This window comes from Pseudomonas sp. GW822-FHT03F08 (assembly GCF_058801265.1).
The window spans coordinates 115,096-172,503 of the sequence record NZ_JBXANC010000012.1 but is presented as its reverse complement, the minus strand read 5'-3'; the positions used below and the strand labels follow the sequence as shown (position 1 = coordinate 172,503).

At 61.3% G+C, this 57,408-nt stretch carries 49 protein-coding genes and 1 pseudogene (1 of these 50 only partly in view); 29 read left to right on the top strand and 21 right to left on the bottom strand.

What is annotated here, in order from left to right; genetic code table 11:
• Positions 1 to 380 precede the first annotated feature (380 nt).
• The 12 genes from AC1RME_RS26415 to AC1RME_RS26360 all read left to right on the top strand — a co-directional run bounded on the left by AC1RME_RS26415 (position 381) and on the right by AC1RME_RS26360 (position 16,643).
• On the top strand, positions 381 to 1,697 hold the full coding sequence (locus AC1RME_RS26415; RefSeq protein ID WP_096819160.1) for a nucleotide sugar dehydrogenase: 1,317 nt from the start codon (positions 381 to 383) through the stop codon (positions 1,695 to 1,697).
• Positions 1,698 to 1,780: 83 nt separating this feature from the next.
• The gene (gene alg8, locus AC1RME_RS26410; protein ID WP_176504818.1) at positions 1,781 to 3,262 is read left to right on the top strand and encodes a mannuronan synthase; all 1,482 of its coding nucleotides are present in this window, start codon (positions 1,781 to 1,783) and stop codon (positions 3,260 to 3,262) included.
• Between the two features lie 35 nt (positions 3,263 to 3,297).
• A complete protein-coding gene (locus AC1RME_RS26405; RefSeq protein ID WP_096819156.1) occupies positions 3,298 to 4,467 on the top strand; it encodes an alginate biosynthesis protein Alg44 in 1,170 nt (389 codons plus the stop codon).
• A 9-nt stretch (positions 4,468 to 4,476) separates the two neighbouring features.
• A complete protein-coding gene (algK, locus tag AC1RME_RS26400) occupies positions 4,477 to 5,889 on the top strand; it encodes an alginate biosynthesis TPR repeat lipoprotein AlgK (RefSeq protein WP_096819154.1) in 1,413 nt (470 codons plus the stop codon).
• A complete protein-coding gene (locus AC1RME_RS26395) occupies positions 5,886 to 7,367 on the top strand; it encodes an alginate export family protein (protein WP_096819152.1) in 1,482 nt (493 codons plus the stop codon). The genes algK and AC1RME_RS26395 overlap by 4 nt, the downstream gene beginning before the upstream one ends.
• Positions 7,368 to 7,393: 26 nt before the next feature.
• Positions 7,394 to 8,980, top strand: a complete 1,587-nt coding sequence (gene algG / locus AC1RME_RS26390) for a mannuronan 5-epimerase AlgG (RefSeq protein WP_096819150.1) — start codon at positions 7,394 to 7,396, stop codon at positions 8,978 to 8,980.
• A gap of 10 nt (positions 8,981 to 8,990) precedes the next feature.
• A complete protein-coding gene (locus AC1RME_RS26385; protein ID WP_096819149.1) occupies positions 8,991 to 10,442 on the top strand; it encodes an alginate O-acetyltransferase in 1,452 nt (483 codons plus the stop codon).
• 8 nt (positions 10,443 to 10,450) lie between these two features.
• Entirely contained in the window at positions 10,451 to 11,575 is a 1,125-nt protein-coding gene (locus AC1RME_RS26380) for a mannuronate-specific alginate lyase (RefSeq protein WP_096819147.1), read from the top strand.
• An 87-nt stretch (positions 11,576 to 11,662) separates the two neighbouring features.
• Positions 11,663 to 13,228 carry an MBOAT family O-acyltransferase gene (locus tag AC1RME_RS26375; protein WP_096819145.1) on the top strand — a complete coding sequence of 522 codons (1,566 nt, stop codon included), beginning with the start codon at positions 11,663 to 11,665 and terminating at the stop codon, positions 13,226 to 13,228.
• Positions 13,229 to 13,238: 10 nt separating this feature from the next.
• Positions 13,239 to 14,414, top strand: coding sequence for an alginate O-acetyltransferase (locus AC1RME_RS26370; protein ID WP_096819143.1), 1,176 nt, complete (start codon positions 13,239 to 13,241; stop codon positions 14,412 to 14,414).
• Positions 14,415 to 14,428: 14 nt separating this feature from the next.
• Complete coding sequence (locus tag AC1RME_RS26365) at positions 14,429 to 15,085, top strand: alginate O-acetyltransferase AlgF (protein WP_085608134.1); 657 nt, start codon at positions 14,429 to 14,431, stop codon at positions 15,083 to 15,085.
• 106 nt (positions 15,086 to 15,191) lie between these two features.
• Positions 15,192 to 16,643, top strand: coding sequence for a mannose-1-phosphate guanylyltransferase/mannose-6-phosphate isomerase (locus AC1RME_RS26360; protein WP_096819141.1), 1,452 nt, complete (start codon positions 15,192 to 15,194; stop codon positions 16,641 to 16,643).
• A gap of 73 nt (positions 16,644 to 16,716) precedes the next feature.
• Here AC1RME_RS26360 and AC1RME_RS26355 read toward each other — a convergent pair whose 3' ends face one another.
• Positions 16,717 to 19,536 (bottom strand): RHS repeat-associated core domain-containing protein, encoded by a 2,820-nt coding sequence (locus AC1RME_RS26355; RefSeq protein WP_255261903.1) that lies wholly within the window; start codon positions 19,534 to 19,536, stop codon positions 16,717 to 16,719.
• Positions 19,537 to 19,718: 182 nt separating this feature from the next.
• On the opposite strand from AC1RME_RS26355, the gene AC1RME_RS26350 reads away from it, so the two are divergent.
• The gene (locus tag AC1RME_RS26350) at positions 19,719 to 20,183 is read left to right on the top strand and encodes a multidrug transporter (protein WP_096819139.1); all 465 of its coding nucleotides are present in this window, start codon (positions 19,719 to 19,721) and stop codon (positions 20,181 to 20,183) included.
• A gap of 35 nt (positions 20,184 to 20,218) precedes the next feature.
• Positions 20,219 to 21,043, top strand: coding sequence for an SDR family oxidoreductase (locus tag AC1RME_RS26345; RefSeq protein ID WP_096819138.1), 825 nt, complete (start codon positions 20,219 to 20,221; stop codon positions 21,041 to 21,043).
• Positions 21,044 to 21,050: 7 nt separating this feature from the next.
• Here AC1RME_RS26345 and AC1RME_RS26340 read toward each other — a convergent pair whose 3' ends face one another.
• Positions 21,051 to 21,932, bottom strand: coding sequence for a LysR family transcriptional regulator (locus AC1RME_RS26340; protein ID WP_096819136.1), 882 nt, complete (start codon positions 21,930 to 21,932; stop codon positions 21,051 to 21,053).
• Positions 21,933 to 22,041: 109 nt separating this feature from the next.
• Between AC1RME_RS26340 and AC1RME_RS26335 the strand changes: the two genes are divergently transcribed.
• Positions 22,042 to 23,412, top strand: coding sequence for an MFS transporter (locus AC1RME_RS26335; protein ID WP_096819134.1), 1,371 nt, complete (start codon positions 22,042 to 22,044; stop codon positions 23,410 to 23,412).
• Positions 23,409 to 23,807: a DUF4440 domain-containing protein gene (locus tag AC1RME_RS26330; protein WP_096819132.1), complete on the top strand. Its 399-nt coding sequence runs from the start codon at positions 23,409 to 23,411 to the stop codon at positions 23,805 to 23,807. The genes AC1RME_RS26335 and AC1RME_RS26330 overlap by 4 nt, the downstream gene beginning before the upstream one ends.
• A gap of 45 nt (positions 23,808 to 23,852) precedes the next feature.
• Here the strand turns inward: AC1RME_RS26330 and AC1RME_RS26325 are convergent, their stop codons facing one another.
• Genes AC1RME_RS26325 through AC1RME_RS26310 form a run of 4 tightly spaced genes read right to left on the bottom strand, consistent with a single transcriptional unit; the run spans position 23,853 to position 28,638 of the window.
• Positions 23,853 to 24,716 (bottom strand): efflux RND transporter periplasmic adaptor subunit, encoded by an 864-nt coding sequence (locus AC1RME_RS26325; RefSeq protein WP_096819130.1) that lies wholly within the window; start codon positions 24,714 to 24,716, stop codon positions 23,853 to 23,855.
• Between the two features lie 17 nt (positions 24,717 to 24,733).
• Entirely contained in the window at positions 24,734 to 24,934 is a 201-nt protein-coding gene (locus AC1RME_RS26320; protein ID WP_003221811.1) for a DUF1656 domain-containing protein, read from the bottom strand.
• Positions 24,924 to 27,116, bottom strand: a complete 2,193-nt coding sequence (locus tag AC1RME_RS26315; RefSeq protein ID WP_096819128.1) for an FUSC family protein — start codon at positions 27,114 to 27,116, stop codon at positions 24,924 to 24,926. Before AC1RME_RS26315 ends, AC1RME_RS26320 begins: the two co-directional genes overlap by 11 nt.
• Positions 27,117 to 27,126: 10 nt before the next feature.
• Positions 27,127 to 28,638, bottom strand: coding sequence for an efflux transporter outer membrane subunit (locus AC1RME_RS26310; protein WP_493072700.1), 1,512 nt, complete (start codon positions 28,636 to 28,638; stop codon positions 27,127 to 27,129).
• Positions 28,639 to 28,820: 182 nt separating this feature from the next.
• On the opposite strand from AC1RME_RS26310, the gene AC1RME_RS26305 reads away from it, so the two are divergent.
• The 3 genes from AC1RME_RS26305 (at position 28,821) to AC1RME_RS26295 (ending at position 31,872) form a co-directional block, all read left to right on the top strand.
• Positions 28,821 to 29,789, top strand: a complete 969-nt coding sequence (locus AC1RME_RS26305) for a LysR family transcriptional regulator (RefSeq protein WP_096819124.1) — start codon at positions 28,821 to 28,823, stop codon at positions 29,787 to 29,789.
• A gap of 414 nt (positions 29,790 to 30,203) precedes the next feature.
• On the top strand, positions 30,204 to 31,178 hold the full coding sequence (locus AC1RME_RS26300) for a 2-hydroxyacid dehydrogenase (protein WP_096819122.1): 975 nt from the start codon (positions 30,204 to 30,206) through the stop codon (positions 31,176 to 31,178).
• A gap of 190 nt (positions 31,179 to 31,368) precedes the next feature.
• Complete coding sequence (locus AC1RME_RS26295) at positions 31,369 to 31,872, top strand: DUF2165 domain-containing protein (protein ID WP_192559826.1); 504 nt, start codon at positions 31,369 to 31,371, stop codon at positions 31,870 to 31,872.
• Between the two features lie 11 nt (positions 31,873 to 31,883).
• On the opposite strand, the gene AC1RME_RS26290 is transcribed toward AC1RME_RS26295, so the two are convergent.
• Positions 31,884 to 32,786, bottom strand: coding sequence for a DMT family transporter (locus tag AC1RME_RS26290; protein ID WP_096819118.1), 903 nt, complete (start codon positions 32,784 to 32,786; stop codon positions 31,884 to 31,886).
• 139 nt (positions 32,787 to 32,925) lie between these two features.
• Between AC1RME_RS26290 and AC1RME_RS26285 the strand changes: the two genes are divergently transcribed.
• The gene (locus AC1RME_RS26285; protein ID WP_096819116.1) at positions 32,926 to 33,801 is read left to right on the top strand and encodes an AraC family transcriptional regulator; all 876 of its coding nucleotides are present in this window, start codon (positions 32,926 to 32,928) and stop codon (positions 33,799 to 33,801) included.
• Here the strand turns inward: AC1RME_RS26285 and AC1RME_RS26280 are convergent, their stop codons facing one another.
• From AC1RME_RS26280 to AC1RME_RS26255, 6 genes are all read right to left on the bottom strand, one after another.
• Positions 33,802 to 36,231 carry a TonB-dependent siderophore receptor gene (locus AC1RME_RS26280; protein ID WP_096819114.1) on the bottom strand — a complete coding sequence of 810 codons (2,430 nt, stop codon included), beginning with the start codon at positions 36,229 to 36,231 and terminating at the stop codon, positions 33,802 to 33,804.
• A 104-nt stretch (positions 36,232 to 36,335) separates the two neighbouring features.
• Entirely contained in the window at positions 36,336 to 37,337 is a 1,002-nt protein-coding gene (locus AC1RME_RS26275) for a FecR family protein (RefSeq protein ID WP_493091968.1), read from the bottom strand.
• Positions 37,334 to 37,900: an RNA polymerase sigma factor gene (locus AC1RME_RS26270; RefSeq protein WP_096819110.1), complete on the bottom strand. Its 567-nt coding sequence runs from the start codon at positions 37,898 to 37,900 to the stop codon at positions 37,334 to 37,336. Before AC1RME_RS26270 ends, AC1RME_RS26275 begins: the two co-directional genes overlap by 4 nt.
• A 4-nt stretch (positions 37,901 to 37,904) precedes the next feature.
• Entirely contained in the window at positions 37,905 to 38,228 is a 324-nt protein-coding gene (locus AC1RME_RS26265) for a DUF3325 domain-containing protein (protein ID WP_096819108.1), read from the bottom strand.
• Positions 38,228 to 39,814 carry a PepSY-associated TM helix domain-containing protein gene (locus tag AC1RME_RS26260; RefSeq protein WP_493091967.1) on the bottom strand — a complete coding sequence of 529 codons (1,587 nt, stop codon included), beginning with the start codon at positions 39,812 to 39,814 and terminating at the stop codon, positions 38,228 to 38,230. Before AC1RME_RS26260 ends, AC1RME_RS26265 begins: the two co-directional genes overlap by 1 nt.
• Positions 39,811 to 40,116, bottom strand: coding sequence for a DUF3649 domain-containing protein (locus tag AC1RME_RS26255; protein WP_096819105.1), 306 nt, complete (start codon positions 40,114 to 40,116; stop codon positions 39,811 to 39,813). Before AC1RME_RS26255 ends, AC1RME_RS26260 begins: the two co-directional genes overlap by 4 nt.
• Before the next feature lie 176 nt (positions 40,117 to 40,292).
• On the opposite strand from AC1RME_RS26255, the gene AC1RME_RS26250 reads away from it, so the two are divergent.
• From AC1RME_RS26250 to fecA, 3 genes are all read left to right on the top strand, one after another.
• Complete coding sequence (locus AC1RME_RS26250) at positions 40,293 to 40,781, top strand: sigma-70 family RNA polymerase sigma factor (protein ID WP_085730110.1); 489 nt, start codon at positions 40,293 to 40,295, stop codon at positions 40,779 to 40,781.
• A complete protein-coding gene (locus tag AC1RME_RS26245; protein ID WP_096819103.1) occupies positions 40,778 to 41,707 on the top strand; it encodes a DUF4880 domain-containing protein in 930 nt (309 codons plus the stop codon). The genes AC1RME_RS26250 and AC1RME_RS26245 overlap by 4 nt, the downstream gene beginning before the upstream one ends.
• Positions 41,708 to 41,798: 91 nt before the next feature.
• The gene (gene fecA / locus AC1RME_RS26240; RefSeq protein WP_096819096.1) at positions 41,799 to 44,132 is read left to right on the top strand and encodes a TonB-dependent Fe(3+) dicitrate receptor FecA; all 2,334 of its coding nucleotides are present in this window, start codon (positions 41,799 to 41,801) and stop codon (positions 44,130 to 44,132) included.
• A 133-nt stretch (positions 44,133 to 44,265) separates the two neighbouring features.
• On the opposite strand, the gene AC1RME_RS26235 is transcribed toward fecA, so the two are convergent.
• Together AC1RME_RS26235 and AC1RME_RS26230 are read right to left on the bottom strand one after the other, a co-directional pair.
• Entirely contained in the window at positions 44,266 to 44,673 is a 408-nt protein-coding gene (locus AC1RME_RS26235; RefSeq protein ID WP_096819094.1) for an HPF/RaiA family ribosome-associated protein, read from the bottom strand.
• 200 nt (positions 44,674 to 44,873) lie between these two features.
• The gene (locus AC1RME_RS26230; protein WP_096819091.1) at positions 44,874 to 45,821 is read right to left on the bottom strand and encodes a LysR substrate-binding domain-containing protein; all 948 of its coding nucleotides are present in this window, start codon (positions 45,819 to 45,821) and stop codon (positions 44,874 to 44,876) included.
• A gap of 135 nt (positions 45,822 to 45,956) precedes the next feature.
• Here AC1RME_RS26230 and AC1RME_RS26225 point away from each other — a divergent pair, with 135 nt between their 5' ends.
• The 3 genes from AC1RME_RS26225 (at position 45,957) to AC1RME_RS26215 (ending at position 49,215) form a co-directional block, all read left to right on the top strand.
• Positions 45,957 to 47,333: an L-serine ammonia-lyase gene (locus AC1RME_RS26225; protein WP_096819089.1), complete on the top strand. Its 1,377-nt coding sequence runs from the start codon at positions 45,957 to 45,959 to the stop codon at positions 47,331 to 47,333.
• Between the two features lie 63 nt (positions 47,334 to 47,396).
• A complete protein-coding gene (locus tag AC1RME_RS26220; RefSeq protein WP_493091966.1) occupies positions 47,397 to 48,698 on the top strand; it encodes an HAAAP family serine/threonine permease in 1,302 nt (433 codons plus the stop codon).
• Between the two features lie 199 nt (positions 48,699 to 48,897).
• Positions 48,898 to 49,215 carry a DUF3509 domain-containing protein gene (locus AC1RME_RS26215; protein ID WP_096819085.1) on the top strand — a complete coding sequence of 106 codons (318 nt, stop codon included), beginning with the start codon at positions 48,898 to 48,900 and terminating at the stop codon, positions 49,213 to 49,215.
• Here AC1RME_RS26215 and AC1RME_RS26210 read toward each other — a convergent pair.
• Positions 49,212 to 49,712 carry a phosphate-starvation-inducible protein PsiE gene (locus tag AC1RME_RS26210; protein WP_003221775.1) on the bottom strand — a complete coding sequence of 167 codons (501 nt, stop codon included), beginning with the start codon at positions 49,710 to 49,712 and terminating at the stop codon, positions 49,212 to 49,214. The genes AC1RME_RS26215 and AC1RME_RS26210 overlap by 4 nt on opposite strands.
• 294 nt (positions 49,713 to 50,006) lie before the next feature.
• On the opposite strand from AC1RME_RS26210, the pseudogene AC1RME_RS26205 reads away from it, so the two are divergent.
• Positions 50,007 to 50,261: pseudogene (locus AC1RME_RS26205) on the top strand (YebG family protein); the annotation flags it as partial.
• Positions 50,262 to 50,430: 169 nt separating this feature from the next.
• On the opposite strand, the gene AC1RME_RS26200 reads toward AC1RME_RS26205, so the two are convergent.
• Complete coding sequence (locus tag AC1RME_RS26200) at positions 50,431 to 51,450, bottom strand: Glu/Leu/Phe/Val dehydrogenase family protein (protein ID WP_096819082.1); 1,020 nt, start codon at positions 51,448 to 51,450, stop codon at positions 50,431 to 50,433.
• A gap of 184 nt (positions 51,451 to 51,634) precedes the next feature.
• Here AC1RME_RS26200 and AC1RME_RS26195 point away from each other — a divergent pair, with 184 nt between their 5' ends.
• Positions 51,635 to 52,438 carry a SirB1 family protein gene (locus AC1RME_RS26195; protein WP_096819080.1) on the top strand — a complete coding sequence of 268 codons (804 nt, stop codon included), beginning with the start codon at positions 51,635 to 51,637 and terminating at the stop codon, positions 52,436 to 52,438.
• Here the strand turns inward: AC1RME_RS26195 and AC1RME_RS26190 are convergent.
• The 4 genes from AC1RME_RS26190 to hmgA all read right to left on the bottom strand — a co-directional run bounded on the left by AC1RME_RS26190 (position 52,362) and on the right by hmgA (position 57,095).
• On the bottom strand, positions 52,362 to 53,759 hold the full coding sequence (locus AC1RME_RS26190; RefSeq protein WP_096819078.1) for an MFS transporter: 1,398 nt from the start codon (positions 53,757 to 53,759) through the stop codon (positions 52,362 to 52,364). The two genes, AC1RME_RS26195 and AC1RME_RS26190, sit on opposite strands and share 77 nt — an antisense overlap.
• 81 nt (positions 53,760 to 53,840) lie before the next feature.
• Entirely contained in the window at positions 53,841 to 54,479 is a 639-nt protein-coding gene (gene maiA, locus AC1RME_RS26185) for a maleylacetoacetate isomerase (protein ID WP_096819076.1), read from the bottom strand.
• A 12-nt stretch (positions 54,480 to 54,491) separates the two neighbouring features.
• A complete protein-coding gene (gene fahA, locus AC1RME_RS26180; protein ID WP_096819074.1) occupies positions 54,492 to 55,796 on the bottom strand; it encodes a fumarylacetoacetase in 1,305 nt (434 codons plus the stop codon).
• 3 nt (positions 55,797 to 55,799) lie between these two features.
• Positions 55,800 to 57,095 carry a homogentisate 1,2-dioxygenase gene (gene hmgA / locus AC1RME_RS26175; RefSeq protein WP_064593461.1) on the bottom strand — a complete coding sequence of 432 codons (1,296 nt, stop codon included), beginning with the start codon at positions 57,093 to 57,095 and terminating at the stop codon, positions 55,800 to 55,802.
• Between the two features lie 163 nt (positions 57,096 to 57,258).
• Here hmgA and AC1RME_RS26170 point away from each other — a divergent pair, with 163 nt between their 5' ends.
• Positions 57,259 to 57,408 carry the start of an IclR family transcriptional regulator gene (locus AC1RME_RS26170; RefSeq protein ID WP_096819072.1) on the top strand. Its footprint extends 633 nt past the window's final position, so 150 of the gene's 783 nt are visible here — the first part of the coding sequence; the start codon lies at positions 57,259 to 57,261; its stop codon lies beyond the right edge, outside the window.

The window sequence follows — 57,408 nt, the reverse complement described above, 5'->3', positions numbered from 1 at the left end:
GGATAACAACTCTGGACAACTATCGAAGGACAGGAGATACGCACCATCAATATCCCCTACAAGGCCAAGGCCGCGCCCTTATAAACGTGCTCGCCTGAGCACCCAACCGCCCGATCCACAGGCCTGCGCCTGACATCGAGCGCGCAATACGAGATTGCACAAGAGTCCTCTTGCCAGAGGATCAGCTGCATAACAGGGCACGTCACAACAATAAGGCCTGGTTGCGCACATCTTGAGTGCACTTATTTAGACACTCGAAACTTAGTATGCCTGCACACGGCATTGTGGCGCCTGCAAGTCACACTTTCGAGTGCACTAAGACCGCTGAACACCATTAACTCCGGCCCTTTAACGGCCTGATATATACAGAGGTAATTGCGATGCGCATCAGCATATTTGGTTTGGGTTACGTCGGCGCAGTGTGTGCCGGTTGCCTGTCTGCACGGGGCCATGACGTGGTTGGCGTCGATGTTGCCAAAGACAAGATCGATATGATCAACGCGGGCAAATCCCCCATTGTCGAACCGGGCCTGGGCGAGTTACTGGCGCAAGGGATCGAGACCGGTCGTCTGCGCGGTACGACCAACTTCGCCGAGGCGATTCGTGACACCGATTTGTCGATGATTTGCGTCGGCACGCCGAGCAAGAAGAACGGCGACCTGGAACTGAACTACATCGAAGCGGTGTGCCGCGAGATCGGTTTTGTCCTGCGTGAAAAATCCACCCGCCACACCATCGTCGTGCGCAGCACCGTGCTGCCGGGCACCGTGGCCAACGTGGTGATCCCGATCCTCGAAGACTGCTCCGGCAAAAAGGCCGGCGTTGACTTCGGCGTGGCGGTCAACCCTGAGTTCCTGCGTGAATCCACCGCGATCGCCGACTACGACCTGCCACCGATGACCGTCATCGGCGAGTTCGACAAGGCTTCGGGCGACGTTCTGCAATCGCTCTACGAAGAACTCGACGCCCCGATCATCCGCAAGGACATCGCCGTCGCCGAGATGATCAAGTACACCTGCAACGTCTGGCACGCGACCAAAGTGACCTTCGCCAACGAGATCGGCAACATCGCCAAAGCGGTGGGCGTCGATGGCCGCGAAGTGATGGACGTGGTCTGCCAGGACAAGACCCTCAACCTGTCCCAGTACTACATGCGCCCGGGCTTCGCCTTCGGCGGTTCGTGCCTGCCGAAAGACGTGCGCGCCCTGACCTACCGCGCCGGTTCCCTGGACGTCGAAGCGCCGCTGCTCAACTCGCTGATGCGCAGTAACGAATCGCAAGTGCAGAACGCCTTCGACATCGTTGAAAGCCACGACAAACGCAAAGTCGCCCTGCTCGGCCTGAGCTTCAAGGCCGGCACCGATGACCTGCGCGAAAGCCCGCTGGTGGAACTGGCCGAAATGCTGATCGGCAAGGGTTACGACCTGAGCATCTACGACAGCAACGTCCAGTACGCCCGTGTCCACGGCGCGAACAAGGATTACATCGAGTCAAAGATCCCCCACGTGTCGTCCCTGCTCAATGCGGACTTCGATTCGGTGATCGACAACTCCGACGTGATCATCCTCGGCAACCGCGACGAGAAGTTCCGCGCGCTGGCCCAGCAGGCACCGCACGGCAAGCAGGTCATCGACCTGGTCGGCTTCATGGCCAAAGCCACCGATGCCGGCACCCGCACCGAAGGCATCTGCTGGTAACGCAGCAGCAAGCCTCGAGCTTCAAGCCGCACGCCGTGAATCGGCAGGCGGCTTGAAGCCCCCATCACCTTCGGATGACGGTCATGTCCAAGCTCAAACATTTTTTTCTGCAATCCGCCGGCTGGCTTTTGTTTCTGAGCCTGCTGATGGGCCTGGCCCTGATGCTGCCCACGTCCACGTTCGACTCCGAGTCGAAGGACTTCATTTTCCTGATTGGCGCCGTGGGTATCTGGCGCTACTCGATGGGTGCCACGCACTTTGTGCGCGGCATGATTTTTCTCTACATCGTCTACCCGCACCTGCGCCGCAAGGTTCGCAAGCTGGGTAAGGCGGCGGACCCGTCGCATGTGTTTCTGATGGTCACCAGCTTCCGTATCGACGCGTTGACCACCGCGCAGGTCTACAGCTCGGTGATCCGCGAAGCCATCGACTGCGAACTGCCGACCACAGTGGTCTGCTCCATCGTCGAAATGTCCGATGAGCTGCTGGTCAAGGCGCTGTGGGCGCGAATGAATCCGCCAGAGCGGGTGAAGCTCGACTTCGTGCGCATTCCCGGCACCGGCAAGCGCGACGGCCTGGCTTATGGTTTCCGCGCGATCTCCCGTCACTTGCCGGACGACCGTGCCGTGGTCGCCGTGATCGACGGCGACACCGTGCTCGCCGAAGGTGTGGTACGCAAGACCGTGCCGTGGTTCCAGATGTTCGGCAACGTCGGCGGCCTGACCACCAACGAATTCTGCGAAGTACGCGGCGGCTACATCATGAGCGAGTGGCACAAGCTGCGCTTCGCCCAGCGCCACATCAACATGTGCTCGATGGCCCTGTCCAAGCGCGTGCTGACCATGACCGGCCGGATGTCGGTGTTCCGTGCCTCCGTGGTCACCAACCCGGACTTCATCGCCGACGTCGAAAGCGACTCGCTGCAACACTGGCGTCTGGGCCGTTTCAAGTTTTTGACCGGCGACGACAAGTCGAGCTGGTTCAGCCTGATGCGCCTGGGCTACGACACCTTCTACGTGCCGGATGCCGCGATCAACACCGTTGAGCACCCGCCGGAAAAGAGCTTCATCAAGGCCAGTCGCAAACTGATGTTCCGCTGGTACGGCAACAACCTGCGACAGAACTCCCGGGCGCTGGGCCTGGGTGTGAAACGCCTCGGCGCCTTCACCTCGGTGGTGCTGTTCGACCAGCGCGTATCGATGTGGACCTCGCTGCTCGGCCTGACCGTGGCAATCATCGCCAGCTTCAAATACGGCGGCGCGTTCATCCTCGCGTACCTGCTGTGGATCGGCATCACCCGCCTGATTCTGACGCTGCTGCTGTCGTGCTCCGGCCACCGCATCGGCCCGGCGTACCCGGTGATTCTCTATTACAACCAGATCGTCGGTGCGCTGGTGAAGATCTACGTGTTCTTCCGTCTCGACCAACAATCCTGGACTCGCCAGCCCACTTCCCTGACCCGTGACCTCGCCAGCTTTCAACGTTGGTTCAACACCTGGTCGTCTCGGACCATGACCTTCTCCGCCGGCAGCATTTTCGTCGCCGTGCTGCTGATGATGGTCTGACCCGCCCCTCTTGAATTAACAAGGAAATCGCCCCTATGAATACCGCCGTCAACGCCAACGTAGTGCATGAATCCGAAGCCCAGCGCCAACACGCCCGGGTGAAAATCCCGGCCAAGCTGCGGTTCTTCGGTCCCGACCGGACACCGGTCGAAGCACGGGTCATCGACCTGTCTGCCGGTGGTCTGGCGTTCAATGCCGGTCAATTGCCGCTGACCATTGGCGAGGTGCGCAAGGCACGTCTGCAATTCGTCATCGACAACCTCGGCATTGCCATGGACGTTGAACTGCAAGTGCGCTCATACGACCGCCAGACCGGCCGCGCCGGTTGCCAGTTCCAGAACCTCGAACCGCAGGACATTTCGACCCTGCGCCACCTGATCACTTCGCACCTGGCCGGCGACATCGTCAGCATCGGCGAAGTGCTGGCAACCCTGCAGCGCGACAACTTCACCAAGGCGCGCAAGGTCAAGGACGGCGGCCACGGCATGACCCCGTTCGGGCGCCTGAAAGCCGTGACCTTCAGCGCCGGCATTTTCGCGATCGGCCTCGTGGCAGCGGGTTTCGTCTTCAAATCGGTGTACAGCATGTATTTCGTCAGCCACGCACAGGCCGGTCTGGTCAGCGTGCCGGGCATGAACATCACCATGCCGCGCGACGGCACCGTACAGAGCCTGGTGAAATCCGACGGCGTCGCCGCCAAGGGCGCACCGCTGGCGACGTTCAGCACCAGCATGCTCGACGTGCTCAAGGGACATCTGGACGAAGACCAGTTGCAACCGGCCAAGGTTGAAGAACTGTTCGGCAAGCAAATGACCGGCACCCTCACCTCGCCTTGCGACTGCACCGTGGCTCAGCAACTGGTGGCTGACGGTCAATACGCAAGCAAAGGTGATGTGATCTTCTCGCTGGTACCACGCAACACCCTGGCCACCGTCGATGCACGCTTCTCCTATCGCCAGTTCGGCGACGTGCGCCCGGGCACCCCGGTGAGCTTCCAGATCGCCGGCGAAGACAAGACCCGCACCGGCAAGATCGTCAGCAGCACCAGCCTGAAAAGCGCCGACCTGTCCTCCGACATCCGTGTGCAGATCCAGCCTGACGAGCCGCTGGACAGCAGCTTCGCCGGCCGCCCGGTGGAAGTGAACAGCGACCGTGGTCCGAACCTGAACTGGCTGATCGACAAAGCCATGGCTGCCGGTCTTTAAGTCGAGGACATGCCTATGACGAGCCCTATCAGAATCCCGCCGGCCCCGCTGAGCCTGGCCATGGCCATGGCAATCGCCCTGGCCGGTTGCGCCGGCCTGCCCGACCAGCGTCTGGCCAACGAAGCGCTCAAGCGCGGTGACACCGCGACCGCCGCGCAGAACTACCGTGCACTGGCCGACCTGGGTTACAGCGAAGCTCAGGTCGGGTTGGCCGACATTCAGGTCGACAGCCGTGACCCCGCGCAGATCAAACAGGCTGAGGCGACCTACCGCGCAGCGGCCGATGTTTCGCCGCGCGCCCAGGCCCGTCTCGGTCGCTTGCTGGTGGCCAAGCCCGGCGCCACCGAGGCCGAGCATCAGGAAGCCGAAACCCTGCTGAAGAAAGCCGCCGCCAACGGCGAAGGCAACACGCTGATCCCGCTGGCGATGCTGTACCTGCAATACCCGCACAGCTTCCCGAACATCAACGCCCAGCAGCAGATCGACCAGTGGCGCAAATCCGGCTACCCGGAAGCCGGTCTGGCGCAGGTGTTGCTGTATCGCACCCAGGGTACTTACGACCAGCATCTGGATGAAGTGGAAAAGATCTGCAAGGCCGCGCTCAACACCACCGACATCTGCTACGTCGAACTGGCCACGGTCTATCAGAAACGTGGTGCGCCGGAGCAACAGGCCGAGCTGATCAAACAACTGCAGGCTGCTCACAGCCGTGGCAGCGTCAGCGCCCAGCGCGTGGATTCCGTTGCCCGTGTGCTCGCCGATTCGACCCTGGGCAAGACCGACGAAAAAACCGCGCAGTCGCTGCTCGAGCCGATCGCTCCGGGCTACCCGGCGTCGTGGGTCACCCTTGCGCAATTGCTCTACGACTTCCCGGAACTCGGCGACACCGACCAGATGATGAAGTACCTGGACAACGGCCGCGCCGCTGACCAGCCGCGCGCCGAACTGTTGCTGGGCAAGCTCTACTACGAAGGCAAACAGGTGCCGGCCGATGCGAAAGTCGCCGAGGAACATTTCCAGAAAGCCGTCGGCCGCGAAGTCGCCGCCGACTACTACCTCGGCCAGATCTACCGCCGTGGCTATCTCGGCAAAGTCTATCCGCAGAAGGCTCTCGACCATCTGCTGACTGCTGCGCGCAACGGCCAGAACAGCGCCGACTTCGCCATCGCCCAGCTGTTCTCCCAAGGCAAGGGCACCAAACCCGACCCACTCAACGCCTACGTATTCAGCCAGTTGGCCAAGGCGCAGAACACCCCGCAAGCCGATGAGCTGGCGACCACCCTCGCGGCGCAATTGCCGCCCGAGCGCCTGGCCGAAGCCCAGCGTCTGTTGCAGCAGGAACAAGCCAGCCGAGGCGCCCTGAACCAGAACACGCTGCAACTGCACGCCCTGCAAGAAGAAGACGGCGAGGAAAAATTATGAAGCTGAATCCATTCGTGAAGGCCGGCCTTGGCCTTTCGTTCGCGCTGATCTGGTCTTGCCCGACACTGGCCGCGATCACTGAAACCAAGAACTTCGGCCTCGAAGTGAAAATCACCGGCCAGTCCGAAGACGACCGCGACCTCGGCACTGCCAAGGGTGGCGACGTCAACGGCGTCGGCCTCGACCTGCGCCCGTGGGTCTACGGCGAAAGTGGTGCGTGGAGCGCCTACGCCATGGGTCAGGCGGTCGCCTCGAGCGACATCATCGAAACCGACACCCTGCAGCAGTCCGACGGTGCCGAAAACACCGACAGCGGTGATCGCAAGACCAAGAAGAACTACCTGGCGATGCGCGAGTTCTGGGTCGGCTACAGCGGCTTCACGCCCTACCCCGGCGAGATCCTCAAGTTCGGTCGCCAGCGCCTGCGCAACGACGACGGCCAGTGGCGCGACACCAACATCGAAGCGCTGAACTGGACCTTCGACACCACCCTGCTGCGCGCCAACGCCGGTGTTGCCGAACGCTTCAGCGAATACCGCACCGACCTCAAAGAGCTGGCGCCGAAAGACAAGGACCGCCTGCACGCCTACGCCGACGCTGCCTATCAGTGGACGCCGGGCAACTGGGTCGGCATTCGCGGTCACCACACCCATGATGACGGCAAGCTCGATTACGCCGAACCGGGTGTGCCCCGCGACACCCTCGACAAAACCCAGAACGGCGACATCAGCTGGCTCGGCCTGACCGCCGACAGCGACGCGTACAACTGGCGCAACACCAACACGGTCAACTACTGGGGCAGCATCACCGGCATGAGCGGCGACCGCGACACGGTCAACCCGCTGAACGCCGATGGCAGCCGTCCGGCACAAGCCAAGCGCAGTGAAGACATCAACGGCTGGGCCACCGACATCGGCGTGCGTCTGCGCCTCGATCCGCAGTGGCAGGTCGGTGCGGCGTATGCCCGTGCCAGCGCCGATTACGAACAGAACGGCCTGGAAAGCAACCGCTCGAACTACACCGGTACCCGCTCCCGCGTTCACCGTTTCGGCGAGGCTTTCCGTGGCGAAATGAACAACATGCAGACCGCCACGCTGTTCGGTTCGTGGATGCTCAACGACCAGTACGACGCCAGTCTGATCTACCACAAGTTCTGGCGTGTGGACGGCAACAAACCGGTGGGCAGCAACGGCATCAACGCCGTGGAAAACAACACCGACGACGTCACCGGCGCGATCCTTTCCAGCACCTCCCTGCCACTGGACGATGGCAAGAAAGACCTCGGCCAGGAAATGGATCTGGTGGTCACCAAGTACTTCAAGCAAGGCCTGCTGCCGGCAGCGCTGAGCCAGTCGATCGACGAGCCTGCGGCACTGGTGCGGTTCCGTGGCGGCGTGTTCAAGCCGGGTGATGCCTATGGCAGCCAGGTCGATTCGTACATGCACCGCGCGTTCATCGACGTGATCTGGCGCTTCTGATGCAAACCGCGAAGGGAGTGCCCGACATGAACAACCCAAGGAAAGGCTCGCTCAGCCTGTTGGCCGGCGCCCTGCTGCTGGCCTCGGCTGGGGCCTTCGCCAACGTGGAGCCGGCTGCCCCTCAACAAGGCAAGCCTGTGACCACGGCGAAAGAGCTGCAACAGGCCAAGACCTACACCGTCAGCAGCGCCCCGACCGAAGCGCTGGAACTGGCCAAGCCGAAATTGCCCGACCTCTCCGGTTTCACCGCCGAAGCCGCCGCCGCGAAAATCGTGCGCAGCAAACCGGGCAAGATCAGCGTACGCCGGATGATGCAGGAAGACGCCCTGAAGGACTTCATCGGCGGCGACAACAAGATGGCCGAATGGGTGGTGCGTCAGCACGGCATCCCACAGGCGATCTTCGTCGACGACGGCTACCTGAACCTGAAAGAGCTGGCGCAGAAACTGCCCAAGCAGTATTTCAGCGAAACCTCGCCGGGCGTTTACCTGGCCAAGCTGCCGATCGTGGTCGGCCGCAAAGGCATCCTCGAAATCGATGGCCAGACCCAGGAATTGCGCCTGTCCCAGGAGGCCGGTTCGTTCCTGGTCAACGACGGTCAGTTGTTCGTGCGTGACACCAAAGTCACCGGCTGGCGCGAGAAGGAAAACGGCCCGGCGACGTTCCGTTCGCCGAAGGAATTCCGCCCGTTCCTGCTGGCCTGGGGTGGCACCGAGACCTATATCGTCAACAGCAAGATGGCCAGCTTCGGCTACGCCAACAGTAAGTCCTACGGCGTGAGTATTTCCCAGTACACGCCGAACATGGCCAAGGTGCTCAAGCGTCCCGAGCCGACCGGCTGGATCGTCGGCTCCGAGTTCTCGGACATGTGGTACGGCTTCTACTGCTACGAGACCCGCGACTTCGTGGTCAAGGGCAACACCTACAAGGACAACATCGTCTACGGCATCGACCCCCACGACCGTTCCCACGGTCTGATCATTGCCGAGAACACGGTGTACGGCACGAAGAAGAAGCACGGGATCATCATTTCCCGTGAGGTGAACGACAGCTTCATCTTCAACAACAAGAGTTTCGACAACCACCTCTCGGGCCTGGTGATCGACCGTAACAGCGTCAACAACATCATTGCCTACAACGAGATCTACAAGAACCACACCGACGGCATCACCCTCTACGAGTCCGCTGACAACCTGCTGTGGGGCAACAAGGTCATCAGCAACAAGCGCCACGGCATCCGCATTCGTAACAGCGTGAACATCCGCCTCTACGAAAACGTCGCCATGGCCAACGGCCTGACCGGCGTCTACGGCCACATCAAGGACCTGACCGACACCGACCGTGACATCAAGCTCGACCCGTTCGACGCTCAGGTTTCGCTGATCGTGGTCGGCGGTGAGCTGGCCGCCAACGGCAGCGGCCCGCTGTCGATCGATTCGCCCTTGAGTGTCGAGTTGTATCGCGTGTCGATGCTGGCGCCGACCAAATCCAGCGGCATCAGCTTCAACGGCATCCTTGGCGAGCGCCAGGATGAAATTCTCGACCTGCTGGTGCGCCAGCAGAAAGCCGTGCTGATCGACCCTGTCGAACGCCAGACCGAAATGCGGGACTGAGGACAATTTTATGCACCCACACCTGATCAAGTTACTCAGCCTGTCGGCCCTGACCGTGGGCATTCTGGCGGCCAGCAACGGCGCCCGTGCGGACGAAGTGAAAGCCCCCGAGTTCACCGCCGAACCGTGCTGCAGCCTGTGCCCGGCGGCGCATGACGCGAAGAACTACACCACCCGTTACCAGCAGAACTTCACCACCCTGGTGCAGGCGCAGGGCGACTGGTTGTTCCGGACCCAGGAAGATTTGCGCACCGAGTTCAACACCACCCCGGCCGGCTACAAGCGCCTGCAACAGCTGCACGACGCGTTCAAGGCCAAAGGCGTCGAACTGGTGATTGTCTACCAGCCCACCCGTGGTCTGGTGAACCGCAACAAGCTCAACCCGCAGGAAAAAGCCGCGTTCGATTACGAGAAAGCGCTGGGCAACTACAAGACCATGCTCGGCCGTTTCGCGCAGATGGGTTACGTGGTGCCGGACCTGTCGCCGCTGACCAACGAGTCGCTGCCCGACACCCTGCCCGCTCACGATTTCTACTTCCGTGGCGACCAGCACTGGACGCCTTACGGTGCGCAGCGCACGGCGAAAATCGTCGCCGAGAAGGTCAAGCAGATCCCGGCCTTCGCCGACATTCCCAAGCGTGAATTCGAAACCAAACGCTCCGGGCGCATGGGCAAGACCGGCACCCTGCACAACATGGCCGGGCAACTGTGCGGCACCAGTTACGCGATCCAGTACATGGACCAGTTCACCACCGAGCCTAAAGGCGAAGCCGGTGACGGCGATCTGTTCGGCGATTCCGGCAACCCGCAGATCACCCTGGTCGGCACCTCTCACAGCGGCAAGAACTACAACTTCGCCGGGTTCCTCGAAGAAGCCATCGGCGCCGACATTCTCAACGTCGCGTTCCCCGGCGGTGGTCTGGAAGGTTCGATGTTGCAGTACCTGGGCAGCGACGAATTCCAGAAGACGCCGCCGAAGATTCTCATCTGGGAGTTCTCGCCGCTGTACCGCCTCGACCAGGAAACCATCTATCGCCAGATGATGTCCCTGCTCGACAACGGCTGCGAAGGCAAAGACGCACAAATGTCCACCAGCACCACGCTCAAACCCGGCGGCAAACAGGAACTGCTGGTCAACAGCAAGAACCTGAACCTGCAGAACAGCAGCCATCAGGTCGACATCCGCTTCGCCGACCCCTCGGTGAAAACCCTGCAAGCCACCCTCTGGTACATGAACGGTCGCCACGAGGACATCAAGATCGAGAAACCGGAAACCTCCGACACCGACGGTCGTTTCGCCTTTGAGTTGCGCACGGACGAAGACTGGGCATCGCAGAATCTGCTGGCCGTCGAAGTCCAGGGCCCGGAAGCGGGCACCGCGCCACAGAAAGTCGAAGCGAAAATCTGCAAACGCAACGTATTCCCGGGCGCTGGGCAACAAACGGCTCAGGTCGGGCAATGAGGTCTGCTATGCGAAATCCGAAACTGAAAACTCTTTTAGCGCCGACGCTGCTCGGGCTGGCGATCTTCGCTGGCACCGCGCAGGCCGCTGCACCACTGCGTCCGCCACAGGGCTATTTCGCGCCTGTGGATAAATTCAAGACCGGCGACAAGAGCGAAGGCTGCGATGCGATGCCGGCACCGTACACCGGGCCGCTGCAATTTCGCAGCAAGTACGAAGGCTCGGACAAGGCCCGCGCGACGCTGAACGTGCAGTCGGAAAAAGCCTTTCGCGATACCACCAAAGACATCACCACCCTGGAACGCGGCACTGCCAAACGGGTGATGCAGTTCATGCGCGACGGTCGTCCGGAGCAGCTCGATTGCACGCTCAACTGGCTCACCGCGTGGGCCAAGGCAGACGCGTTGATGTCCAAGGACTTCAACCACACCGGCAAGTCGATGCGCAAATGGGCGCTGGGCAGCATGGCCTCTTCGTACATTCGCCTGAAGTTCTCCGACTCCCATCCGCTGGCCCAGCACCAGCAGGAAGCCCAACTGATCGAAGCCTGGTTCAGCAAGATGGCCGATCAGGTGGTCAGCGACTGGGACAACCTGCCGCTGGAAAAAACCAACAACCACTCGTACTGGGCCGCCTGGTCGGTGATGGCGACGTCCATCGCCACCAACCGCCGCGACCTGTTCGATTGGGCGGTCAAGGAATACAAGGTCGGTGCCAATCAGATCGACGCCGACGGCTACCTGCCGAACGAACTCAAGCGCCAGCAACGCGCCCTCGCCTATCACAACTACGCCCTGCCGCCGCTGGCGATGATCGCCAGTTTTGCGCAGGTCAACGGTGTCGACTTGCGTCAGGAAAACAACGGCGCGCTGAAACGCCTGGGTGATCGGGTGCTGGCCGGGGTGAAAGATCCCGAGGACTTCGAGAAGAAGAATGGCAAGGAACAGGACATGACCGATCTGAAAGAGGACATGAAATTCGCCTGGCTTGAGCCGTTTTGCACGCTCTACACCTGTTCGCCGGATGTGCTGGAGAAGAAGCACGGCATGCAGCCGTTCAAGACCTTCCGCCTCGGCGGCGACCTGACCAAGGTCTACGACCCGTCCCACGAGAAAGGCAACAAGGGCAGTTAGTCGCTGATCGTTTCACCCCTCCAATTCCACGGGGGGGTTGGGGGGGCTTTGGCCCTTGACTGTTGGTTCAAACATGGAGAGATCGGGATGGTATTTTCATCCAACGTGTTCCTGTTTCTGTTCTTGCCGATCTTTCTCGGCTTGTACTACCTGAGCGGGCAACGCTATCGCAACCTGCTGCTGCTGATCGCCAGCTACGTGTTCTACGCGTGGTGGCGGGTGGACTTCCTGGCGCTGTTCGCTGGCGTCACCCTGTGGAACTACTGGATCGGCCTGAAAGTCGGCGCCGCCGGTGTGCGGACCCAACCGGCCCAGCGCTGGCTGTTGCTCGGCGTGGCGGTGGATCTGTGCATCCTCGGCTACTTCAAGTACGCCAACTTCGGCGTCGACAGCATCAACGCGATGATGACGTCGGTCGGTCTTGAGCCGTTCATCCTGACCCACGTACTGCTGCCGATCGGTATCTCGTTCTACATCTTCGAGTCGATCAGCTACATCATCGACGTCTACCGCGGCGACACCCCGGCCACCCGCAACCTGATCGACTTCGCGGCGTTCGTAGCGATCTTCCCGCACCTGATCGCCGGTCCGGTTCTGCGCTTCCGCGACCTGGCCGACCAGTTCAACAACCGCACCCACACCCTCGACAAGTTCTCCGAGGGCTGTACGCGGTTCATGCAGGGTTTCATCAAGAAAGTCTTCATCGCCGACACCCTCGCTGTTGTGGCCGACCATTGCTTCGCCCTGCAAAACCCGACCACGGGCGATGCCTGGCTCGGCGCGCTGGCTTACACCGCGCAGCTGTATTTCGACTTCTCCGGTTACAGCGACATGGCCATCGGCCTGGGCCTGATGATGGGTTTCCGTTTCATGGAAAACTTCAAGCAGCCTTACATCAGCCAGTCGATCACCGAGTTCTGGCGCCGCTGGCACATCAGCCTGTCGACCTGGTTGCGTGACTACCTCTACATCACCCTCGGCGGCAACCGCAAAGGCACGCTGATGACCTATCGCAACCTGTTCCTGACCATGCTGCTCGGTGGTCTGTGGCACGGCGCGAACATCACCTACATCGTCTGGGGTGCGTGGCACGGCATGTGGCTGGCGATCGAGAAAATGCTCGGCCTCAACACCTCGCCGCGCAGCCTCAATCCGATCCGCTGGGCGCTGACCTTCCTGCTGGTGGTCATGGGCTGGGTGATCTTCCGCGCCGAGAACCTGCACGTTGCCGGTCGCATGTACGGTGCGATGTTCAGCTTCGGCGACTGGTCGCTGTCGGAACTCAACCAGGCCAGCCTCACCGGTCTGCAAGTCGCGACTCTGGTGGTGGCTTACATGACCCTGGCGTTCTTCGGCCTGCGTGATCTGTACACCAATCAACCTCCGGCCAAGACCAAACCTGTGGTGAACGTCGAAAGCGACGGCCCTGCCGGCGCACAACCAGGCCTGATCAAGGCTGCTCCGGGAGAAAACCCGGCCAGCATCCACGAACCTGGCTACACCGTCGGCGTCGACGCCCAGGTGCAACCGGCGTACTGGACGGCGGACTGGTCGCGCTACGTGATGCGCGGGCTGATCCTGCTGCTGTTCATCGCCTCGATTCTCAAACTCTCGGCGCAAAGCTTCTCGCCGTTCCTTTACTTCCAGTTCTGAGGGATCTGACATGACCCGCTCATTACGCATCTTCTACATCGCGCTGTTTCTGGTGACCCTGCTGGTGCTCGGTCTGTGGTCGGTGCGCAGCTTCTTCGGCTTCAGCACCAATGCCGACGCGACGGTGCTCAACGGCCGCTGGACCAAAGCCGTGGAAACCCACTACGACGATGAATTTCCGATCAAGCGTCTAGGCACCAACCTCTGGGCCGCGCTGGATTTCAAACTGTTCAACGAAGGTCGTCCGGGCGTGGTGCTCGGCCGCGATCAGTGGTTGTACAGCGATGAGGAATTCAACCCGATCGTCAACGAAGAGCTGAACCTGCAAGGCAACTACGCGCTGGTCGAAGGCGTGCGCCAGACCCTGAAGGAGAAAGGCGTGAAACTGGTGATGGCGATCGTGCCGGCCAAGGTTCGCCTGTACCCGGAACACCTGGGTGAAGTGAAACCGGCGAGCATTCACGCCAACCTCTATCAGGACTTCCACGCCCGTGTCGCGGCGGACAAGATCCTCGCCCCGGACCTGCTCGGCCCGCTGCAAAAGGCCAAGCAGGACGGTCAGCAAGTGTTCCTGCGCACTGACACCCACTGGACCCCGGAAGGCGCGGAAATCGCCGCCAACACCCTGGCCAAGACCATCGCCGACAAGTTCCCGCTCAGCGGCGAGCCGCAGCGTTTCGTCACCACACCTGCCGAGAAGGTCACGCACAAGGGCGACCTGCGTCTGTTCCTGCCGCTGGATCCGCTGTTCGAAAACCTGATGCCGGCGCAAGAGCCGCTGCAAAAGCGCAACACCGTGGCCGCCGCCGAGCAGCCTGCCGGTGACGACGCGCTGTTCGCCAACAGCGAAGTGCCGGTCGCGCTGATCGGCACCAGCTACAGCGCCAACCCCAACTGGAACTTCGTCGGTGCGCTCAAGCAAGCGCTGCACAGCGACGTCGTCAACTACGCCGAGGACGGCCACGGCCCGATCCTGCCGATGCTCAGCTACCTGAAAAGCGATGACTTCAAGAACAGCCCGCCACAGGTGCTGATCTGGGAGTTTCCCGAACGATATCTGCCTGTGAACAACGAAATCGGCGACGCCGACCCGCAGTGGGTCGCAGAGCTCAAACAAGCCGGCGCGCGCCAACAAAACGTAGCAATCAACACTAAATCCGAGACGCCCGATCGGGCGCAAAACTGAAAGAGAGGTACACCATGACTTTCACTACTACTCCTCGTCGTCTCGCAAAACGCTTCGCACTGGTCGCTGGCCTCAGCGTGCTGTCGGTCCAGGCCTTCGCCGGTGGCGACGCTGCACTGTACGGCCCGACCGCACCGAAAGGCTCGACCTTCGTGCGCGTCTACAACGCCAGCAACGCTGAAGTCAGCGCCACTGTCGGCAGCACTAATCTGAGCGACGTCGCGCCACTGGCCAGCAGCGACTTCAGCTTCATGCCGGGCGGCGACTACAGCGCCAAGGTCGGCAGCCAGACCCTGCCGGTGAAACTCGCCGGTGATCACTACTACACCCTGGTCAACAACGCGTCCGGCGCGCCGCAACTGATCGAAGAACCGCCGTTCAAGAACAAGCAGAAATCCCTGGTGCGCGTGCAGAACCTCAGCGACAAGCCGCTGACCCTGAAGACCGCCGACGGCAAGACCGACGTGGTGCCGAACGTGGCCGCCAAGGGCCGTGGCGAGCGTGAAATCAACCCGGTGAAAGTCAGCCTCGCGCTGTACGAGGGCGACAAGAAAGTCGGCGACGTGAAACCGGTCGCCCTGGAACGCGGTGAAGCCGCAGTGCTGTACGTCACCGGCAACGGCAGCAACCTGTCGCCAGTCTGGGTGAAACGCCCGGTATCGACCCGCTAAGCACATGAAACCGGGCAGCCGTCGCTGCCCGGTACGGAATAACAACAAGAGTGAAACGACACAACGTTCGTGGCTCTGACCCAATCGATTTTATGGAGTAAACAATATGATTCCGGTGATCTTGTCAGGTGGTAGCGGCTCACGTCTTTGGCCGCTTTCGCGCAAGCAGTTTCCCAAGCAGTTCCTCGCCCTGACCGGCGAACACACGCTGTTCCAGCAAACCCTCGAGCGTCTGGTGTTCGAAGGCATGGACACCCCGATCGTGGTCTGCAACAAGGATCACCGTTTTATCGTCAACGAGCAGTTGGCCAATCGCAAGCTGGAATGCCAGCGCATCCTGATGGAACCGTTCGGCCGCAACACCGCGCCGGCCGTGGCGCTGACCGCGATGATGCTGGTCAATGAAGGTCGCGACGAACTGATGCTGGTGCTGCCGGCCGACCACGTCCTCGAAGACCAGAAAGCCCTGCAACGCGCGCTGGCCCTGGCCACCGTCGCCGCCGAAAACGGCGAAATGGTTTTGTTCGGCGTACCGGCCACCAAACCGGAAACCGGTTACGGCTACATCAAGTCCACCGGCGATTCACTGCTGCCCGAGGGCGTGAGCCGTGTCTCGCACTTCGTGGAAAAACCCGACGTCAAACGCGCGACCGAGTACGTCGAGTCCGGCGGTTACTACTGGAACAGCGGCATGTTCCTGTTCCGTGCCAGCCGCTTCCTCGAAGAGCTGAAAAAGCACGATCCGGACATCTACGACACTTGCCTGCTGACCCTCGAGCGCAGCCAGCAGGACGCCGACACCATCACCTTCGACGAAGCCACCTTCGCCTGCTGCCCGGACAACTCCATCGACTATTCCGTGATGGAAAAGACCCAGCGCGCCTGCGTGGTGCCGCTGACCGCCGGCTGGAGCGATGTCGGTTGCTGGTCGTCGCTGTGGGAAGTCAACGAGAAGGACGCCAACGGCAACGTCAGCAAGGGCGATGTGGTGATCCAGGACAGCAAGAACTGCATGATCCACGGCAACGGAAAACTGGTGTCGGTGATCGGTCTGGAAAACATCGTGGTGGTCGAAACCAAGGACGCCATGATGATCGCCCACAAGGACAAGGTTCAGGGCGTCAAGCAGATGGTCAACACCCTCAACGAGCAGGGCCGCAGCGAAACCCAGAACCACTGCGAGGTCTACCGTCCGTGGGGCTCCTACGACTCGGTGGACATGGGCGGGCGCTTCCAGGTCAAGCACATCTCGGTCAAACCGGGCGCATGCCTGTCGCTGCAGATGCACCACCACCGCGCCGAACACTGGATCGTGGTCAGCGGTACCGCCGAAGTGACCTGCGACGAGAACGTGTTCCTGCTCTGCGAAAACCAGTCGACCTACATCCCGATCGCCTCGGTCCATCGCCTGCGCAACCCGGGCAAGATCCCGCTGGAAATCATCGAAGTGCAGTCGGGTTCGTACCTGGGCGAAGACGATATCGAGCGCTTCGAAGATATCTACGGTCGCTCCACCCCGATCGAACGCGGCGTGTCGGTGAAAACCATCGCGCAGTGATCGCTCTGTAATTAAAAGCCCCCGCCCGGCCCGCTGCGTCCCCTATCCGCAGTGGGTTGGGCGGGGGCTTTTTTTAACCGGTCTTTCGCCCGTTGCTCGGTATGACCGCCCGGCTCATGGTTTTCCTGACGCGCGTCTGTGGATAAACCGAAACCGTTGCATTGGTTTTCTTGAAAAAACCGGTGCTGCCCGGGCTGTAACGCTCGATCCCGCTGGCGCCCTGAATGGTCTGGTAATGGATGTTCCAGTGTTGCTGCTTGCGGTCGTATTTCATGAAGGCGAAACCGGTCGTGAGGTTTTCCTGACGACCCTGATCGTCGGGTGCATAGCCGTAATCCTGATACTCCATGGCAGCGGCCTGGCCCATCCCGTTGCCTTCGGAAAGGTCGTTGTATTGCGCATTTTCCTTTCCGCCCTCCACATGCCGGACACGAAGCACGTTGTCGTTCAGTTGATCCACCGTCAGTGAGCAACCACTGAAACCGGGGGTAAATACATGGTCCGGTTGCGTTCCCGACGGATGCAGCGGGATATCGACATAGCCACCCTGAGGCGCCCAGAACCCCGAGACTGCATTGTGCTTGTCGGGCATCTCGCCCTTGCCGATATCGACAATTCTCAATGCATTGAACTCGCCTTTGCTGGTGCCCGAATAAGCGATTCGGTCCAGGCTGAAGATCAACTCGCCCTTGCCGTCCTTACGCGTCAATTGAGCCACCGTGCCGCTTGAATAGCGGCCAGGCGCCGGATCAAGAAACTGAGTACTGATCTCGATCTTGCCGAGTTCGCCAACCTCCAGCGCCTTCTGGATATTGCCGGGCTTGCCTGTCGCGGGAACGCTGCGCAGCGGATTGCCCCGGTCGACTTGCACAGCGCCAGCAATCTCACGAGCGGTCCCCGTGGCGATCACTGGTTGCCATAAACCGTTGGCCAGTTTCTTGCGGGTAACCGCTCCCTCGTCGTCGATGAAGGTAAGCGGGTTGTTGTGAACCATTCGAAAGAGATTCACCCCGTCGGCATACTCCGCAGGATCGGCACTGGCCCAGCGCAGCAACCACGAGATGTAATAACGCAGCCCGAAGTAGTCGAGCCCGGTGGCATCGCGCTCCTTGCCCGAATAACGGACGAATTTGTAGCTGAATTCGCCGTCCTGCCAGGCGCTGGTACCGAAAGGGTGAAACGTTTCGCGGCTGATCACCGCACCGTCATCGGCGGTTTCCAGGCTGACTGACCCCAGGTGATCGACATGTTGGTATCGATACCGATTGTTGATTCCCGAAGGCGGCGGGTTTTCCCAATGCTGTACTTGAGCGTTGTCGGCAATGATGACCTGCAACCGTTCGCCGGTACCGTTGTCAGTCCGCAATTCCAGTCCAGGCAAATAGCGCACATCGGCAATCAGGGTGCGGGCGTTGGTTCGTAATGAGCGGATCTTGCGTACTCGCTGACCGCCAGACTCGTAGAGATAGACCTCTTGGTCGTTGAGCCCGGAGGCGCGTTGCACCGGGCTGACTGATTGCAGTTGGTTGCGCAGGTTCCAGCTCAGCAGCCGCCCCGGTTCCAGCTGCAACAGGTTACCTCTGCGGTCGTATGCGGCTTCGATTTGAGCGTCGTCGGGAGGTGTGTCGTCATAAGGCAGAGCGCGGTTGCTGTAACTCGCCGGTTTCAGTTTTCGCCCATGACTTTGTGCGCCGACATGAGTCAGCCTGCGCAGGTTGCCACCGGGATCATATTCGTAAGTCTGCTGATAGTTGCTGACCGCCATCGGATCGATGCGCCCCATCGATTGTGGGCTCTGATTGACAGTGCCGGCTTCCCAGCCGGACGCCATGATCAACTGGTAAAGGCTGTCGTAGACAAAGCGGCTGACCGGCTCGATGCGCGTGTTGGCGAAGTAACGGATCGGCAATGCCTTGTCTTCGATACTCAGCACATTGCCCATCCTGTCGTATTCATAACTCAGGTGTTGCAGCACTCCACCGTGATTGTCTTTGTCCAGACGGACCATCAGGCGACCGTCTTCGGGCCGATATGCGCGGGTAATTTGCACACCGTTGCCGGCGGTTTCCTGCTCGATACTGCCGTAAGCGTTGTAGTGAATATCGCTGATCAGGATCTGTTCAGGCTCACCCCTCAACTGCAATCGGTGCTCGTGCAAGCGGCCATCGACGGTCAGCGCAAATGTATGCCGGTTGTTTCGGGCATCCGTCTGTTCCAGCACATCGCCCAGCGCACCATGGCGCCACCGCGATGTTGCACCGACGCCGGGTTCCAACAGCCGCTGACGATCCGCCTCCCGCTCCGGCCAGTCGGGTGTCAGCGGGTCCAGCGTGAAGTGGCGGGTGTCTTCGGTGCAGGGGCCGCTGATTGCAAACGCGTTGAACAGCACGCTGCCCGCCGGATGGTCATGACGAATCAGCTGACCGTACTGGTTACGCGACTGATCCCCGCTGCCTGGATGACCGTAGGTCAGGCGCTCGACACAACGCCGTGGCTCACCTGTTCCTTCTTCGAATATCGCGACGGGGCGCAGCAAATTGTCGTGCTTGATCTCGCGCTGCGTCTGACGGCTGTCCCAACTGAACACCGTTTGCGTGGCGAGCCCCATCATTCTGGTTTCCGTACCGGCATCAACGCTGTCCGAACGTATGACCGTGGCGTCCAAAGCAAACACCTGCGTCAGGTTGGCCGGCGCCAGCGGGTCGCCGACTTGTGACAGCCAAAGCCGCGGATCCCACTGTTTCACCGCATTCCCTGCCGGATCGTGAAGCGTGCGGTTGATCCGGGACTCGACGGGGGCGCCCTCGACGGTTCGACAATAGTCGACCGTGCGAACCGGCAAGCCGCGCGGCTCGAACACAGACATCCTTGGCGTATTGATGTGCAAGCTCATGAAGCGCGCTCCCCGCGCGACCGACATTCGTTATAACTCTGGCATCTGAGCAAGCTCAGCGCTGTTTCGGCTACTGTCAGAAATTACAGTCCCGACCAACGGCGCCTTCGCTCAATCCGTGAATGTCCATTCCCGCGCCCCTTCGGTAGGATGGTCATCACGAGTTCAAGGAGCGTTCGAACATGTTCATCGGCGTCTTGCTGGTCATCACCTGGCTGATCCTGCTGTTGCGCTACCCGGCCAAGGCCTTGCCGGTGTCCATGGCCGCCGCTGTCGGGCTCGGGCTGGTGGCGATGTGGGTGGTGTGGTTGGACAACCGCGAGATCAAGCAACTGGCGCGGCTTGAGTTGCGTATCACCTATGCACCTGAGCAGTGCCCGGCGGATCGCCCGTTGCAATTGAAGATGAACAACGGCAACGACGTGCCTTTGACCGAACTGCGCTGGCGCATTGCGGCGTACGCGCCGGGCGACACCGTGAATCTGGCCGACAATCAATACGCCGCCCCACGCTATCGCGGCCCCGGCGAACTGCAGGCCGGCGGCAACTGGGAAGACTGCTTGCCGATGCCACCGCTACGTCCCGGTTATCGCCCGCAAACCCTGGAGTTTCGCGCCGAGCGATTGCAGGGTAGTTTCTCCGACTGATCACCTCTCCCACCCTTTTGCACAAGGAATGCGCCATGCCCGTTGCGTTGATTACCGGTTGTTCCAGCGGCATCGGCCGCGCCCTCGCCGATGCATTCAAGTCGGCCGGTTTTGAGGTCTGGGCCAGTGCGCGCAGGGCTGAAGATGTCACCACACTCGCCACCGCCGGATTCACCGCCGTGCAGCTCGACGTCAATGACAACGCAGCGCTGGAACAACTCGCCGAGCGTATCAACCAGCAACACGGCGGCCTCGATGTGCTGATCAACAACGCCGGTTACGGCGCCATGGGCCCGCTGCTCGACGGCGGTGTTCCGGCCATGCAGCGCCAGTTCGAAACCAACGTGTTTTCGATTGTCGGCGTGACTCGTGCGCTGTTCCCGGTGCTGCGCCGGGCGAAAGGCCTGGTGGTGAATATCGGCAGTGTTTCCGGGGTTCTGGTCACACCGTTCGCTGGTGCGTATTGCGCGTCGAAAGCGGCAGTGCATGCGCTGAGCGATGCGTTGCGCATGGAACTCGCACCGTTCGGCATTCGCGTGATGGAAGTGCAGCCGGGGGCGATTCAATCGAGCTTCGCCAAGAATGCCGGCCATGAGGCCGAACAACTGATCAACGAACAATCGCCGTGGTTTCCCCTGCGCGAAGGCATTCGAGCACGGGCCAAGGCGTCCCAGGACAAACCAACACCGGCCAGCGAATTTGCCGCCGAGTTGCTCAAGGCTGTGCAACACAGCAAGCCGCCACGACTGATCCGCATCGGCAATGGCAGCCGGGCGTTGCCATTGCTGGTGACCTTGCTGCCGAAAGGGTTGCTGGAGTCGACGTTGATGAAGCGGTTCGGGTTGCGCGGACAACTCTGAAATCGAGTCAGCCCCACCCTTTCATGAAATCAATGAACGCCCGCACCTTCAATGGCAGGTGCCGGGTGTCCGGGTACAACGCATAAACCCCTTGCTGGGCGAAACGGTAATCCGGCAACAGACGCTGTAATCGCCCGGCGTCGAGGTCTTCCTGAATCAACCATTGCGGCAGAATCGCCACGCCTTGCCCGGTCAGCGCAAAGGCACGCAGGGTCGCCGAGTTGTCGGCAACAATGGCTGTGGTTCCCGGTTTCGGCTGGTAGAGATGCTCGGTGCCGGCCGGGTCGGCGACCGTCATTTCCGGCACTCGCCCATGTCCCAGTGTCGGCATCGACTCCAGCACCGCCAAGGTGTTTACCGGAGTAAAACCCTCGACCAGCCCCGGCGCCGCCACGGCAAACACCTCGAACGTCGACAACTGCACCGCGCGCAGATTGGAGTCGTGCATGCGGCCCAGGCGGATCGCCATGTCAAAGCGTTCGGAGATCAGATCGGCATGGGTCGAAGACGTGGACAGGTGGATATTCAGTTGCGGCTGCTGTTGTCGAAACACTTCCAGCGCCGGCACCACCTGAGCCAGGGCAAACTCCACGGTCGTGGTGATGCGCAACGTGCCCTTGAGCTGCGAGTGCTCCGAACGTGCTTCCTCGATCGCCAACCGCGCTTCGTCCAGGGTGCGCAGACAGCGTCGGTAAAAACGTTCGCCAGCATCGGTCAAAGCCAATTGCCGGGTGTTGCGAGTGAGCAAGGTGACGCCCAACTCTTCCTCAAGACGTTTGAGGTTGAAGCTCACCACCGCACGCGTCTGTCCCAGCGTATCGGCGGCCGCGGTCAGAGAGCCGGCCTCGACCACAGCTTTGAAAGTATCGAATCGATCCAGGCTGACCATATTCGCTGCGCCCACTGTCAAAATAATTTTGACAAACTAGCAGCCAAACTAGCGTATTTCTATCGCCACAAGCGCCCTACCCTGCACGCCTCATCACAGGGAAGCTGCCATGGCCTATCGCTCGAAAGTCGCGCTGGTGTATCTGTTGGGGTTCGCCCTCGACCTGCTGAACATGTTCGCCGCGAGCATCGCCTACCCGGACATCGCCGCGCAGTTGCACGCCTCGGTGACGCAACTGGCGTGGATCACCAACGCCTACATGCTCGGACTGACGCTGATCATTCCGATGAGCGTTTGGCTGGCGGCAAAGGTTGGCGAGCGGCGGCTGATCCTTGGTTCGTTGCTGGTGTTCGGGATCGCCTCCGGGCTCATCGCTCAGGCCAGTTCGATTGAAAGCCTGATCGGCTGGCGACTGCTGCAAGGGCTGGGTGGCGGATTGTTGCTGCCGGTCGGTCAGGCGCTGGCCTATCGAGAGTTTCCAGCGACTCAGCGCGCGCACTTCACGGGTGTGGTTTTGCTGGTGGCGCTAATGGTGCCGGCCCTGTCGCCGGCGGCGGGCGGTTTGATCGTTGAAGCGTTGTCGTGGCGCTGGATTTTCTACCTGAACATGCCGGTGGCGCTTTTTGCTTTCGGTCTGGGCCTGCTCTGGTTGAAAGCGAATCAGCCAACGAGCGAACGCCCGACACTGGACGCATGTGGCCTGCTGCTGGCGGTGTCGGCCCTGAGTCTGTTGTTGATTGCCGTCAGCCTGGCGAGTGAACCCGAAACCCGTCACCTCGCAGGCGGTGTGTTGTTGCTCAGCGCCGTGACCCTGTGGATCTACCTGCGCGATGGCTGGGGCAAACCGGGTGCAGTCCTGGATCTGCAACTGATCAGAAACCCGTCCCTGCGCCTGGCAATGCTGATCTACCTGTTTGTGCCCGGCATCTTCACCGGCACCAACATGATTGCCGTGTTGTACCTGCATGACCTCGGTTTCGGTGCAGCACACACCGGGGCGCTGATGCTGTCCTGGGCGGCCGCCTCGGGCGTGGCGATCATGCTTGGCAAACGCCGTTTCAACCGGATCGGTCCCAAACCATTGCTGATCGCCGGCATGCTGTTGCAATGCCTTGGCATCGTCGTGCTGATGCAGCTCGACCAGCCCGCAAGCGTCCCGTTGATCCTCGCTTACGCCTTGATGGGGCTGGGCGGCAGTCTGTGCAGCGTCACCGCGCAGACCCTGGCATTTGTCGGCATCACGCCAGAGAAAATGGGCCACTCCAGCGCCCTGTGGAACATCAATCGCCAGCTCGGTTTCTGCCTCGGCGCGGCGCTGCTCAGTTCATTGTTGGGCGCGTTGGGGGCCAACGGATTCAAATACTGCTTTCTCGCTGCTGCACTGCTCACGCTGTTGCCGATGGCCGCCGTGCTGCGTTTCGACTCATCGAAAGTGCTCGCCCTTTTGCACTCACCTCACCTTCAGGAAAAATCCACATGACTGACTACACCGACTACTTTGACGAAGTGATCCAGGCTCACGAGGCCATCGAACGATGGTTTGCGGTGGAGGAAGAAGAAGCTGCGCTGGAACGATTGCTGACGCGTTTTTCGCCACTGTTCTCCATGGTGACGCCGTTGGGGCGTGTGCTGGACTTCGAGGCGTTACGTGCGCTGTTTCAAATGGCAGGCGGGAAGAAGAGCGGGTTCAGGATCGAGCTCGGCGAGCTTCAAGGGATTGCCTTGCATGAACGCGGTGCGACGGTGAGTTATCGCGAACAGCAGACCGATGCGAGCGGGTTGCACACGGATCGGCGTTCAACCGTGGTGTTTGAAAAAACCGAATCCGGGCGGGTGATCTGGCGGCATCTGCACGAGACGTTTTGCCAGAGCTGACAACGAGCCTATCCGGCGAGGGAGCATCCTCCCTCGCCACAAGGGTTACTCGACAGCGTCCTGCTTCACCACCACGGTGCAGGTAATCCCCGCCGCCAGCAGCACACCCTCCGGCACTTCATCGATATGAATCCGCACCGGCACTCGCTGGGCCAGGCGCACCCAGTTGAAGGTCGGGTTCACATCGGCGATCAGCTCGCGGCTTTCCGGGTTGTCACGGTCGTAGATGCCGCGGGAAATGCTCTCCACATGGCCCTTGAGGACTTCGCCGCTCATCAGTTGCATGTCGGCTTTGTCACCGACGCGCACGTGGGGCAGCTTGGTTTCTTCGAAGAAGCCGTAGACCCAGAACGAGTTCATGTCGACCACGGCCATTTTCGCTTCGCCGATCCGGGCGTAATCGCCACGATGCACGTTGAGGTTGGTCACGTAACCGTCCACCGCCGCCCGCACTTCGGTGCGTTTGAGGTTGAGTTCGGCGGCTTCCAGTTGCGCCTGGGCCTGTTGGTAATCGGCCAGTGCCGAGTCGGCGATGTTGCTGGCGTCGTCGCGGTTTTCCTTGGAAATCACCAAGGCGTCCATATCGGCGCGGCGGTGGGCGTTGACCCTGCGCATCTCCCAGGTGGCCTTGCGCGATGCGACCAGCGACTGCGCCTGCTTCACCGCCAGGCGATAGTGCTCGGGGTCGATCTGCATCAGCAGATCACCCTTCTTCACCAATTGGTTGTCGCGCACTGGCACGTCGACCACTTCACCGGTGACGTCGGCAGCGACGTTGATGATATCGGCGCGCACCCGACCGTCGCGGGTCCACGGGGTGTTCATGTAGTGCTCCCACAACGTGCGGCCGATCCACAGCGCCAGGGCCAGCACCAGCAGGGTCGCGAGCAGGCTGAAAAACTTTTTCATCGGGACAATTCTCAGACTCAACGGTAAACAGTCAGCGCCATCGCGCCGAACAGACAGGTAAACAGGCTCAGGCGCAGCAGCGCCGGGTGCCAGAAGAAGCGGTACAGATCGAACCCCGACAGAAACCGGTCCAGCGCCCAGGCCAGTGCTGCGGCGACAAAAAACATCAGGGTCATGGTCGGCATGTACACGCCGTGGAAAGCGATTTCACGAGGCATGGGCAAGTCCTTCGGGCTTGGCGATGGCGTAGGCAGCGAGTGGCGATTGCGGGTCGAGCAGCGAGGTGCGGATGAAGTGCAGGTAGCTTTTCACCCGACGCAGTGCCGAGGTATCGAAGTGCGGTGCGAACGGCTCATCGGTGGCGGCGACACGGCTGATCGCGTGATCGACCGCAACCAGTGCGCGTTCCAGATTGCTCGAATTGGGTTGCAGGAACAGCCGCACCAGCGAGCGCCCCATGACCCGGATCGCCTGACGCCATGGCTGGGATTCGGCATACGCCGGATGCACCGGCAGGATCGCCTGTTCCTTGCGCAACTCGATGATCGCGTGGCCGACTTCCAGCACTACGAACATCCAGCGCAGCAGGTTTTTCTGCACCAGCGGCTGACCGGCCGCCAGACCGTAAGCCTGATGCATCAAGTCGCGGGTTCGGCTTTCGAAACTCGACGCCAGGCCCTTGAGTTTACCGCTGATCGCGTACACCACTTGCCCGCGCAGGTCCTGCTCCAGGCGTCGCCACAACCAGCGACTGTTCGGCGGCAGAATGATCGCGCCCGCTGCCGCGCAGACCAGCATGCCCATGACCATGGCGATGTAGTCGTTGATGAAGGTGTAGGGGTTGTAGATCGTCAGGTTGTCCGGCACGGAACCGGTGCTGAAAAAGATCAGCAGACCGAGGCCGACGCCGGCGTATTGCGGCCGCGACGCGAGGAACGAACCGAGCACGATCACCGGCGCGAGCATCACGCACAGCAGCGGAAAACCGTCGATCCACGGGAAGATGAAAAACATCTCGACGAAGCCGATCAACGCCCCGAGGAACGTGCCGCACGCCATCTGGAACGCCATGCGTTTCGGGTTCGGCGTCGCCGCCGACAAGCCCACGGTGGCGGCGGCAATCAAGGTCATGGTCGCTCCGCTCGGCCACGCGGTGGCGACCCAGTAACTGCCGAGCACGACCAGGATGAACGTGGCACGAATCCCCGAAGCCGCCGCCGCCCACCAACTGGTTTGCGGGGTAAACGGCTCGTCCCAGCGCTCACGTTCGTGGCTGTGATCGGCCAGCGAGGCGTGGGTCTGTGCATAACTGTGCAGGTCATCGACAAAGCGATAGAGCAGCTCATACGCGGTGTGGAAATCCAGTTGCTCGGCGTCGCTCGGCTCGCTCTCCTGAAAGATCGCCCGCAGGCTGCGCACCCGCGCCGGCAAGCCTTCCTTGTACGCCGTCAGCGCCAGCACCAGACGCGCCGCATCCGGGCTGGTCAGGGCGCGGCCGCTGAAGCCGTCGAGCACTTCGGCCAGATCCTGCAGGCCCGGTTTGATCGCCGCTTCCACATGATCGGCACCGTTGCGGCGCAGGCGTTCGAGCAACTGGTGCAAGGCGTTGAAACGGGTGGTGATGCCCATGAACTCGCTGTTCAGGCGACTGAGCCGACCGTTGCGTCGCCGCATGTGCGGGTCTTCGAACACGGTCACGCTGCGCAGCCCTTCCAGCCCCACCGCTTCGGCGATGAAACGCACGTTGCTGGCCTCGAACGACTCCGGTTTGCTGCGCCCGCGCAGGCCATCGGTGACGAACAGGGCGAACACACCGAAGCGCTGATACAAGGCGTTGCGCATCGCGGCGCTGGCGGTTTGCGGCAGGATCGCGGCGCTGACCAGCGTCGAGCAGAGAATCCCCAGCGAGATTTCCAGCACCCGCCACACCGCCGCCATGAACGCGCCATCGGGATGGGCGAGCGCCGGCAGGCCGACCATCGCGGCGGTGTAGCCGGCCAGCACAAAACCGTAGGCGCGGAAGTTGCGGCAACGGGCGGCGCCGGCCGAGCAGATGCCGACCCAGATTGCCAGCGAACCGAGGAACAGTTCGGTGTTCTGGGCGAACAGTGAAATCAGCGTGACCATCATCGCCGACCCGGCCAGGGTGCCGAGGAAGCGATAGAAACTCTTGGCGAACACCTGACCGCTCTGCGGCTGCATGACGATGAACACGGTGATCATCGCCGTGCGCGGTTGCGGCAGTTCCAGGCGCATAGCCAGCCACAGGGTCAGGAACGCGGCAATCAATACCTTGAAGATGTAGACCCAGGTCACGCCGTCGCTGCGCGCCCAGTCAAAGAAACCACGGCGCCATTCCAGGGAGTAGAGCCAGCGCAAAGGTGCGGGCAAGGGAGTCATTGAATCTTGCTCAGTGGTCGAGGGCTTGAAGAAGGGCCGGGGTTTTCGGTGCGGCGGTCTGCTCGGCGGTCGGTACGTCTTTACCCGCGCCAAGACCACCACCCAATGCTGTCACCAGTTCCGCGTGGGCACTCAACCGCGCCGCCTGCACCTGCTGCTGAACCTGTTGCTGTTTGAACAACAAGGTCTGGGCGTTGAGCACGTTGAGGTAATCGGTGAGCCCGCGCTGATAGGCGATCATCGCGATGTCGTAGGTCTTCTGCGCCGTGGCCACGGACTCGGCGGCGAACGTCTGCTGCTTGTCCATCGACTCGCGGCGGATCAACTGGTCGGAGATGTTCTTCAGCGCATTGACCAGGGTCTGGTTGTAATGCGCGATGGCGATGTCATAACCCGCCGAGGCTTCACCGAGTTCAGCGCGCAGTCGCCCGCCGTCGAAGATCGGCAGCGAAATCGCCGGCCCGACGTTGTAGTTGAGCTTCTTGCCGGTCAGGAACTCCAGCGCCCCGCCGCCGGTGGCCATGTAGCCGAGGCTGCCGACCAGATCGACGTTGGGGTAGAACCCGGCATGCGCGACATCGATCCCGCGCGCCTGCGCCGCCACTTGCCAGCGACTGGCGACGACGTCCGGACGCTGACCGAGCAATTCGGCGGGCAATGCCGACGGCAACTTCAGCGCCGCGCCGAGGGACAGGGTCGGACGCTGCAATTGCGCGCCGGCGCCTGGGCCTTTGCCGGCCAGTGCAGCGATCTGGTTGCGGCTCAGGGCGATTTCTTCGTCCAGCGCATCCAGTTGCCGATGGGTTTCCGGCAGCGGCGTTTCGGCCTGGCTGACTTCGAAGTGCGTGCCGATCCCGCCGTTCAGGCGTTTCTGCGCCAGTTCGAGAATCTGCTGTTGCTGCTTGAGCGTCGCCGCCACGATGTCGCGCTGGGCGTAATGCAGCGAGAGCTCGATGTAGGCGCGCACGATGTTGTTCTGCAACTCGAGCTGCGCCTGCCGCGCCTCGGCAGCGCTCATGTGCGCCAGATCGACAGCCCGCTCGGTGCTGTTGCTTTCACGGCCCCAGAGGTCGAGGGCGTAACTGAAACCCAGCGCGGCGTTGTTGTCCCAGGTGGTGCTGTTGGCCAGCTCACCGGGGCCGTAGAACTGGTCAGTCGGCCAGTTGTGACGCTTGAGGGTCGACTCGCCATTGATCTGCAACGACTCGGCGGCTTCGGCAGCGCCGGCCATCGACCTGGCCTGACGCACTCGCGCGGCGGCCATGGCCAGGGTCGGGCTGCCTTGCACGGCCAGGTCGATCCAGCGATTGAGTTGCGGGTCACCGTAGGCTTGCCACCATTGGGCGGTGGGCCAGTTTGCGTCACGGGCGGCGTGGGCGATGGCGTCGTCGGTGGCCAGTTCATTGGCCTCCAGTGCCTTGCCTTGCGGGGCAATGCCTCCGGTTCCGATGCAGCCGCTGAGACCTAACGTAAAAGCCAGAACACTGAGCGGCAAAAGCGCTCTGTTGATGCGACGCGGCACTGCTGCGAATTCCTGAGGTGGGGGATGTTTCGAGGTGGGCGCAATTCTAGGGGGGCGCCCTTACGGCGATAAGCTGGGATTCCTGTGAATCTTTGTTACCGTTAACGAGATAATCCCTTGGTCGGGGGTCTCAGCCCCTGAAACTTCGTGTCACAATTTGCCATCTCCCTTGAGAGCACCCCATGGACACTTTGCAAAACATGCGCGCCTTCAGTTGTGTGGCCGAAGCGGGCAGCTTCACCGCCGCCGCCGTGCAACTCGACACCACCACCGCCAACGTCTCGCGCGCGGTCTCCAACCTTGAGGCCCATCTGCAAACCCGCCTGCTCAACCGCACGACCCGGCGCATCGCGCTCACAGAAGCCGGTAAACGCTACCTGCTGCGCTGCGAGCAGATCCTCGCCTACGTCGAAGAGGCCGAAGCCGAAGCCAGCGAAGCCCACGCCCGCCCGGCCGGACAACTGAAAGTGCACACCATGACCGGTATCGGCCAGCACTTCGTGATCGACGCCATCGCCCGCTATCGCAAGACCCACCCGGACGTGACCTTCGACCTGACCATGGCCAACCGCGTGCCGGACCTGCTCGACGAAGGCTATGACGTGTCCATCGTCCTCGCCCGCGAACTGCCGGATTCGGGTTTCGTCTCGCAACGCCTGGGCATCACCTACAGCATCGTCTGCGCCTCCCCGGCCTACGTGAAAGCCAACGGCTGCGCACAAAAACCCAGCGACCTGCTGAACCACGCCTGCCTGCGCCTGGTGAGCCCGGTGATCCCCCTGGAAAAATGGGCCTTTGACGGCCCGGAAGGCCAGGAAATGGTCACCATCAACAGCTCGCCCTTTCTGGTGAACTCCGCCGACGCGATGAAAACCGCGATCACCAGTGGGATGGGTGTCGGTGTATTGCCGGTGTATGCCGCGATCGAAGGCTTGCGCAACGGCTCACTGGTGCGGGTAATGCCGAACTACCGCTCGCAGGAACTGAACCTGTATGCGATCTACCCGTCACGGCAGTATCTGGATGCGAAGATCAAGACTTGGGTCGAGTACCTGCGTGGGTCGTTGCCGGAGATATTGGCGGGGCATCAGGCGGAGTTGGCCGCTTATGAGATGAGCGGGAGTCTGGCGGGGGCGCGGGTGGCGAATTAAACACAATGAGCGTTAGCTCGAGTACCGCTTTTGACGTGCCGGCCCCATCGGCAGGCTGAGTGGAGGGATTCATCCGGGGGTGGGCGCGCAGCGCCGTGCGGCGCAGCCGCATGCATCGAGAGGAGGTGCAGCGAAGCAAACCGTAGGCGATGCCCCCGGATGAATCCCGGAACGAAGGAACACCGAGCCAAAGCGAGGTGCCGAACGCCGAGGCCAAGCCTTTTGCTTACTTTTCGGCGTTTGGAAAAGTGAGCCGCTGTAAGAGCGGAACCGCCAGCGGCAGCACCCGCAGAAACGGATATTCACACAAAACAACCCAAAACCTGGTCGGCCCAGAGGCCGCCAAGACAACCCCAAACAGAAAATGTTAGCTTGCTTGGCAATCACATCAGCCGCCCAGCCGAGCCCAAGCCAATGAAAAAAACAGTTTTGGCCTTCAGCCGCATCACCCCACCCATGATCGAACGCCTGCAACAGGACTTCGACGTCATCGTCCCCAACCCGAAAAACGGTGACATCAACGCCCAGTTCAACGAAGCCCTGCCCCACGCCCACGGTCTGATCGGCGTAGGCCGCAAACTCGGCAAGGCCCAACTGGAAAACGCCGCGAAACTCGAAGTGGTCTCCAGCGTCTCCGTCGGCTACGACAACTACGACCTCGCCTACTTCAACGAACGCGGGATCATGCTCACCAACACCCCGGACGTCCTGACCGAAAGCACCGCTGACCTGGCCTTCGCCCTGATCATGAGCAGCGCCCGCCGCGTCGCCGAACTGGACGCCTGGACCAAGGCCGGCCAGTGGCAGGCCAGCGTCGGCGCACCACTGTTCGGTTGCGACGTACACGGCAAGACCCTGGGCATCGTCGGCATGGGCAACATCGGCGCCGCCGTTGCCCGTCGCGGACGTTTCGGTTTCAACATGCCGATCCTCTACAGCGGCAACAGCCGCAAGACCGAACTGGAGCAGGAGCTCGGCGCGCAGTTCCGCAGCCTTGACCAACTGCTGGCCGAAGCCGATTTCGTTTGCCTGGTGGTACCGCTCAGCGACAAGACCCGCCACCTGATCAGTCATCGCGAGCTGGCGCTGATGAAGCCGGACGCGATTCTGGTGAATATCTCCCGCGGTCCGGTGGTCGACGAACCGGCACTGATCGAGGCCTTGCAGAACAACCGCATTCGCGGCGCCGGCCTCGACGTTTACGAAAAGGAACCGCTGGCGGAATCGCCGCTGTTCCAGCTGAAAAACGCGGTCACCCTGCCGCACATCGGCTCGGCCACGAATGAAACCCGTGAAGCCATGGCCAACCGCGCACTGGCCAATCTGCGCAGCGCCCTGCTCGGTGAACGGCCTCGGGATCTGGTGAATCCGCAAGTCTGGAAGAACTGATGACTCGGGGCTGGAACATCGTTTTCCAGCCCCGCCTGTTTCAACCTGTTTTTAAAAGGGCCTGGTGTTGTTCACAGCCCTTTAAACTACACAACTTGAAAACGACTCCCCACCCAACTTCATTCCACTCTCTATAGAATCCCGTGAACCATCTGCCAACGGACAGATACAATTCATGGAGAGCTAACAAATGACAAACCTTACAACTTCACAACTTATCAGAAGAAGTAAAGTCGCAATCGTTTTCATGGTAGGAATACTGGGTGTTCTGATTGTTTTCAGCAATGCCACCGATTACAACTCAAACTACGTGTACCTTGGCCACATCCTGAGCATGGATACGACAGGCAGCCATTTGATGTACCGCTCGATCAACTCGGAAATGATGCATCACCGGATCTACTGGATGATCATGACACTGGAGACCATATTTACTTCAGCCTGCCTGCTGGGAGGTTATCAACTCGCAAAGAATATAAACGCGCCAGACGAGCAGTTTCATGAAGCCAAGAAATATGCCGTGCTGGGGTTTCTCGTGGCGCTGTTCATTTATTACTTCTGCCTGCAAGTCATTGGTAATGAATGGTTCGACATGGATCAATCAAAAGACTGGAATGCCATGAAGTGGGCACAAAGTATTGTCGACTTCCTGTTACCGGCACTTATATTCCTGGTCATGAAAGTCGACAGTTGAACATTCAGTATTCAATGTGCAGGTTTGGCGACCATTGCAATGTCGGGTTTTGGTTTGCGAAACACCAGCACATTGCCCAGCATCACCAGCACCAACCCCGCCAACGCCGGCGCCGTCCATTGATAACCTTCGGCAAACGCCGAAACGTTCAACGCCACCACCGGGAACAGCACCGTGCAATACGCTGCGCGTTCCGGGCCCATGCGACCGACCAGGGTCAGGTACGCAGTGAAACCGATGACCGAACCGGGGATCACCAGGTACAACAGCGCACCGATATAGCGCGACGTCCATTCCATCTCGAACGGGATGCCTTTGACCAGGCACCACACCGACAGCATCGCCGCGCCGTAGGCCATGCCCCACGCGTTGGTGGTCAGAGGTTTGAGGCCGGCCTTCTGTTGCAGGCTCGACAACATGTTGCCCGCCGAGAAACACAAGGTGCCGCAGAGTGCCAGGCCAAGGCCGAGCAGCGTTTGCGGACTGGCGTGGTGCCCGGCCAGCTCCGGCCAGAACAACAGGCCCAGACCGCCCAGCCCCAGTGCCCCGCCCATCAGCACATTGCGCGCGATGCGCTGGCCGAAGAACACCCGCGCATTCAGCGCGTTCCACAACGTTGCGGTAGAAAACACCACCGCCACCAGACCGCTGGGAATCCACTGGCTGGCGGTCAGGAAGCACATGAAGTTGACGCAGAACAGGCACAGGCCCTGTGCGACACAGATCAGATGCCCGCGCCGGTTCATCGGTTGCAGCCGCCGGCTGAGCAGCAACAGCGCGAACAACACCAACGCGGCGAGACCGAAGCGATAGACGATCGACACCGGAATCGCCACCACGCCCAGTTGCCACTTCAGGGCGATCCAGGTGGTGCCCCAGATCAGCACGGTCAACAAATACAACGACAGGTTCATGGCAGACACTCCTCGATTGGGTTTCAGTGTCCGCCCGTCCCCTCTGCCCGCGCTTGCATAAACTTGCGCTTTTATCGGAGCGCAGGCTGGCAGCGCGAAATCTACGGAGTAGGATGCAAGGCGTTGAAGAGAACCGATCATGGCCGCCATCGATACCCTGCAAGTCTTCCAAGCCCTGAACAACTCGCCCAATGCACGCCTTGTGCACAGCGCCGAATTGGGTGACGGCCTGTCCGCTGCCTTGTGGACCAACCATCACGATGCCCAGGAATACGAAGCGCCGAGCCATCACACCCTCTCCTGCTACATCGCCGGCGGCACCGGCACCTTCCGCCGTGGCGAACCCGGCCACAAGGGCGGCCCGGACAAGCTGTGCATCCTGCCGGCCGACCACGAATCGGGTTGGGTGATCAATGGCGATATTCGTCTGGCCCACCTGTATTTCAGCGCCGAACAATTTGCCCTGGGTTGCGTCACCCTGCTGGATCGCGAGCCCCGGGAAATGCAGTTGCGCGAACAGACTTTTCTCGAAGATCCGCAACAGGCCCAACGGTTTCGCCAGTTACTCACCTTGAACTGGGACGAGCCTGCCGAGCGCTTGCTGACCAGCAGCCTGGCCCACGAATTGATCAGCCATACCCTGCTGAGCCAGGTCGGCGTGCGTCAGGGTTTGCGTCTGAAAGGTGGGTTGGCGCCGCACCAGCGCCGGCAACTGGTGGAGTTCATCGACAGTCAATTGGCCGAGCCGATCAGCCTCGGGCAACTGGCCGGGTTGTGTGCGTTATCGGAATACCACTTTGCGCGGATGTTCCGGGTGAGCTTCGGCTTGCCGCCGCATCAGTATGTGCTGGCGCGGCGGTTGAGCCGGGCACGGGAGCTGTTGCGCGGGACGGTGTTGCCATTGGGTGAGATTGCCCTGGCGTGCGGATTTGCCAGTGCCAGCCACTTCACCAACCGCTTTCGCCAGGTGCTGGGTGGAACGCCCGGCGAGTATCGCCAGGCGTTTTTGCGCTGATCAGAACTCCAGCGTGCTCGACAACGAAATCTGCCGCGAATCGCCCATCGACACGAAGAACCGGCTGGCCGCCGAGGTGTAGTAGGTGCGGTCGAACAGGTTCTTCACGTTGAGCTGAAACTTGACCTTCTGCCCTTCGACTTTGGTGTCGTACGTGGCGAATGCATCGGCCACGGTGTAGCTCGGCAGATCGAAATCATTCACCGCGTTACCCGCCCGCTCACCGACATACCGTGCGCCAGCGCCAACCCGAAGTTGATCGCCGCCGATCACGCTGCCAAAGTCGTAGACCGCCGACAACGAGCCGGTGTTCTTCGCCACGTTTTGCAGCTTGTTGCCTTTGTAGTCGGGATCTTCCGTAACCTCGGCGTCGGTGTAGGCGTAGCTGCCGATCATGCTCCAGCGATCACTGAGCTGGCCGGTCAGGTCCATTTCCAGGCCACGGGAACGCACTTCACCGGCGGCGCTGTAGATCGTGGTCGGGCCTTCGGCGTTGGCCACCAGCACGTTGCGTTTCTTGATGTCGAACAAGGCGATGTTGCCGGTGACACGCCCCGGAATGTCAAGGCGTGCGCCCAGTTCCCAGGACTTGGCTTCTTCCGGCGCGATGCTGCCGTCGAGCACGGTGCTGCTGCCGCTCAGCGGAGCAATGGTCGAGTTCGGTTTGAACGACTCGGTGTAGCTGCCGTAGAACGACAACGCGTCGGTGTAGCGATACACCAGGCCTGCACGCGGCACCCACTTCTGACCGTTGTTGTCGGTGTTGGCCTTGAACGGCACGCCTTTGCCGGCGTACTGGTCATACTCCTGGAAGCGCCCGCCGGCCACCAGAATCCACTGGTCGTTGAGGTGAATCGAGTCCTGCAGGAACACCGAGTCACTGCGCAGCAGATCGGTCTGCGCACTGTCCGCCGGGCTGACGGTGGTGCCGGCGACTTCGCGGCCATAGACCGGATTGACGTAGCTGAAGGTGCTCAGGCTTTTCTGACGGATCAGGTCGGCGCGGTAGATCTTGCGGTACTCGTCATCGACGCCGAACACCAGGTCATGCTGCATGCCCAGTACATTGACCTTGCCTTCGAGGCTGGCGGTGGTGAAACGGTCAGTGCTGATCGCGCCCTGGGTGCCGTCCATGCTGCGGGTCAGGGTGCCTTTCTTGGTGTCGATCGCAGTCACGCGGACCTGGCTGGCGTCGTAGGTTTCGCGGTTCCAGCTGTAGCCGAAATGGGCTTTCCAGTCGTCGTTGAGTTCGTGGTCGGCCTCGAAGTGATAGAGGTCCGAGCGCCCTTCCATGTCGTTGAATTTCTCGTCGAGACGTTCGTTGCGCGAGATGTCCAGCGGATGGTTGGTGCGTGGATCGATCAGCGTGCCACGGTCGAACGGCGTCAGGAATTCCCGATGTTCATAGGCAAACAACAACTTGGTGCGCTCACCGTACCAGGCCAGCGACGGCGCGATCAGGCTTTCACGGTGGGTACCGAAATTGCGCCAGTAATCTTCGTCTTCGTGATCGAGCACCATGCGATAGGCCAGACCGGAATCACCCAACGCACCGGTGCTGTCGAACGAGCCGCCGCTGCCGTTCTTGCCATCGCCGTAGGTCGAACCGCGCAGGGTCAGGGCGTTGTACTGGGTCAGTTCGGGCTTTTTGCTGACCATGTTGACCACACCGCCCGGGTCCTGAATCCCATACAACAGCGAGGCCGGGCCCTTGAGCACTTCGACGCGATCCACGGTCGCGTTCATGCCACGGCCCTGCACCACCGGCATGCCGTCGCGCATGATCGAACCATTGCGGTTGTCGCCGAAGCCCCGGGTCATCACCGAATCCTGGGTGCTGCCTAAAGTATTGCCCTGGGTGATGCCGCTGACGTTGGCCAGCGCATCATCGAGGTTGCGCGGTGCCTGATCGCGAATGACCTGGGCCGGGATTACGTTGACGGTCTGCGGAATTTCCTGGAGCGAGGCCGAGGAACGCATCACCGAACTGGTTTCCGGTGGCTGGTAACTCATCGGTTGATCCATAACCGAGGTGATGTTGGTCGCACCGAGGTTCAACGCGCCTGCGGTCGGTTGTGGTTCGAGTGCCAGGGTATGGCTGTCGGTGCGGCGGAAGGTCAGGCCGGATCCGGTGAGCAGACGTTGCAACGCCTGTTCCGCGCTCATCTGCCCGTTGACCGCTGGGGCGTTGAGGCCGTACGGCGCTTCAACGGTGTAGACCACGCTCTGGCCGGTCACGCGACTGAAGTCGCTCAAGGCTTGCGGCAGCGGTTTGGCGGCCAGGGAAAAACTGAACTGTTTCTGAGGCTGGCTGTTGTTGCTTTCTGCGGCCTGCGCCACGCTCATCGGCAACAATGCCAACGCCGCAAAACTCAGCGCCGAGGCACCGAACCACTGTTTGACCGAACCCGATTTTGCCCTGGACTTCATTGCTCATGACCTGTGTAGAACCGCAACGGATGCGAATGACTCGCAGTTTCAGTCACTACACGGATGGCGTCGGGATTTACCTCACCACAAATTTGAAAATATTTTCAGCGCAGGATAATCAGCTTGCCCAGCACCTGATGCTGCTCGAATCCCAGAACCCCCTGCAGCGAATTCAGCACGGCTTGCGGATCCTTGCTCGGAAAGCTTCCGCTGACCTTGCGCGCGCCGAGTTCATCATTGAGCAACATGATCCGTCCCGGGTAATAACGCCGCAGATCCTGCACCACATCCGCCAGTGTCGACTTGTAGTAAGTCAGCCAGCCCTGACGCCAGGCCAGTTGCGCTTCGCTGTCCACGGCGTGCAGTTTTTGCGCGGTCCCTTCGCCATACGCCACTTGCTGGCCGGCGGTGAGAATCTGCTGTTCGGTATCCCGCCCCGCCGTCACGCCAACGCGCCCGGACAACACGGTGACTTGTGCGCCATGCGGTTGCAGGCGCACTTCGAACTGCGTGCCGAGCACCCGCGCCTGGCCCTTTTCAGCCTCTACCACGAACGGCTCGCCGGTGTGGGTCACGCTGAAAAACCCGGCGCCTCGACGTACCTGAACATGCCGCTCGCCATGACTGAAATCCACGGCGATGGCGCTGTCGGCATCCAGCGTGACCTGGGATTGGTCGGCCAAAGTCACGGTGCGGATTTCACCGGGGGCCGAAACATAATCAGCACCCAGATCATCGACCCAGCGCTGCGGCTGCCAACCGGTGCCGAGGCTGATCATCAACAACAGACAGGCCGCCATTGCCAGCGCTCCGGCCCAACGTCGAATCTGCGGACGGCGCGGCCGGTCCATCGCATTCAGATAGCCCTGCAAGGCGAACGACTCTTCATCCGCCAGAGTGCGGGCCGGCCCTTCGCTCAATTCCCAGATGACTTGCGCCTGGGCGTAAGCCTCGGCGTGGGCCTCGGCGTGGGCCGGGTTGGCACGCAACCACTGGCTGAAGGTCAGTTGATCACCGGTGCTCGGGCGGTCGTGCAACAGGCTCAACCAGGCAAAAGCCGCCTGCTCCTGAGCGGGCGTCGGGGTGACGCGGTCGGTGTGATTCACGGTGCTTTCCCTGGCAGGCGTGGCGCGGGTTCGCGCAGGCTGGCCTTGCAGGCCTCGAGGGCGCGCATCATATGTTTTTCCACAGCGCTTTGGGACAGGCCCATGGCTTTGGCGATCTCGGCGTACTTGCGCCCGTGGATGCGATTGAGCAAAAAAATCTGCCGCGTGCGCTCGGGCAATGCACGCAACGCCGCTTCGACGTGGCGCAGATCATTGCCTGCTTCGAGTGCCGCTTGCGGTTCGCTGGCGCTACTGTCCGGCTCATCCGGTTGCCAGCCTTCATTGACCCGAACCCGCGTGCCTTCGCTGCGCAAATGGTCGATGGCGATGTTGCCTGCACAGCGCAGCAGGTAGGTGCTGAGCTCTTCAACCTGTACCAACGGCCGGCGCCAGAATCGCAGGAACAGATCCTGCACCAGGTCCGCTGCCGTCGCCCGGCAACCGACGCGACGGTTCACCAGCGCTTCCATTTGCGGGCGCTGCGAGAGGAACACCTGAAGAAAATGCGCACGCGCGCCGCTCGGTTCGTCGTCGCGGGATTCCGGGGGATGACCGATCAGCATTGCATCACCACGCCCATGCAGCGACCGGCGTCGCCAACAGGCTGAACGCCGCCATCGCCATTGCCAGCTTCGGTCGATAGGGCATCAGCAGCACCAGCAACAATGCGCTGATCATCAACACGGCGAACCAGTCGACCAGACCGAAACCCCAGCCGTTGGCAGCCACGGCGGCCCAGAGTGAAAGACACAGCAGCAACCAACCGGCGAGCTTCAGACTTTTTGCGCGTCGGTTTGAAGGCTTATGACCCAGCAGCTCATCGTGATGTCGCGGCATCGACAGACACAGCGCAGTAAATCCGGCGTAACACAGCAACAGCGCCAGCAGCATCAGTGCGTCCCCTGCTCAAGCGTGATCGGCCGAGGCGTTTCGCGAGGTGTCTTTTTCACGCGGACGGTGTGGCCGGCACGCTGCATTTTCCAGGCGGCCCACCCCAGGAACAGACCGGCGCCGAGGCAGGTCAGGTCGAAACCGGCCAAGGCCCAGTCACCCTGCTCCAGCGTGACGCCGAGGTGATGCGCAGTGGTCAATGCGTTGAGCAACGGCACCGTGGTGAACAGCAGCGCTGCCAGTGGCAATTGTTCGACCCAGGCTTTGCGACCGGGTCGGAGCAAGGCATGCACCAGGCTCAAAGCCCAAGCGATGAAGAACGCGTTCACTTCCCACTTGGCCCGGCCGTCGAGACTCAGTGGCAACAGACGGTTGGCCCAGAAGAACGCCGCCACCGCACTGACCAGCCCGGCCATGCTGGCGATGTTCAGCACTTCGACCAGCCGCAACTCGAACGGCATGACCCCGGTCTTGGCATGTTTGAGCTGACGTTTGCCAAGCCAGATCACCAGTCCGGTGCCGATCATTGCCGTGCCGGCCAAGCCGCAAATGAAATACAGCCAACGCAGCACCGGGCCGGCGAAATGGCCGATGTGCAGACCATAGAAACCGCCGGCAATCGTCATCGGCAGCGGTTTGGCCGGGGTCGCACCGAGGATTTGCCCAGTCACGCCATTGAAGGTCACGTCGCTGCCGTATTCGTAGGTGATCTTGTCGGAGCTGGCACGCGACACCTGCACCGAGGCATTGGCGTCGCCGGGATTATTCACCGTCACCCGCGCGGCATGTCCGCCGCCCCAGTGCTCGCTTGCACGTGCCAGCAGCGGTGCCATCGGCGGCAACATGGTGGGTATGCCTGCGCGCTCCGGGGCCGGCGTTTCGGGAAACACTTCATCGTAAAACGCACTGCGATCGCTGCCGTAGGACGCCAAAAGGTTCGCCGGCATAACCATCGCCATGAAGATCACCAGGCTGCTGTAGGTGATCATCAGGTGAAAAGGCAGCACCAGCACGCCCACCGCGTTATGCCCGTCCAGCCAGGTGCGCTGGCCTTTGCGCGGACGGAAGGTGAAGAAGTCCTTGAAGATTTTCTTGTGGGTGATGATCCCGGTAATCAGTGCGATGAACATCACCATCGCCGCGCTGGTCGCCAGCCAGCGGCCCCACGGATAAGGCATTTGCAGCTGGAAGTGGAAGCGGTAGAAGAATTCGCCGCCGAAGCTTTTGCGCACGGGCACTTCGGCACCGGTCCGGGCGTCGAGGATTTTTTCGGTGAATCGACCGCGCTCGCCGGGTTTGGCCGGGGCTTGCCAACCGACAGAGATCCCAGGCTCGCGCGCATCAGGAAGCGTGATCTGCCAGCTCGGCGCATCGGGCGCGCGCTGTTGCAGATAGGTTTGCGCCAGCGTCAGGCTCGCTTCAGCATCGAGCGGGCGCGACGGGATTTCCGGCTGCATCCAGTGATTGGTCTCGTCCTTGAAATAGGCCAGCGTCCCGGTCAGGAAAATCGCGAACAGCAGCCAGCCGAAGACCAGTCCGGTCCAGGTGTGCAGCCAGGCCATCGCCTGCCGGAAACCCTCTTTCATGCGTAACCCAGACCCCGCGCGGCGCCGGAGATCGTCGCCAGAATCACGCTCGGCACCAGCAAGCCGACCCATGCCGCCCACGCGCTGCGGCAGGCGAAGCACCAGAGCACGGCCACCAGATACACGAGGAACGAAACCGTCATACCGGTGATGACCGCTTCGGCGCGGTTCAGCGGTAACCACAGGGTCAGCGTGACACTGGCCAGCGCCGCGACCAGATAGCCGCCAAACACCGCCGCGAGCACCCGCGAAGTGACGGCCAGACGATAGGACATGGGGAGTGTGGCGAGTTTGGCTTTCATGTTTCGACCCTGAAACGGTTAACGCCCGGCCAACAGGCCGAGACGACAGGCATGCAATATTAATGATAAATATTCTCATACGCAAAAGAGTCTGATTGCCGGCATGCATTCGCGGCCCTACAATGCGAACCATTCTTGTTCTCTAACGCATCCTGTATGCGCCCGGAGTGATGCCGTTGTCGTCCGCCCATCCCGTCGAATCGCTGTATCAGGCCCACCACAGCTGGCTCACTGGCTGGCTGCGGCGCAAACTCGGCTGCCCGGACAGCGCCGCCGATCTGGCCCAGGACACGTTCATTCGGGTGCTGACCGCACGAGAACCGCCGGTGATCATCGAGCCTCGGGCGTTCCTCACCACGCTGGCCAAGCGTGTGTTGTTCAACCATTACCGTCGCCAGGATCTGGAGCGCGCCTACCTCGACACCCTCGCGCAGATGCCGGAAGTCGTCGCGCCTTCGGAAGAAGAGAAAGCGATCATCCTGCAAACCCTGATGGAGCTGGATCAGTTGCTCGATGGCCTGCCGCGCGCCGTCAAACGCGCATTTCTGCTGGCGCAGGTCGATGGCCTGACCTATCCGCAGATCGCCGCCGAACTGGGTATCTCCGTGGCCACGGTCAAACGTCATCTGAACAAGGCAGCGATGCGCTGCTACTTTGCTCTGTGAATCCGCCGATGGATTTTTCCGCGCAGGTTGCCGAGCAAGCGGTGCACTGGCTGCTGGAAATGCAGCAGGGCCCGTTGAATCCGCGTCAACAACAAGCCTGGCAACAGTGGATCGATGCCCACAGCGAACACCGCCGCGCCTGGGAACACATTCAGCGGGTCAATTCGCGGTTGCGGGGTTTGTCATCGCCACTGGCCCATGCCGCGTTAAACGCGCCAAAGTCCGGCAGTCGGCGTCAGGCTCTCAAATTGTTGCTGCTTCTCGGCGCCGGTTCGGCAGTCACCTGGGGGATGCGCGAGCACAATCCGTTGCCGTCGCTGCTGGCCGATTACCGCAGCCCGATCGGTCAGCGCCGCAAGATATCGCTCGGCGCGGGTGGCCAGTTGCAGCTCAACACCGCGAGTGCGGCGGATGTCCGGGGAGATGGACTGATCCGTCTGCTCGAAGGCGAAATGCTGCTGACCGCCACTCAATCCTTCGAAGTGCAAACCGCGCAAGGCGTGCTGAAAACTCAAGGTGCGCGGATCAACGTGCGGCAGTTTGCCGACCGCACGCAGGTTGCGCTGTTTGAAGGTCGGGTCGAGTTGAACGCACAAGGTCGCTCGCCGATGTTGCTGCCGGTCGCCCGACAATTGAGCTTCAGCGCCACCTCCATCAGCGAAGCAAAACCGCTGGACGCCAACAGCGGCGCCTGGGCCGACGGCATGCTCGTGGCCGCCCACATGCGCCTGGGCGACTTCCTCGACGAACTCGGTCGCTACCGTCGCGGGCAGCTCAATTGCGATGCAAAAGTGGCTGACTTGCTGATCTCCGGGACTTATCCACTGGACGACAGCGAGCGGATTCTCGATCTGCTGGAAATCAGCCTGCCGGTAAAAGTGAAGCGTTTTACTCGCTACTGGGTGACGGTCGAAGCCAAGGTTTGATCAACCGTAAAAATAAATGAGCCGTTTTTCAGATCTGGCGTGACAGAGAAGGAAAGCCCCCCTTGATTCAACCTTCTCAGGACCGTCCTCCATGCACCCCACCCGCCTCACGCCGTTGGCCCGAACCCTGCGCAATCTCATCCTCGGCGCCAGCCTGAGCTTCAGCGCCCTGCCCCATGCGCTGGCTGCCGACACCAAGGCTTATCACATCGCCCCGTCGTCGCTGGAAAACGCCCTCAACCAGTTCGGCCGTGAAGCCGGGGTGCTGATTTCCTTTGGCTCGCAGGTCACCAGCGGTGTGCAAAGCCGTGGGCTGGAAGGCAGCTACACAGCGGAACAAGGTCTGAACGCGCTGCTCGAAGGCACCGGCCTGCAAGCCCGCGCCGAGGGCGGCAATGCCTTCAGCCTGCAACCGTCGAACGACAGCGCCCTGGAGCTGGACACCTCGAAAGTGGTCGGCGACTGGCTGGGTGAAGCCGCACAGGTCAACGTCTTCGAACATCCCGGCGCCCGTGACGTGATCCGCCGCGAAGAATTCGAACGCCAGGGCGCGACCCAGGCCCGCGATGTGCTCAATCGCATTCCCGGGGTCAACGCCCCGGAAAACAACGGTACCGGCAGCCACGACATGGCGCTGAACTTCGGCATTCGCGGCCTCAACCCACGCCTGGCTGCACGTTCGACGGTGTTGATGGACGGCATCCCGGTGCCCTTCGCGCCTTACGGTCAGCCGCAGTTGTCGTTTGCACCGATCAGCATGGGCAACATGGACGCGGTGGACGTCGTGCGAGGCGGCGGCGCCGTGCGTTACGGCCCGCAGAACGTCGGCGGCGTGGTCAACTTCGTGACCCGGGCGATTCCTGACGAGCCGACCGTCAAGGGCGGTTTCCAGACCGAAACCAGTCCTTCGTCGAGCCATGACGGCTTCAAGACCAGCGCCAACTTGCTGGCCGGCGGCACCAATGCCAACGGCCTGGGCGGCGCGCTGCTGTACTCCGGCACTCGCGGTGGCGACTGGCGCGAACACAGCGACACGGAAATCGACGACCTGATCCTCAAGGGCAAATACCAGCTCGACGAAGCCAACAGCTTCAACGCCATGGCCCAGTATTACGAAGGCAAGGCTGACATGCCCGGCGGCCTGAACGTCGCCGACTACGATGCCGATCCGTATCAGTCGACCCGACCGAAAGACCAGTTCTGGGGCCGTCGCACGATGTTCAATTTCGGCTACCGCTATCAGGAAGATCGCCGCGAATTCACCGCCAACACCTTCTTCACCAAGACCCTGCGCAGCGGTTATCTGGATCAGGGCACATTCCTGTCGCTGTCGCCGCGCGAATACTGGGTTCGCGGTCTGGAAACCCGTTTCGCTCAAGGTTTCGACCTCGGCTCGACCAGCCATGAAGTTGGCGTCGGCTATCGCTACATCAATGAGGCCGGCCACGAGTTGCGCTATCGCACCCCGATCGCCAGCAACGAATACCCGACCACCAACAGCCGCAACGACCGCGACACCCGTGGCGGTACCGAAGCCAATGCGTTCTTCGTCGATGACCGCATCGACATCGGCAAGTGGACGATCACCCCGGGCGTGCGCTACGAGATGATCGAGTCGCAGCAGACCAACAATCTGACCAACGTCAAATACAAGGGTGACTACAACACCGCGCTGCCGGCGTTGAACGTGCTGTACCACCTGACCGACACCTGGAACCTGTACGCCAACACCGAAGGCTCCTTCGGCAGCGTGCAATACAGCCAGATGCCCAACCGCGTGAGCAGCGGTGAAGTGAAACCGGAGAAGGCTCGCACCTGGGAACTCGGCACCCGTTACGACAACGGTGCCCTGCGAGCGGAAATCGGCGCGTTCCTGATCAACTTCGACAACCAGTACGAAAGCAATCAGACCAACGATTCGGTGATCGCCCGTGGCGAAACCCGCCATCAGGGCATCGAGACCAGCGTCAATTACGCGCTGGATGACTTGAGCCCGGCGCTGGCCGGCTTCGATGTCTACGCCACTTACGCCTATGTCGACGCGACCATCCGCGAAGACGGTCCGAACAAGGGTAATCGTGTGCCGTTCTCCTCGAAACACAAAGGCACGATCGGCGTCGGTTACACCGAAGGGCCGTGGAAGCTGAACCTGGACAGCAGCTTCCAGAGCGACCAGTTCGCCGACAACGCCAACACCTCGAAAGAAAGCGCCGACGGCAGCACCGGCAAGATTCCGGGCTACATGCTGTTCAGCAGCCGCGCCGGTTATGACTTCGGGCCGCAGTTGTCGGACCTGAACGTGGCGGTGGGGGTGAAGAACATCTTCAACACCCAGTACTTCACCCGTTCGTTCGATGACAACAACAAGGGCAAATACGTGGGTGAGCCGCGCACGGTGTATGTGCAGACTTCCGTTGCCTTCTGAGATCTACATGCATCCAGCCCTCTCCCGAAGGGAGAGGGGTTTCATATCTGATCCACTCACAAAACCCACCAGAAACGAAACGGGCCTGCAATTGCAGGCCCGTTCTCATTGGGTGACTTATAAAATCAGCGCATCAACTGTTGATCGCTGCCTGTTCGTTTTCCAGAAATTCTTCCTCCAGCAGCGCGTCATTCGCCTTGCTGGTAAATGGCACCACTGCGGCTCGCGGTTTGCCCCGCAGTTTGCCAAACAGGTGCTCCAGCGCGTGCTCCAGTTTTTCGGCTGCACCATCGATCGCCTGTTCCAGCGAATCGGCTTTGTGGGTGACGGAAATCGGTTGATGGCCTTTTGGCCGCGCTTCCAGTTGGCAGCGCAAATCATGGGGACCCGGTTTGTCACCGTTCTCGTCGCTCAGATGGACTTCGACACGGGTCAGGTCTTCCTCATAACGGTCGAGCGTGCTCTCAATTGTGGTTCGTACCCACTCCTCCAGTCGTTTGCTGCTTTGAATATGGTTGTCGCTGTTGACTTGGATTTGCATAGTTCATCCCTTATTTCAGCTAGCTCGCAAGAGGCCTTGAACAGGATTTCGTGACCTCTTGATTACAACAATCGGCCCGTGTGACGAACATTTCAACCCCTGAAAAAAGATAAATATTCATACGCAAAAAAAGCCGGACAACCGAGTGAAGCGCTGGTAAGGTCGGGAGTTGGGTCGCCTCAGTTCCCTGCAAAATCTGCTCACAATTGGCCATCACTCAACGGGTGCAGGCCACGGAAAATCTCCGCCTCCTCCACCAGCCAGTCATGCACTGCGCGCACACCCGGATGGCTCAGCGCCCCCGGCGCGTAGAGCAAGACATAGCGCTTGTGATTGGGCACCGAAATCCCGAACGGCACGATCAATGTCCCCCGCTCCAGTTCGTCGTTGAGCAGCGTGCGCCGGGCAATCGCCACGCCCATGCCGGCAATCGCCGCTTCGATGGTCAGGTGGTTGCGATTGAACGTGTGCCCACGCCGTACGTCGGCACCATCGAATCCGATGGCATTGAGATAAAACTCCCACTCCGCGTATTCATAACTGCCGCGCCAGGCCGTGATGTCGTGCAGCAGCGGGAAATGCACCAGATCCGCCGGCCCGTGCAGTGGTGGCCGTCCACGCAGCAGGCTCGGCGCGCACACCGGGAAAATCTGCTCGTCGAGCAAGGCTGTGGATAACAATCCCGGATAACTGCCGTCGTTCAAGTCGATGGCCAGGTCGAAATCCCCTTCATGCAACGGCACGCTGCTGTCCTCGGCCACCAGTCGCAACTGGATGTCCGGGTAACGCTGTTGCAGACGCGGCAGGCGCGGGGTCAGCCATTTGCTGAGGAACGACGGAATCGAGCGCACCCGCAGAGTCCCGCTGATCATCCCCGCATCCAGACGACGCAGCTCAGCATCGATGCTGCCGTAAGCCTCGTTGACCGTGATCGCCAGTCGCTGCCCTTCCGCACTCAGCTCCACGCCACGGGCGCGACGGTGAAACAGACGAAAGCCCAGACGCTCTTCCAGCTGTCGGATTTGCTGACTCACCGCCCCCGGCGTGATGTGCAACTCCTCGGCACAACGGGTGAATGACAGGTGCCGCGCGGCACAGGAAAACACCTGCAGCCAGACGTAAGTCTGGGCATGCAATTGACGACTCATGGTTTAGTCCTGCTAAAGGCTTACTTAGGAAGTTTCGTTAGTCACGTTGAAGCGAGGTAGGCAGTATCGCCGACATTGCGCTTGTCCTACAAAAAATGGCGGCGATTCCTACTCCATTGCTTGTAAGGCTTTAGCATGGCTATCAGTGTTTTCGATCTATTCAAAGTCGGCATCGGTCCGTCCAGTTCCCACACCGTCGGCCCGATGCGCGCCGCCGCGACCTTCGCCCAGGCCCTGATCGATCAGCATTTGCTGAACGATGTGCAGCGGGTGGAAATCCGTTTATACGGCTCGCTCTCGGCCACTGGCGTCGGTCACGCCACTGACCGCGCAACGGTCATGGGCCTGATGGGCGAATGGCCGGACAGCATCGATCCGTCGACCATCGAACCGCGCATCCAGCAACTGCGCGAGACCGGCCACCTGTTCCTCGCAGGTACACGCTCGACTGCCTTCAACTGGCAAGACGATCTCCTGCTGCTGGACGAGAGCCTGCCCTACCACCCCAACGCCATGTCGCTGACAGCCTTCGGTGCATCCGGGCAACTGTTCGAGCAGACGTACTACTCGGTGGGTGGCGGTTTCATCATCGAAGCGGCCGAAGCCGAATCCGGTGTAGCACCGGCCGGCGACGTGGTGTTGCCGTACGACTTTTCCAGCGCCGCTGAACTGCTGTCGCTGTGCAACAAACACAACCTGCGTGTTTCCGAACTGATGATGGCCAACGAACGGGCCTGGCGTAGCGACGCCGAAATCCGTCAGGGCCTGCTGCATATCTGGTCGGTGATGCGCGAATGCGTCGAGCAAGGTTTGCGTCACGAAGGCGTGCTGCCTGGTGGTCTGAATGTTCCGCGTCGTGCAGCGAAATTGCACCGCAGCCTGCTGGAAATCGGTAAGCCGAACGTCATCAGTTCGACCCTGTCGGCGATGGAGTGGGTCAACCTGTTCGCCCTCGCCGTCAACGAAGAAAACGCCGCCGGCGGGCGCATGGTCACCGCGCCGACCAACGGTGCCGCCGGGATCATTCCGGCCGTCCTGCACTACTACATGAAATTCAATCCGGACGCGTCGGACGATGACGTGGTCGCGTTCTTTCTGGGCGCGGCAGCGGTCGGCATCCTGTGCAAGAAAAACGCCTCGATTTCCGGCGCCGAAGTCGGCTGCCAGGGTGAAGTCGGCTCTGCCTGCGCCATGGCCGCTGCTGGTCTCGCCGACGTGCTTGGCGCTACCCCGGAGCAACTGGAAAACGCCGCCGAAATCGGCCTGGAGCACAACCTCGGCCTGACCTGCGACCCGGTCGGCGGACTCGTGCAGGTGCCGTGCATCGAGCGCAACGCCATCGCTGCGGTGAAGGCGATCAACGCCACACAAATGGCCCTGCGCGGTGACGGCAAACACTTCATTTCGCTCGACCGGGTGATCCGCACCATGCGCGATACCGGCGCCGACATGCATGACAAATACAAAGAGACTTCACGGGGCGGCCTGGCCGTGAGCTGGGTGGAGTGCTGAGGAGCGCTCCCTGACCGCCTGTAACACGTGAGCCCGAGCAAGAATAATAACGAGGCAAAAACGATGACCGATGTACGCACACCTGCTGCCGAACCCCCCGCTGTAGACCGCACACGCAATAGCGAAATCGCCCACAAGGGCTGGAGCAAATTCGACACCACCTGGATGCTCGGTCTGTACGGCACCGCCATCGGTGCCGGCACTTTGTTCCTGCCGATCAACGCCGGTGTCGGCGGTTTCTGGCCGTTGCTGATCCTGGCGGTGCTGGCGTTTCCGATGACCTTCTACGCGCACCGGGGCCTGACCCGCTTCGTGCTGTCGGGCCGTTCCGGTGACATCACCGAAGTGGTGGAAGAACACTTCGGCGTCGGTGCCGGCAAACTGATCACGCTGCTGTATTTCTTCGCGATCTTCCCGATCCTGCTGGTGTACAGCGTGGCGCTGACCAACACCCTGAGCAGCTTCCTCGAACACCAGTTGCACATCGCCCCGCCGCCGCGCGCGGTGTTGTCGCTGGCGTTGATCCTCGGTTTGATGGCCATCGTGCGTTGCGGTCAGAGCGTGATCGTCAAAGCCATGAGCGTGCTGGTGTATCCGTTCGTCGCCGCGTTGCTGCTACTCGGCATCAGCCTGATTCCGAACTGGAACGGCGCGTTCTTCGCCAGCGCCCAGGAAGCGATGCCGATGTCGGTGTTCTTCAAGACCCTGTGGCTGGCGATCCCGGTGATGGTGTTCTCGTTCAACCATTCGCCGATCATTTCCGCGTTCGCCGTCGAGCAGAAACAGCGCTACGGCGACCAGGCCGAACGCAAGAGCAGCGGCATCCTCGCGATGGCCCACGGCATGATGGTGGTGACCGTGATGTTCTTCTGCTTCAGCTGCGTGCTGGCACTGTCGCCGGCTGATCTGGCAGCGGCCAAGGCGCAGAACATTTCGATCCTGTCGTACCTGGCCAACCACTTCCAGACCCCGGTCATCGCCTACGCCGCGCCGCTGATTGCGCTGGTGGCGATCACCAAATCCTTCCTCGGCCACTACATCGGCGCCAGCGAAGGCTTCCAGGGCATGATCGTCAAAAGCCTGCGCGGCCGTGGCCGGGTGATGTCGGCGAGCTGGCTGAACCGTGCGACTGCGTTGTTCATGATCCTCAGCTGCTGGGCCGTGGCGACCTTCAACCCGAGCATCCTCGGCATGATCGAAACCCTCGGAGGGCCGGTGATTGCCTGCCTGTTGTTCCTGATGCCGATGTACGCGATCCGCCGCGTGCCAGCCTTTCGCCAGTATTCGGGCCAGGTGTCGAACGTGTTCGTGGTGCTGATCGGCCTGATTGCACTGTCAGCGATCATCTACTCGGTTCTGCCCTGAAACGGGCCGCAAACGAAGAAGGCGAGCCATAGGCTCGCCTTCTTTTTGGCCGGTTTCATTGTTCGACAAAATTCCCGGCATGTCCCTTGCTACATCCCTGAAGGAGACAGGACCACGGAATGGCCGACGGTCAGGTTTGGCGAACCAACCCGATCAAGGCCGGTCAACAACTGCACGTTCAATCAGGCGGTGACGCATCATGGACAATCCTTTTCAGATCATTACCGATGCCTTCGCGCCGGACTATCAGATCAACCTGAGCATTCAGGGCCTCGACGGCAGCATCATGCTGACCCTTTCCAACAGCGGCCGGATCGTCGCCAAACGGATGATCAGCGCCGACCAGCGCAACGACCCCAAGCGCCTCAAACGACTGGTGCAAAGCATCCAGTTCGGCATCGCCATCGAACAGGGCCACAGCGCCATGGCGATCCTGGAAGCCATGACCCGCGGCGACGGGCTCACCCCGCCACCGCGCCAGATCAAGGGCCAGCATCGGCCATCGATCGGTCTTTAGAGCTCGCCCTTCTCAATCTCGGGGTGCTCACCGGAGCCCGCACCGAGCTTGCGTTGCGGCTTCTCGATTTTCACCGAAGGGAATTGCGACGAGGCGTAACGCACCACCAGGATCGAGAACGCCAGCAGCAGAATCCCGCCGCACAGGTAAATGATGCCCATGTCCGGCGGGTTGTGGTGCGAAACGTTGGAGATCAGCAGGCGCGTCAGAGCGGTGATCGCCACATAGATCAGGAAGCGCACCGGCATGTGGTTGGTCTTGAAGTAAATCCCGACCATCGCCCCCAGTTCCAGATAGATGAACAGCAACAGAATGTCATCGATCTTGATGTGCCCTTCCTCGAGCATCCCGAGAAACTCCATCACCGCCGCCCAGGCGGTCACCGCACCGATGGCGAACAGCGCCAGGTAGTGGAAGGTCTCGACGAACAGGTTGCCCAGGGACTCGGCCAGTTGGTGCACGTTTTGCCGCAGTTTCTCGGCCCAGTTGATTTTCACGATGAAGGCTCCTTAGCCCGGTTCGAGCGGATGTTGCACGCTTGGATGTGACGGTTATTGCGCACGCACACGGATGCATGCAGAAAAGAGGCCACGCCATCATGGCGAGGCGCCGCGAAACCCGCGCCGTGGCGTTTGGTCGCACCTGCGCGGCGCATTAGGCCTGACAAAATCCGAATCCGGTCTACATTAAAAAGCCACTACCCAAAGCGCAGGGATTCGCTTATCCTTTTCGCTGTATATAGATACAGTAGTCGCAAAGACAACTTAATGTGAAGGCATGTGAGGTGGTGAATGGCCGTCGAAGTGGTATACCGCAGCAGCCGAGATCTGGAGCGCTTGTTCATGGATAAAGCCGAAGCTGACCGTCATGACAAAATGCTCGAACTGGCCGAACTGTTGGCCGAAGTGCTGGAAAAAGCCGTTCCTTCGTTGAGCGAGCAGCAAGTGGAAGAAGTCGGGATCTACATGGCGAAGAACCGCGACGTGTTCGCCCGGGCGTTCAAGAGCCAGCCTGACGCATTGTCGGAGCTGATCAACGCACCGGCCGAACCGGTTGTGGCGAGCGAGACAGCTGACGCGGCCGAAGCGGCAGAAGCGCCTGCCAAACCTGCCAAAGCGGCGAAGGCTGCAAAGTAATCGACACCTGAGTTGAAGCCTCTGAATTGAATAGCCCCTGAGTTGAACGACTCAGGGGCTTTTTCATGTCCGGAAAACCTCAGCGGTACAACACCTTCTCCGCCAACTCGTCCGCCACCCGCGCGGGTGAACGCTTTTCTGCCTGGGCGTGAGCAAACACTTCCGTCAGCCGCGAACTGATCTTCGACAGGTGCGCGGTGATGGTCGTCAGCTCTTCGCCACGGTGCTTGAGGGAAACGTAGATCAAGCCACCGGCATTGATCACGTAATCCGGCGCATACAGGATGCCGCGCCGCTCCAGTTGATCGGCCACATCCAGATGCGTCAGTTGATTGTTGGCCGACCCTGCCACCGCCGAACAGCGCAACTGGGTGACGGTGTGGCTGTTGAGCACACCGCCCAGGCCGCACGGCGCAAGAATGTCGCACGGCGTGCTGAGCAATGCGTCGTTGGCGATCGGGTGGGCGTTGAGCTGCTCCATCGCCAGTTGCACCTTGCCGTGGTCGATGTCGCTGACCAGCAGTTCGGCGCCAGCGGCGTGCAGTTGTTCGGCCAGGGCATAACCGACATTGCCCAGCCCCTGAATCGCCACGCGCAAGCCTTCAAGGTTGTCGCTGCCCAGCCGCGCCATGGCGGTGGCGCGAATCCCGGTGAACACACCCATCGCGGCATGTGGCGCAGGGTCGCCGGCAGAGGTGGTGCTGGTGACGTGCTGGGTCTGCTGGGCGATGCAATCCATGTCCGCCACCGAGGTGCCGCTGTCGATGGCAGTGATGTAGCGGCCGTCGAGCTGATTGATGCAACGGCCGAAGGCTTCGAACAACGCGGCGCGGTTTTCCACATGGGCCGGGCGCACGATCACGGCCACACCGCCACCCTGGGCCAGGCCGGCCAGCGCGGCTTTGTAGCTCATGCCCTGGGCCAGGCGTATGGCGTCCTCGACAGCGGATTCGTCGTTCGGGTAGGCAAGATAACGACACCCGCCCAGGGCGGGCCCGAGGCGACTGTTATGGATGGCAATGACCGCCTTCAATCCGGAGACCGGATCAACGCTAAGGTGCAGCGATTCCAGGCGAGTGCTTTGCATGAGAGCGAACATCGGCAGGCCCCCGAATCACTTCTGGTAGACGCCAGTATAGGCTTGCGCCCAAAAATTGCTGAAGCGCACGGGAATAAGGCCCGACAGCGACCAATGCGTTGCGGCATAACCCGGTGGCAGAGCGGCGCGGCACTGGACGAATGACAGAGACGGGGCTAAAACGAGGCATTCCCCGGAGATTTTGATGAGTCCGCGCCAACGTTTTTTCGACTGTCTGCACCGTTCACCGCCCGCGCTGTTCGAGGCGGCGTTGTGGATGGCTGCCGAGCATGACAAACACGTCGACCCCGAAGCGCTATTGCAGGATTTCAAGGAACTGCAACAGCGCGTCAGTTCCGGTTTGCCACTGTTGCCGGTCAGCGAACTGGCGCAGCCGCTCCTGCGGCGGATGACCGATCTGGGTTTTGCACAGGATGATTTTGCGCCGTTGCGTCCCCAAGCCGCGATGGTCAACAAGGTGTTGCAGACCCGGCGCGGCCAACCGTTGGCCCTGGCGCTGATCGCGCTGGAACTGGCCCGTGGACTGGAGATCCCGCTGGTGGGTGTGAACTTCCCCGGACATTTCCTGCTGAAGGTGCCCGGGGCTGATCACTTGCTCGATCCGTGCGGTGGGCGGCGCCTGTATCCGAACGATTGCCGCGAACTACTGCATCGCCAATACGGCCACCAGATGCAACTCAACGCCGACCACCTGCTGGCTGCCACACCGCTACAGATGCTTCAACGCCTGTCGCGCAACCTGCGCCAGTTGCACCTGACCCACGATGACTTCATCGCCGCGCTGATCGATGCCGAACGCGTGCTCGAAATGGGCGATGCCAGCGCCGCCGACTACCTGGCCCGGGCCAGCCTGTACCAGCGTCTCGACTGCCCGAACGCCGAGCGCTTCGATCTTGAGCACGCGCTGCTGCTCAGTGACGACCCGATTCAGCGGCTTCGCCTGACTGAACGACTGGGGCATCTGCCGCCCAATTCGGTGGTGCACTGACTGACGCCCCTGAAGGCGAACGCACCTGAATGATCAACAACGCCGCAATCACTGCCGGAATCGCGCAGTAGAAGAAAATCTGCTCCACCGGAATGTGCATCGCCAGCAGCAGGCTGCCGAACAGCGGCCCGAGAATCGAGCCGAAACGCCCCACTCCCAACGCCCAACCGGTGCCGGTGGCGCGCACGTGCGCCGGATAGAAATTGCTGGCAAACGCATTGAGCGTCAGTTGCCCGCCGATGATGCAGAAACCCGCCGCAAACACACAGGCCACCAGATAGCGCGGGTTGTCGTGATTCAGGCCCAGCAGAATCGTGCACACCGCCGCGCCGGCCAGCACACCGGACAGCAACCGCACCTTGCGCTTCAGACGATCAGCGAACCACGCCATGCAGATGGCGCCCAAGGTGCCGGCGAACAGGAACATCGACGTCACCAGATTCGCTTCATTGAGTTTCAGGCCACTTTCCAGCAGCAGCGACGGCAGCCAGCTGATCATGAAATACAGCAGGATCAGACTGACGAAAAAGGTCGCCCAGATCAGCAAGGTCGGGCGTGCGTAACCATTGCGGAACAGTTCCACCACCGTCAGTTTGCTGCCCTGCTCGCGTTCGTTCTGTTCGACCGAGGCAACGGGCGGTTGCCAGTCCGGCAGCATCCGCGCGGTAACCTTGCGCAGGCGCGCATACGGTGGCGCATCGCGCAGCAGGCGCGGCAGGGATTCCGGCAGCATCCACCAGAGGAACGGAAACAGCAGCAACGGCGTAACGCCGCCAGCGAGGAACACCGCTTGCCAGCCGAATCGATCGATGAACCCGGCCGCAACAAAACCACCCGCCGCACCGCCGAAGGAAAAACCGCAGGCCGCCAGCGTCACCATCAACGTGCGCAGGCGTGGCGGGGAGTACTCCGACATCAACGCCATGGCGCTGGGCATTGCGCCGCCCATGCCGATGCCGCAGATGAAGCGCGCAATCATCAAGGTATTCAGGGAATCGGCGAACACCATCAGCACGGTGAGGATGGCGTAGATCAGCACACAGGCGAGCAGAATCCGCCGTACGCCGAAACGGTCGGCCAGCGGCGTCACGGCGAGCGAGCCAAGCGTCAGGCCGAGCAGGTTGGCGCTGAACACCGGACCGAACGCCGATTTCTCCAGGCCCCAGTCCTGCGCCAGCGCCGGCACCACATAGCCGAGCACCTGGGCGTCGTAGCCGTCGGTGACCAGCAACAAGGCGAGAAGGATCAGGAGCAACCACTGAAAGCGGGACACAGGACGGGCGTCGAGTGCCGCCCGGAAGCTGGCAATCTGGTTATGCATCGCAAGGTACCTGTTTTGTTTTTATGTTTTTTTGCGGGTAACCGGAATGGCTCCCGTGCGCTGCACGGGAGCCATCAAATGCTACTTCGGCGTGTCCGGCTGATTCGCCGGATGCGCCGCGATGAACGCCGGATGTTCAGCGGCCAACGCGGCCACCCGACGGATCCGTGGATACGCCTCAAGCGAAACGTTGAAACGCTCGGCCGCGTACAACTGCGGGATAAGGTACACATCAGCCACGCACGGCCACTCGCCGAAACAGAAACCGCTGTCGCCGATCAACTGCTCCACCGTCGCCAGCCCCTGACCGATCCAGTGGCCGATCCACTCGGTCACCTGCGGCTCGTCATGCCCCAACCCGCGCAGGCGATTGAGCACGCTGACGTTGTGCAGCGGATGCACGTCGCAGCCGATCACCGCCGCCACGCCGCGCACCTGTGCACGGGCAACGAGGTCCTCGGGCAGCAGCGGCACCTGTGGATAACGTTCCTCCAGGTACTCGATGATGGCCGGCGACTGAATCAGCAACTTGCCGTCATCGGTACGCAGCGCCGGCACCCGGCCCTGGGGATTGATCGCCAGGTACGCCGGTTGCCGATGTTCACCGCCGGGTGGTGCAATCAAATTGACTGGCAACGCCTGATAGTCGAGGCCCTTGAGCGCCAGCGCGATCCGCACCCGGTACGACGAGGTGGAACGGTAATAGGTATAGAGATCCATGAACCGCTCCTGTCAGCGCGTCGCCAGCACAGTGCCACGGCATTCGCCGAAACCGATCGAGGCAAAACCTTCGCGGGCGCAACGAGCGCGCAGGATGATTTCGTCGCCGTCTTCAAGGAATTTGCGCACTTCACCGGAGGCCAGCTCGATTGGCTTCTTACCGCCCTCGGTGATTTCCAGCAGGCTGCCGAACTGGCCGTTTTCAGGCCCGGACAAAGTGCCCGAACCGAACAGGTCACCGGCCTGCAACTGGCAGCCGTTGACGCTGTGGTGCGCGACCATTTGCGCGACAGTCCAGTACATGTAGCGGGTGTTGCTCAGAGTCAGGCGATGGGCCGGCAGGTTCTGCTCGCGCATTTTCTCGGTGAGCAGCAGCACTTCCAGCTCGATATCGAAACCACCGCCATCCTGATCGCGCTTGTCGAACAGGTACGGCAATGGCTGCGGATCACCTTCCGGGCGCGCCGGTTGCGCGGTGCGGAATGGCGCCAGCGCTTCGGCGGTCACCACCCATGGCGAGACGCTGGTGATGAAGCTTTTGGAGAGGAACGGGCCGAGCGGCTGGTATTCCCAGGCCTGGATGTCACGGGCCGACCAGTCGTTGAGCAGGCAGAAACCGGCAATGTGTTCAGCGGCATCGCCGATGGCGATCGACTCGCCCATCTCGTTGCCCTGACCGATCCAGATCCCCAGCTCCAGCTCATAGTCCAGACGCGCACACGGGCCGAAGGTCGGCTCGGTCGCACCGGCCGGCAGGGTCTGGCCTTTCGGGCGACGCACGTCGGTGCCGGAAGCTCGCACGGTGGACGCACGACCGTGGTAACCAATCGGCACGTGTTTGTAGTTCGGCAGCAACGGGTTGTCCGGACGGAACAGCTTGCCGACGTTCTGCGCATGCTCGATGCCGACGTAGAAGTCGGTGTAGTCACTGATGCGCGCCGGCAAATGCATCTGGCAATCGGCGGCCAGCGGCAGCAGTTTTGCGCCCTGGGCTTCAATATTGCCGCGATGGGTGCTGCCTTCGCTGAACAGTTCCAGCAGACGTTCGCGCAGGGCAACGCGAGCGTCGCGGCCGAGTTCGAAGAATGCGTTCAACTGGCCGCCGTGCATGGCTTCGACTGCACTGCGCGCGACGCCGTCGAACAACCCGGCCTCCAGCGCCACTTGCAGATCGAAGATGTGTTCGCCAATCGCCACGCCCGCGCGCGGCGCCGAGCCGTTGAGGCTGAACACGCCCAGCGGCAGGTTCTGCAACGGGAAATCGGTGTGGCCGTTGGCCGAAGCGACCCAACTGCGGGTGATGGAATTCTGAGTCATGGGTTATCTCCGGGTCGGGTCGAACGTGGCGGGCAGCGTGGCCCAGCAGGCGTCGTAAGTGGATTGCAGTTGCGGACAGTCGAGGGCAAAGCGGCTTGGGCGCAGCACCTGGCTGGTCTCGAACATGAAGGCCATGGTGTTGTCGATCTTGGCCGGTTTCAGGTCCGCGTTGATGGCTTTGGTGCAGGTCTCGCCGTCCGGGCCGTGGGCGCTCATGCAGCTGTGCAGCGACGCGCCGCCAGGCACGAAACCTTCGGCCTTGGCGTCGTATTCGCCCTGGATCAGGCCCATGAATTCGTTCATCAGGTTGCGGTGGAACCACGGTGGACGGAAGGTGTTCTCGGCCACCATCCAGCGCGGCGGGAAGATCACGAAGTCGAGGTTGGCCAGACCGTGGACGCTGGTCGGCGACGTGAGCACGGTGAAGATCGACGGGTCCGGGTGATCGAAACTGACGGTGCCGATAGTGTTGAAACGGCGCAGGTCATATTTGTACGGCACGTTGTTGCCGTGCCAGGCGACCACATTCAGCGGCGAGTGATTGAGTTCGGTGCCCCACAACTGGCCGAGGAATTTCTGCACCAGGGTGGTCGGTTGTTGCAGGTTTTCGTAGGCGGCGACCGGGGTCAGGAAGTCCCGTGGATTGGCCAGGCCGTTGCTGCCGATCGGCCCCAGATCCGGCAGGCGCAGCGGCGCGCCATGGTTCTCGGCGACGTAACCGCGCGCCTGCGGGTCGAGCAGTTCGACGCGGAATTTCAGGCCCCGTGGCAACACGGCGATTTCCAGCGGCGCCACTTCCAGCACACCCAGCTCGGTTGCGATGCGCAGACGCCCCAGTTGCGGCACCAGCAGCAGCTCGCCGTCGGCGTTGAAGAACACCCGTTCCATCGAACGGTTGGCGCAGTAGTGATAGATGCTGATACCGGCCGGTTTCTCGGCAGCGGAATTGGCCGCCATGCTCACCAGACCGTCGATGAAATCGGTCGGTTCGGCCGGGATCTCCAGCGGGTTCCAGCGCAGGCGATTGGGGGTCACTTCACCCAACGGGCCGCCCGCCAGTTGCCGCTCCAGTTTGACGAATGCCGGGTGGTTGGCCGACGGCTGGATCCGGTACATCCAGGTACGCCGCGCTTCGCTGCGGGTCATGGTGAACGCAGTGCCGGAGAACAGTTCGGTGTAGAGACCGTACGGGGCTTTCTGCGGGGAGTTCTGGCCGACGGGCAGTGCGCCGGGCAACGCTTCGGAGCTGAATTCGTTGCCGAAACCGGACTGGTAAGCCAGGGCTGAATCGAGGTTCATGGAGCCTCCTGAACAGGGAGTCGGCATGGCCGGACGCTCTGGATCAGAGGTCTTGGCACGCCGGGGTTATTTTTATCGTAATCCAATTACGCATAACGTAATTTGCTCGCTATCCAGCGTCAAGCTATAAAGACGCCCATTCGTTCCGGGACACGGCAGCACCATGGAAAAAACCAGCGACAGCAACGGCAAACAGAAAGTCCGCTCCGCCGAAGTCGGCACCGACATCCTCAAGGCCCTGGCCGAGTTGTCGCCGTCCACTTCGCTGTCGCGCCTGGCCGAACATGTGCAGATGCCGGCGAGCAAGGTTCAC

Bases quoted from the DNA above. Each gene is read 5' to 3' on its own strand.
- AC1RME_RS26415 (WP_096819160.1), top strand. From the start codon at position 381: ATGCGCATCAGCATATTTGGTTTGGGTTACGTCGGCGCAGTGTGTGCC.
- alg8 (WP_176504818.1), top strand. From the start codon at position 1,781: ATGTCCAAGCTCAAACATTTTTTTCTGCAATCCGCCGGCTGGCTTTTG.
- AC1RME_RS26405 (WP_096819156.1), top strand. From the start codon at position 3,298: ATGAATACCGCCGTCAACGCCAACGTAGTGCATGAATCCGAAGCCCAG.
- algK (WP_096819154.1), top strand. From the start codon at position 4,477: ATGCCTATGACGAGCCCTATCAGAATCCCGCCGGCCCCGCTGAGCCTG.
- AC1RME_RS26395 (WP_096819152.1), top strand. From the start codon at position 5,886: ATGAAGCTGAATCCATTCGTGAAGGCCGGCCTTGGCCTTTCGTTCGCG.
- algG (WP_096819150.1), top strand. From the start codon at position 7,394: ATGAACAACCCAAGGAAAGGCTCGCTCAGCCTGTTGGCCGGCGCCCTG.
- AC1RME_RS26385 (WP_096819149.1), top strand. From the start codon at position 8,991: ATGCACCCACACCTGATCAAGTTACTCAGCCTGTCGGCCCTGACCGTG.
- AC1RME_RS26380 (WP_096819147.1), top strand. From the start codon at position 10,451: ATGCGAAATCCGAAACTGAAAACTCTTTTAGCGCCGACGCTGCTCGGG.
- AC1RME_RS26375 (WP_096819145.1), top strand. From the start codon at position 11,663: ATGGTATTTTCATCCAACGTGTTCCTGTTTCTGTTCTTGCCGATCTTT.
- AC1RME_RS26370 (WP_096819143.1), top strand. From the start codon at position 13,239: ATGACCCGCTCATTACGCATCTTCTACATCGCGCTGTTTCTGGTGACC.
- AC1RME_RS26365 (WP_085608134.1), top strand. From the start codon at position 14,429: ATGACTTTCACTACTACTCCTCGTCGTCTCGCAAAACGCTTCGCACTG.
- AC1RME_RS26360 (WP_096819141.1), top strand. From the start codon at position 15,192: ATGATTCCGGTGATCTTGTCAGGTGGTAGCGGCTCACGTCTTTGGCCG.
- AC1RME_RS26355 (WP_255261903.1), bottom strand. From the start codon at position 19,536: ATGAGCTTGCACATCAATACGCCAAGGATGTCTGTGTTCGAGCCGCGC.
- AC1RME_RS26350 (WP_096819139.1), top strand. From the start codon at position 19,719: ATGTTCATCGGCGTCTTGCTGGTCATCACCTGGCTGATCCTGCTGTTG.
- AC1RME_RS26345 (WP_096819138.1), top strand. From the start codon at position 20,219: ATGCCCGTTGCGTTGATTACCGGTTGTTCCAGCGGCATCGGCCGCGCC.
- AC1RME_RS26340 (WP_096819136.1), bottom strand. From the start codon at position 21,932: ATGGTCAGCCTGGATCGATTCGATACTTTCAAAGCTGTGGTCGAGGCC.
- AC1RME_RS26335 (WP_096819134.1), top strand. From the start codon at position 22,042: ATGGCCTATCGCTCGAAAGTCGCGCTGGTGTATCTGTTGGGGTTCGCC.
- AC1RME_RS26330 (WP_096819132.1), top strand. From the start codon at position 23,409: ATGACTGACTACACCGACTACTTTGACGAAGTGATCCAGGCTCACGAG.
- AC1RME_RS26325 (WP_096819130.1), bottom strand. From the start codon at position 24,716: ATGAAAAAGTTTTTCAGCCTGCTCGCGACCCTGCTGGTGCTGGCCCTG.
- AC1RME_RS26320 (WP_003221811.1), bottom strand. From the start codon at position 24,934: ATGCCTCGTGAAATCGCTTTCCACGGCGTGTACATGCCGACCATGACC.
- AC1RME_RS26315 (WP_096819128.1), bottom strand. From the start codon at position 27,116: ATGACTCCCTTGCCCGCACCTTTGCGCTGGCTCTACTCCCTGGAATGG.
- AC1RME_RS26305 (WP_096819124.1), top strand. From the start codon at position 28,821: ATGGACACTTTGCAAAACATGCGCGCCTTCAGTTGTGTGGCCGAAGCG.
- AC1RME_RS26300 (WP_096819122.1), top strand. From the start codon at position 30,204: ATGAAAAAAACAGTTTTGGCCTTCAGCCGCATCACCCCACCCATGATC.
- AC1RME_RS26295 (WP_192559826.1), top strand. From the start codon at position 31,369: ATGACAAACCTTACAACTTCACAACTTATCAGAAGAAGTAAAGTCGCA.
- AC1RME_RS26290 (WP_096819118.1), bottom strand. From the start codon at position 32,786: ATGAACCTGTCGTTGTATTTGTTGACCGTGCTGATCTGGGGCACCACC.
- AC1RME_RS26285 (WP_096819116.1), top strand. From the start codon at position 32,926: ATGGCCGCCATCGATACCCTGCAAGTCTTCCAAGCCCTGAACAACTCG.
- AC1RME_RS26280 (WP_096819114.1), bottom strand. From the start codon at position 36,231: ATGAAGTCCAGGGCAAAATCGGGTTCGGTCAAACAGTGGTTCGGTGCC.
- AC1RME_RS26270 (WP_096819110.1), bottom strand. From the start codon at position 37,900: ATGCTGATCGGTCATCCCCCGGAATCCCGCGACGACGAACCGAGCGGC.
- AC1RME_RS26265 (WP_096819108.1), bottom strand. From the start codon at position 38,228: ATGCTGCTGGCGCTGTTGCTGTGTTACGCCGGATTTACTGCGCTGTGT.
- AC1RME_RS26260 (WP_493091967.1), bottom strand. From the start codon at position 39,814: ATGAAAGAGGGTTTCCGGCAGGCGATGGCCTGGCTGCACACCTGGACC.
- AC1RME_RS26255 (WP_096819105.1), bottom strand. From the start codon at position 40,116: ATGAAAGCCAAACTCGCCACACTCCCCATGTCCTATCGTCTGGCCGTC.
- fecA (WP_096819096.1), top strand. From the start codon at position 41,799: ATGCACCCCACCCGCCTCACGCCGTTGGCCCGAACCCTGCGCAATCTC.
- AC1RME_RS26235 (WP_096819094.1), bottom strand. From the start codon at position 44,673: ATGCAAATCCAAGTCAACAGCGACAACCATATTCAAAGCAGCAAACGA.
- AC1RME_RS26230 (WP_096819091.1), bottom strand. From the start codon at position 45,821: ATGAGTCGTCAATTGCATGCCCAGACTTACGTCTGGCTGCAGGTGTTT.
- AC1RME_RS26225 (WP_096819089.1), top strand. From the start codon at position 45,957: ATGGCTATCAGTGTTTTCGATCTATTCAAAGTCGGCATCGGTCCGTCC.
- AC1RME_RS26220 (WP_493091966.1), top strand. From the start codon at position 47,397: ATGACCGATGTACGCACACCTGCTGCCGAACCCCCCGCTGTAGACCGC.
- AC1RME_RS26215 (WP_096819085.1), top strand. From the start codon at position 48,898: ATGGACAATCCTTTTCAGATCATTACCGATGCCTTCGCGCCGGACTAT.
- AC1RME_RS26200 (WP_096819082.1), bottom strand. From the start codon at position 51,450: ATGTTCGCTCTCATGCAAAGCACTCGCCTGGAATCGCTGCACCTTAGC.
- AC1RME_RS26195 (WP_096819080.1), top strand. From the start codon at position 51,635: ATGAGTCCGCGCCAACGTTTTTTCGACTGTCTGCACCGTTCACCGCCC.
- AC1RME_RS26190 (WP_096819078.1), bottom strand. From the start codon at position 53,759: ATGCATAACCAGATTGCCAGCTTCCGGGCGGCACTCGACGCCCGTCCT.
- maiA (WP_096819076.1), bottom strand. From the start codon at position 54,479: ATGGATCTCTATACCTATTACCGTTCCACCTCGTCGTACCGGGTGCGG.
- fahA (WP_096819074.1), bottom strand. From the start codon at position 55,796: ATGACTCAGAATTCCATCACCCGCAGTTGGGTCGCTTCGGCCAACGGC.
- hmgA (WP_064593461.1), bottom strand. From the start codon at position 57,095: ATGAACCTCGATTCAGCCCTGGCTTACCAGTCCGGTTTCGGCAACGAA.